This window comes from Streptomyces sp. YIM 121038 (genome assembly GCF_006088715.1).
Taxonomy (GTDB): domain Bacteria; phylum Actinomycetota; class Actinomycetes; order Streptomycetales; family Streptomycetaceae; genus Streptomyces.
In genome coordinates, this window is record NZ_CP030771.1 from 915,476 (window position 1) to 969,109 (window position 53,634).

At 72.7% G+C, this 53,634-nt stretch carries 56 protein-coding genes and 3 pseudogenes (2 of these 59 only partly in view); 24 read left to right on the top strand and 35 right to left on the bottom strand.

The window, feature by feature from the left end; genetic code table 11:
• A protein-coding gene (locus tag C9F11_RS03775) for a helix-turn-helix transcriptional regulator (RefSeq protein ID WP_138957905.1) crosses the window boundary here: on the bottom strand, positions 1-534 show its 5' portion. 375 nt of this gene lie to the left of the window's left edge; 534 of the gene's 909 nt are visible here — the first part of the coding sequence; it begins with the start codon at positions 532-534; its stop codon lies beyond the left edge, outside the window.
• Between the two features lie 98 nt (positions 535-632).
• Here C9F11_RS03775 and C9F11_RS03780 point away from each other — a divergent pair, with 98 nt between their 5' ends.
• A complete protein-coding gene (locus C9F11_RS03780) occupies positions 633-1,433 on the top strand; it encodes an NAD(P)H-dependent oxidoreductase (protein WP_138957906.1) in 801 nt (266 codons plus the stop codon).
• 170 nt (positions 1,434-1,603) lie between these two features.
• Positions 1,604-2,776, top strand: coding sequence for a serine hydrolase domain-containing protein (locus tag C9F11_RS03785; protein WP_138957907.1), 1,173 nt, complete (start codon positions 1,604-1,606; stop codon positions 2,774-2,776).
• A gap of 148 nt (positions 2,777-2,924) precedes the next feature.
• Here the strand turns inward: C9F11_RS03785 and C9F11_RS03790 are convergent, their stop codons facing one another.
• The 4 genes from C9F11_RS03790 to C9F11_RS03805 all read right to left on the bottom strand — a co-directional run bounded on the left by C9F11_RS03790 (position 2,925) and on the right by C9F11_RS03805 (position 7,691).
• Positions 2,925-3,848: an endo-beta-N-acetylglucosaminidase H gene (locus C9F11_RS03790; RefSeq protein ID WP_138957908.1), complete on the bottom strand. Its 924-nt coding sequence runs from the start codon at positions 3,846-3,848 to the stop codon at positions 2,925-2,927.
• Positions 3,849-4,068: 220 nt separating this feature from the next.
• The gene (locus C9F11_RS03795) at positions 4,069-5,229 is read right to left on the bottom strand and encodes a S1 family peptidase (RefSeq protein WP_249401583.1); all 1,161 of its coding nucleotides are present in this window, start codon (positions 5,227-5,229) and stop codon (positions 4,069-4,071) included.
• A 407-nt stretch (positions 5,230-5,636) separates the two neighbouring features.
• Positions 5,637-6,815: an acyl-CoA dehydrogenase family protein gene (locus tag C9F11_RS03800; RefSeq protein WP_138957910.1), complete on the bottom strand. Its 1,179-nt coding sequence runs from the start codon at positions 6,813-6,815 to the stop codon at positions 5,637-5,639.
• Between the two features lie 114 nt (positions 6,816-6,929).
• Positions 6,930-7,691 carry a MerR family transcriptional regulator gene (locus C9F11_RS03805; protein ID WP_138957911.1) on the bottom strand — a complete coding sequence of 254 codons (762 nt, stop codon included), beginning with the start codon at positions 7,689-7,691 and terminating at the stop codon, positions 6,930-6,932.
• Positions 7,692-7,909: 218 nt separating this feature from the next.
• Here C9F11_RS03805 and C9F11_RS03810 point away from each other — a divergent pair, with 218 nt between their 5' ends.
• Together C9F11_RS03810 and C9F11_RS03815 are read left to right on the top strand one after the other, a co-directional pair.
• Positions 7,910-8,713 (top strand): SDR family oxidoreductase, encoded by an 804-nt coding sequence (locus C9F11_RS03810; RefSeq protein ID WP_138957912.1) that lies wholly within the window; start codon positions 7,910-7,912, stop codon positions 8,711-8,713.
• A 302-nt stretch (positions 8,714-9,015) separates the two neighbouring features.
• The gene (locus tag C9F11_RS03815) at positions 9,016-9,765 is read left to right on the top strand and encodes a dienelactone hydrolase family protein (RefSeq protein WP_138957913.1); all 750 of its coding nucleotides are present in this window, start codon (positions 9,016-9,018) and stop codon (positions 9,763-9,765) included.
• A gap of 17 nt (positions 9,766-9,782) precedes the next feature.
• Here the strand turns inward: C9F11_RS03815 and C9F11_RS03820 are convergent, their stop codons facing one another.
• Together C9F11_RS03820 and C9F11_RS03825 are read right to left on the bottom strand one after the other, a co-directional pair.
• Positions 9,783-10,334 (bottom strand): type 1 glutamine amidotransferase domain-containing protein, encoded by a 552-nt coding sequence (locus C9F11_RS03820; protein WP_138957914.1) that lies wholly within the window; start codon positions 10,332-10,334, stop codon positions 9,783-9,785.
• Between the two features lie 31 nt (positions 10,335-10,365).
• Complete coding sequence (locus C9F11_RS03825) at positions 10,366-10,926, bottom strand: DNA starvation/stationary phase protection protein (RefSeq protein ID WP_138957915.1); 561 nt, start codon at positions 10,924-10,926, stop codon at positions 10,366-10,368.
• A gap of 219 nt (positions 10,927-11,145) precedes the next feature.
• Between C9F11_RS03825 and C9F11_RS49900 the strand changes: the two genes are divergently transcribed.
• Complete coding sequence (locus C9F11_RS49900) at positions 11,146-11,559, top strand: DUF5133 domain-containing protein (protein ID WP_346347222.1); 414 nt, start codon at positions 11,146-11,148, stop codon at positions 11,557-11,559.
• A gap of 151 nt (positions 11,560-11,710) precedes the next feature.
• Here C9F11_RS49900 and C9F11_RS03835 read toward each other — a convergent pair whose 3' ends face one another.
• Positions 11,711-11,884, bottom strand: a complete 174-nt coding sequence (locus C9F11_RS03835; RefSeq protein ID WP_138957916.1) for a CsbD family protein — start codon at positions 11,882-11,884, stop codon at positions 11,711-11,713.
• 160 nt (positions 11,885-12,044) lie between these two features.
• Between C9F11_RS03835 and C9F11_RS03840 the strand changes: the two genes are divergently transcribed.
• Both C9F11_RS03840 and C9F11_RS03845 read left to right on the top strand, forming a co-directional pair.
• Positions 12,045-12,215 carry a hydrophobic protein gene (locus C9F11_RS03840; RefSeq protein WP_138957917.1) on the top strand — a complete coding sequence of 57 codons (171 nt, stop codon included), beginning with the start codon at positions 12,045-12,047 and terminating at the stop codon, positions 12,213-12,215.
• Between the two features lie 272 nt (positions 12,216-12,487).
• A pseudogene (locus C9F11_RS03845) lies at positions 12,488-12,946 on the top strand (SRPBCC family protein); the annotation flags it as partial.
• A 250-nt stretch (positions 12,947-13,196) separates the two neighbouring features.
• Here C9F11_RS03845 and C9F11_RS03850 read toward each other — a convergent pair.
• A complete protein-coding gene (locus C9F11_RS03850) occupies positions 13,197-13,538 on the bottom strand; it encodes an ANTAR domain-containing protein (RefSeq protein WP_138957919.1) in 342 nt (113 codons plus the stop codon).
• A gap of 322 nt (positions 13,539-13,860) precedes the next feature.
• Here C9F11_RS03850 and C9F11_RS03855 point away from each other — a divergent pair, with 322 nt between their 5' ends.
• On the top strand, positions 13,861-14,916 hold the full coding sequence (locus tag C9F11_RS03855; RefSeq protein WP_249401584.1) for an AraC family transcriptional regulator: 1,056 nt from the start codon (positions 13,861-13,863) through the stop codon (positions 14,914-14,916).
• Here C9F11_RS03855 and C9F11_RS03860 read toward each other — a convergent pair.
• Together C9F11_RS03860 and C9F11_RS03865 are read right to left on the bottom strand one after the other, a co-directional pair.
• Positions 14,876-15,496, bottom strand: coding sequence for a hypothetical protein (locus C9F11_RS03860; RefSeq protein ID WP_138957920.1), 621 nt, complete (start codon positions 15,494-15,496; stop codon positions 14,876-14,878). The two genes, C9F11_RS03855 and C9F11_RS03860, sit on opposite strands and share 41 nt — an antisense overlap.
• A gap of 165 nt (positions 15,497-15,661) precedes the next feature.
• Complete coding sequence (locus C9F11_RS03865; protein ID WP_138957921.1) at positions 15,662-16,051, bottom strand: VOC family protein; 390 nt, start codon at positions 16,049-16,051, stop codon at positions 15,662-15,664.
• Positions 16,052-16,272: 221 nt separating this feature from the next.
• On the opposite strand from C9F11_RS03865, the gene C9F11_RS03870 reads away from it, so the two are divergent.
• On the top strand, positions 16,273-17,169 hold the full coding sequence (locus C9F11_RS03870; protein ID WP_138957922.1) for a LysR family transcriptional regulator: 897 nt from the start codon (positions 16,273-16,275) through the stop codon (positions 17,167-17,169).
• 16 nt (positions 17,170-17,185) lie between these two features.
• Here the strand turns inward: C9F11_RS03870 and C9F11_RS03875 are convergent, their stop codons facing one another.
• Positions 17,186-17,791: a TetR/AcrR family transcriptional regulator gene (locus C9F11_RS03875; RefSeq protein WP_138957923.1), complete on the bottom strand. Its 606-nt coding sequence runs from the start codon at positions 17,789-17,791 to the stop codon at positions 17,186-17,188.
• Between the two features lie 127 nt (positions 17,792-17,918).
• Here C9F11_RS03875 and C9F11_RS03880 point away from each other — a divergent pair, with 127 nt between their 5' ends.
• The gene (locus tag C9F11_RS03880; protein ID WP_138957924.1) at positions 17,919-19,370 is read left to right on the top strand and encodes an amidase; all 1,452 of its coding nucleotides are present in this window, start codon (positions 17,919-17,921) and stop codon (positions 19,368-19,370) included.
• Positions 19,371-19,416: 46 nt separating this feature from the next.
• Here the strand turns inward: C9F11_RS03880 and C9F11_RS03885 are convergent, their stop codons facing one another.
• Together C9F11_RS03885 and C9F11_RS03890 are read right to left on the bottom strand one after the other, a co-directional pair.
• The gene (locus C9F11_RS03885) at positions 19,417-20,286 is read right to left on the bottom strand and encodes an MBL fold metallo-hydrolase (protein WP_138957925.1); all 870 of its coding nucleotides are present in this window, start codon (positions 20,284-20,286) and stop codon (positions 19,417-19,419) included.
• Positions 20,287-20,463: 177 nt separating this feature from the next.
• A complete protein-coding gene (locus tag C9F11_RS03890; protein WP_138957926.1) occupies positions 20,464-21,525 on the bottom strand; it encodes an alkene reductase in 1,062 nt (353 codons plus the stop codon).
• A 117-nt stretch (positions 21,526-21,642) separates the two neighbouring features.
• On the opposite strand from C9F11_RS03890, the gene C9F11_RS03895 reads away from it, so the two are divergent.
• A complete protein-coding gene (locus C9F11_RS03895; protein WP_138957927.1) occupies positions 21,643-22,014 on the top strand; it encodes a MerR family transcriptional regulator in 372 nt (123 codons plus the stop codon).
• A 74-nt stretch (positions 22,015-22,088) separates the two neighbouring features.
• On the opposite strand, the gene C9F11_RS03900 is transcribed toward C9F11_RS03895, so the two are convergent.
• Complete coding sequence (locus C9F11_RS03900; protein ID WP_138957928.1) at positions 22,089-22,964, bottom strand: cupin domain-containing protein; 876 nt, start codon at positions 22,962-22,964, stop codon at positions 22,089-22,091.
• 70 nt (positions 22,965-23,034) lie between these two features.
• On the opposite strand from C9F11_RS03900, the gene C9F11_RS03905 reads away from it, so the two are divergent.
• On the top strand, positions 23,035-23,634 hold the full coding sequence (locus C9F11_RS03905; protein ID WP_138957929.1) for a TetR/AcrR family transcriptional regulator: 600 nt from the start codon (positions 23,035-23,037) through the stop codon (positions 23,632-23,634).
• 338 nt (positions 23,635-23,972) lie between these two features.
• Here C9F11_RS03905 and C9F11_RS03910 read toward each other — a convergent pair whose 3' ends face one another.
• Positions 23,973-24,344 (bottom strand): helix-turn-helix domain-containing protein, encoded by a 372-nt coding sequence (locus C9F11_RS03910; protein WP_138957930.1) that lies wholly within the window; start codon positions 24,342-24,344, stop codon positions 23,973-23,975.
• A 92-nt stretch (positions 24,345-24,436) separates the two neighbouring features.
• Between C9F11_RS03910 and C9F11_RS03915 the strand changes: the two genes are divergently transcribed.
• A complete protein-coding gene (locus C9F11_RS03915) occupies positions 24,437-25,276 on the top strand; it encodes an NAD(P)H-binding protein (RefSeq protein ID WP_138957931.1) in 840 nt (279 codons plus the stop codon).
• A gap of 42 nt (positions 25,277-25,318) precedes the next feature.
• On the opposite strand, the gene C9F11_RS03920 is transcribed toward C9F11_RS03915, so the two are convergent.
• Entirely contained in the window at positions 25,319-25,696 is a 378-nt protein-coding gene (locus tag C9F11_RS03920) for a nuclear transport factor 2 family protein (protein WP_138957932.1), read from the bottom strand.
• A 454-nt stretch (positions 25,697-26,150) separates the two neighbouring features.
• Between C9F11_RS03920 and C9F11_RS03925 the strand changes: the two genes are divergently transcribed.
• Together C9F11_RS03925 and C9F11_RS03930 are read left to right on the top strand one after the other, a co-directional pair.
• Positions 26,151-26,891 (top strand): HAD-IA family hydrolase, encoded by a 741-nt coding sequence (locus tag C9F11_RS03925; protein WP_171076050.1) that lies wholly within the window; start codon positions 26,151-26,153, stop codon positions 26,889-26,891.
• On the top strand, positions 26,888-29,233 hold the full coding sequence (locus C9F11_RS03930) for a glycosyl hydrolase family 65 protein (protein ID WP_138957934.1): 2,346 nt from the start codon (positions 26,888-26,890) through the stop codon (positions 29,231-29,233). The genes C9F11_RS03925 and C9F11_RS03930 overlap by 4 nt, the downstream gene beginning before the upstream one ends.
• A 13-nt stretch (positions 29,234-29,246) precedes the next feature.
• On the opposite strand, the gene C9F11_RS03935 is transcribed toward C9F11_RS03930, so the two are convergent.
• Complete coding sequence (locus tag C9F11_RS03935; RefSeq protein WP_138957935.1) at positions 29,247-30,050, bottom strand: aminotransferase class IV family protein; 804 nt, start codon at positions 30,048-30,050, stop codon at positions 29,247-29,249.
• A gap of 107 nt (positions 30,051-30,157) precedes the next feature.
• On the opposite strand from C9F11_RS03935, the gene C9F11_RS03940 reads away from it, so the two are divergent.
• Entirely contained in the window at positions 30,158-30,502 is a 345-nt protein-coding gene (locus C9F11_RS03940; protein WP_138957936.1) for a MerR family transcriptional regulator, read from the top strand.
• Between the two features lie 38 nt (positions 30,503-30,540).
• Here the strand turns inward: C9F11_RS03940 and C9F11_RS03945 are convergent, their stop codons facing one another.
• The 3 genes from C9F11_RS03945 to C9F11_RS03955 all read right to left on the bottom strand — a co-directional run bounded on the left by C9F11_RS03945 (position 30,541) and on the right by C9F11_RS03955 (position 33,173).
• A complete protein-coding gene (locus C9F11_RS03945) occupies positions 30,541-31,410 on the bottom strand; it encodes a class I SAM-dependent methyltransferase (RefSeq protein ID WP_138966022.1) in 870 nt (289 codons plus the stop codon).
• Positions 31,411-31,437: 27 nt separating this feature from the next.
• Positions 31,438-31,671: a hypothetical protein gene (locus C9F11_RS03950; protein WP_138966024.1), complete on the bottom strand. Its 234-nt coding sequence runs from the start codon at positions 31,669-31,671 to the stop codon at positions 31,438-31,440.
• A 128-nt stretch (positions 31,672-31,799) separates the two neighbouring features.
• Positions 31,800-33,173, bottom strand: coding sequence for a serine hydrolase domain-containing protein (locus tag C9F11_RS03955; protein WP_138957937.1), 1,374 nt, complete (start codon positions 33,171-33,173; stop codon positions 31,800-31,802).
• A gap of 104 nt (positions 33,174-33,277) precedes the next feature.
• Here C9F11_RS03955 and C9F11_RS03960 point away from each other — a divergent pair, with 104 nt between their 5' ends.
• The gene (locus C9F11_RS03960; protein ID WP_138957938.1) at positions 33,278-33,982 is read left to right on the top strand and encodes a TetR/AcrR family transcriptional regulator C-terminal domain-containing protein; all 705 of its coding nucleotides are present in this window, start codon (positions 33,278-33,280) and stop codon (positions 33,980-33,982) included.
• A 108-nt stretch (positions 33,983-34,090) separates the two neighbouring features.
• On the opposite strand, the gene C9F11_RS03965 is transcribed toward C9F11_RS03960, so the two are convergent.
• Together C9F11_RS03965 and C9F11_RS03970 are read right to left on the bottom strand one after the other, a co-directional pair.
• On the bottom strand, positions 34,091-34,681 hold the full coding sequence (locus tag C9F11_RS03965) for a lytic polysaccharide monooxygenase auxiliary activity family 9 protein (protein WP_138957939.1): 591 nt from the start codon (positions 34,679-34,681) through the stop codon (positions 34,091-34,093).
• 264 nt (positions 34,682-34,945) lie between these two features.
• The gene (locus C9F11_RS03970; RefSeq protein WP_138957940.1) at positions 34,946-35,404 is read right to left on the bottom strand and encodes a carboxymuconolactone decarboxylase family protein; all 459 of its coding nucleotides are present in this window, start codon (positions 35,402-35,404) and stop codon (positions 34,946-34,948) included.
• Between the two features lie 86 nt (positions 35,405-35,490).
• On the opposite strand from C9F11_RS03970, the gene C9F11_RS03975 reads away from it, so the two are divergent.
• Together C9F11_RS03975 and C9F11_RS03980 are read left to right on the top strand one after the other, a co-directional pair.
• The gene (locus C9F11_RS03975) at positions 35,491-36,366 is read left to right on the top strand and encodes a sigma-70 family RNA polymerase sigma factor (protein WP_138957941.1); all 876 of its coding nucleotides are present in this window, start codon (positions 35,491-35,493) and stop codon (positions 36,364-36,366) included.
• Positions 36,367-36,546: 180 nt separating this feature from the next.
• Positions 36,547-37,263 carry a VC0807 family protein gene (locus C9F11_RS03980; protein WP_138957942.1) on the top strand — a complete coding sequence of 239 codons (717 nt, stop codon included), beginning with the start codon at positions 36,547-36,549 and terminating at the stop codon, positions 37,261-37,263.
• A gap of 32 nt (positions 37,264-37,295) precedes the next feature.
• Here the strand turns inward: C9F11_RS03980 and C9F11_RS03985 are convergent.
• Positions 37,296-37,616, bottom strand: a pseudogene (locus C9F11_RS03985) (DUF4232 domain-containing protein); the annotation flags it as partial.
• Between the two features lie 307 nt (positions 37,617-37,923).
• Here C9F11_RS03985 and C9F11_RS03990 point away from each other — a divergent pair.
• Positions 37,924-39,366: an MFS transporter gene (locus C9F11_RS03990; RefSeq protein ID WP_138957943.1), complete on the top strand. Its 1,443-nt coding sequence runs from the start codon at positions 37,924-37,926 to the stop codon at positions 39,364-39,366.
• On the top strand, positions 39,366-39,818 hold the full coding sequence (locus C9F11_RS03995) for a MarR family transcriptional regulator (RefSeq protein WP_138957944.1): 453 nt from the start codon (positions 39,366-39,368) through the stop codon (positions 39,816-39,818). The genes C9F11_RS03990 and C9F11_RS03995 overlap by 1 nt, the downstream gene beginning before the upstream one ends.
• Before the next feature lie 22 nt (positions 39,819-39,840).
• Here the strand turns inward: C9F11_RS03995 and C9F11_RS04000 are convergent, their stop codons facing one another.
• The 4 genes from C9F11_RS04000 to C9F11_RS04015 form a co-directional block, all read right to left on the bottom strand.
• Complete coding sequence (locus tag C9F11_RS04000; RefSeq protein ID WP_138957945.1) at positions 39,841-40,941, bottom strand: beta-propeller fold lactonase family protein; 1,101 nt, start codon at positions 40,939-40,941, stop codon at positions 39,841-39,843.
• Between the two features lie 111 nt (positions 40,942-41,052).
• Entirely contained in the window at positions 41,053-43,017 is a 1,965-nt protein-coding gene (locus C9F11_RS04005; protein WP_138957946.1) for a hypothetical protein, read from the bottom strand.
• 174 nt (positions 43,018-43,191) lie between these two features.
• Positions 43,192-43,386 carry a hypothetical protein gene (locus C9F11_RS04010; RefSeq protein ID WP_138957947.1) on the bottom strand — a complete coding sequence of 65 codons (195 nt, stop codon included), beginning with the start codon at positions 43,384-43,386 and terminating at the stop codon, positions 43,192-43,194.
• Positions 43,387-43,512: 126 nt separating this feature from the next.
• Positions 43,513-44,427, bottom strand: a complete 915-nt coding sequence (locus C9F11_RS04015) for a LysR family transcriptional regulator (RefSeq protein WP_138957948.1) — start codon at positions 44,425-44,427, stop codon at positions 43,513-43,515.
• A 71-nt stretch (positions 44,428-44,498) separates the two neighbouring features.
• Here C9F11_RS04015 and C9F11_RS04020 point away from each other — a divergent pair, with 71 nt between their 5' ends.
• The gene (locus tag C9F11_RS04020; protein WP_138957949.1) at positions 44,499-45,416 is read left to right on the top strand and encodes a dihydrodipicolinate synthase family protein; all 918 of its coding nucleotides are present in this window, start codon (positions 44,499-44,501) and stop codon (positions 45,414-45,416) included.
• Between the two features lie 24 nt (positions 45,417-45,440).
• On the opposite strand, the pseudogene C9F11_RS04025 reads toward C9F11_RS04020, so the two are convergent.
• The 5 genes and pseudogenes from C9F11_RS04025 to C9F11_RS04045 all read right to left on the bottom strand — a co-directional run.
• Positions 45,441-46,160: pseudogene (locus C9F11_RS04025) on the bottom strand (helix-turn-helix domain-containing protein); the annotation flags it as partial.
• A gap of 320 nt (positions 46,161-46,480) precedes the next feature.
• Positions 46,481-47,227: an alpha/beta fold hydrolase gene (locus tag C9F11_RS04030; RefSeq protein WP_138957950.1), complete on the bottom strand. Its 747-nt coding sequence runs from the start codon at positions 47,225-47,227 to the stop codon at positions 46,481-46,483.
• 101 nt (positions 47,228-47,328) lie between these two features.
• Positions 47,329-47,874 carry a dihydrofolate reductase family protein gene (locus C9F11_RS04035; protein ID WP_138957951.1) on the bottom strand — a complete coding sequence of 182 codons (546 nt, stop codon included), beginning with the start codon at positions 47,872-47,874 and terminating at the stop codon, positions 47,329-47,331.
• A 116-nt stretch (positions 47,875-47,990) separates the two neighbouring features.
• A complete protein-coding gene (locus C9F11_RS04040; protein ID WP_138957952.1) occupies positions 47,991-48,863 on the bottom strand; it encodes a haloalkane dehalogenase in 873 nt (290 codons plus the stop codon).
• 424 nt (positions 48,864-49,287) lie between these two features.
• Entirely contained in the window at positions 49,288-49,878 is a 591-nt protein-coding gene (locus tag C9F11_RS04045) for a TetR/AcrR family transcriptional regulator (protein WP_249401585.1), read from the bottom strand.
• A 231-nt stretch (positions 49,879-50,109) separates the two neighbouring features.
• Here C9F11_RS04045 and C9F11_RS04050 point away from each other — a divergent pair, with 231 nt between their 5' ends.
• Both C9F11_RS04050 and C9F11_RS04055 read left to right on the top strand, forming a co-directional pair.
• A complete protein-coding gene (locus C9F11_RS04050; protein WP_138957954.1) occupies positions 50,110-51,051 on the top strand; it encodes a chlorophyllase in 942 nt (313 codons plus the stop codon).
• Between the two features lie 140 nt (positions 51,052-51,191).
• Positions 51,192-51,854, top strand: a complete 663-nt coding sequence (locus tag C9F11_RS04055; protein ID WP_138957955.1) for a class I SAM-dependent methyltransferase — start codon at positions 51,192-51,194, stop codon at positions 51,852-51,854.
• A 168-nt stretch (positions 51,855-52,022) separates the two neighbouring features.
• Here the strand turns inward: C9F11_RS04055 and C9F11_RS04060 are convergent, their stop codons facing one another.
• Both C9F11_RS04060 and C9F11_RS04065 read right to left on the bottom strand, forming a co-directional pair.
• The gene (locus C9F11_RS04060; protein ID WP_138966026.1) at positions 52,023-53,075 is read right to left on the bottom strand and encodes an HAD-IIIC family phosphatase; all 1,053 of its coding nucleotides are present in this window, start codon (positions 53,073-53,075) and stop codon (positions 52,023-52,025) included.
• 89 nt (positions 53,076-53,164) lie between these two features.
• Positions 53,165-53,634, bottom strand: partial view of an acyl-CoA dehydrogenase family protein gene (locus tag C9F11_RS04065; protein WP_138966028.1) — the 3' portion only. 670 nt of this gene lie beyond the right edge of the window; the window shows 470 of its 1,140 coding nt (coding positions 671-1,140); its start codon lies beyond the right edge, outside the window; its stop codon occupies positions 53,165-53,167.

The window sequence follows — 53,634 nt, forward strand, 5'->3', positions numbered from 1 at the left end:
GAAGAGGAACCGGGCGTTGTTGGGATCGCGGCGGCCGGGCTCGGCGAGGCCGCCGAGGAGTTCGGCGCCCAGCGCGTTCCACGCGACCACGTCCAGGCGGGGGTCCGTCGCGAAGGCCGGGAAGCGCGCCAGGGAGTCGAGCATCCCGCGCAGCAGCGGGCTGGCCCGGACGCTGGGCACGGGGCCGCGCCGGGCGTCGGCCAGGGTGACGAGGTGGGTGCGCTCGGCCGCGTCGAGCCCGAGGGCGCGGGCGAGCGCGTCGAGGACCTCGGGGGACGGCTGGGTGGCCCGGCCCTGTTCGAGGCGGACGTAGTAGTCCACACTGATGCCCGCGAGCTGGGCCAGTTCCTCGCGGCGCAGGCCCTGCACGCGGCGGCGCCGACCGCCGGTGAGCCCGACGTGCTCCGGCGCGACGCGCCCCCGCCGGGCGCGCAGGAAGCCGCCGAGGGCCCGCCCGGGGTCGCCGATGCGCTCCGCCGGGCCGCCCCCGGTGCCGGTGCCGTTCACGCGCTCGATGTGGTTCACGCCGTTCATGCGCTCCAGTATGCGTGGCCCTGCCAGTACCAGGATCGGCGATCCACTGGTTGAACAGGGTGCTGGCTGCCCGCGGCGGTCCGTACGAACGTAGAGGCATGAACACGATCACCCCGCAGCGGTCCAAGAAGATCCTCGTCGTCAGCGCCCACCCGGACGCCCGGTCCCTCAACGCCTCGCTCTCGTCCTTCGCGGTCGAGCACCTGCGGGCCGCGGGCCACGAGGTGCGGGTGTCCGACCTGTACGCGATGAAGTGGAAGGCGACCGTCGACGCCGACGACTTCCCGGAGCACGGCCCGGACGAGCGCCTCCACGTCATGGACGCCTCCGAGCGGGCCACGCTCGCGGGCCACCTGTCCGCGGACGTCGCGGCCGAGCAGGAGAAGCTGCTGTGGTCGGACGCGGTGATCCTCCAGTTCCCGGTGTGGTGGTTCTCGGCGCCCGCGATCCTGAAGGGCTGGATCGACCGGGTGTTCACCGCCGGGTTCGCCTACGGCCCCGAGGTGGCGCCGCCCTACAGCGAGGGCCCGCTCGCGGGTCGGCGCGCCCTGCTGTCGGTGACGGCCGGGGCCAGGGAGACCTCGTTCTCCGACCGGGGCATCCACGGCCGCCTCGACGACGTCCTGCACCCGCTGCAGCACGGCCTGTTCTGGTTCACCGGGGTCCAGCCGCTCGACCCGTTCGCGGTGTACGGCTCGAACGCCATGACCGAGGAGCAGTTCGCCGCGGCGCGCGAGGCGTACGGGCGGCGCCTCGACGGGCTGTTCACGGACGAGCCGGTCCCGTTCCGCACCCTTGTGGGCGGCGACTACGACCACGACATGCGGCTCCTGGACGGTGTGGAGGCGCCGGGGACGAGCGGGCTCGACCTGCACGTCCGCCCGCGCGTCGGCCGGTAGCCCGAAGGCCCGCACACCGGACTGTTCACCGGATTCCTCTCAACCCCTCGGGCCCTGTCCACGGTCTCGGTACACGAGCGGCCCTCGCGCACCCCGGGGAGCGACACTCCCGAGGCGCCTCCCGGGCCGCAGGAGTACGGACGTGCGCAGCCGACCGTGAGGAGTACGTGATGGCGTTACGGAAGAGCACGAAGGCCGGTGGGGTGGGAGTCGTGGCGGCCGCGCTGGCGGCCACCGCCTTCGTGGCACCCGCCCAGGCGAGACCGGACGCACCGGGTCCGGGGGCCGGGCACAAGGCCACGCAGCGCGCGATGGACGCGGCCGTGCGCGCGGGCATCCCCGGCGTCACGGCCCAGGCGCGTGACGGCCGTGGCATCTGGAAGGCGGCGTCGGGCGTCGGCGATCTGACGTCGGGCAAGCCGCGCGGCAAGCACGACAAGTTCCGCGCCGGCAGCATCACCAAGGCGTTCGTGGCGACCGTCCTGCTCCAGCTGGAGTCCGAGGGGAAGCTCAGCCTCGACGACACCGTCGAGCGCCACCTGCCGGGCCTCGTGCGCGGCAACGGCAACGACGGCCGCAGGATCAGCGTCCGGCAGCTGCTCAACCACACCAGCGGCCTGTTCGACTATCTGGCCGACCCCGAGTACAGCAGGACGTACATGGAGGGCGACGGCTACCTCACCCATCGCTACGACACCCTGCCGCCCAAGAAGCACGTGCGCGTCGCGCTCTCCCACAAGCCTCTGTTCGAACCCGGCGCCAAGCACGCGTACTCCAACACCAACTACGTCCTGGCCGGGCTGATCATCGAGAAGACCACCGGCAGGACGTACGAGGACGAGGTCCGCGACCGCATCATCGAGCCGCTGGGCCTCAAGGACACCTCCAACCCCGGCAACAGCATCCGCCTTCCCCGGCCCAGCAGTCGCGGCTACTCCAAGCTGTTCCGGGCGGCGCCCGACCGGATCGACGACATCACCGAGATGAACGGCTCGCAGGGCTGGGCCGACGGCGACATCATCTCCACCGCGGGCGACCTGAACCGGTTCTACCGCGCCCTGCTGCGCGGCAAGCTCCTGCCGCCGAAGCAGCTGAAGGAGATGAAGACCACCGTCGCCACCCCCGGATCGTCGTACACGAGGTACGGGCTCGGCATCTCCCGCCTCAGGACGAGCTGCGGCACCACGCTCTGGGGCCACGGCGGCGGCATGATCGGCTGGCTCTCCATGGTCGTCTCCACGGAGGACGGCGGCCATCAGCTCGCCTACAACTTCAACGGGGACTGGGACACGTCACAGATGCCGAAGATCGTCGACGCGGAGTTCTGCGGCACGTCACGCTGAGGCACCCGGGGCCGGACCGCGGTGGAGCGTCCGGCCTCGGGCGCGCCGCGCCTCTGACATCGTTGTCGAAGGCGCGGCGCGCACGATCGCGGCCTACGGGTAGCGGCGTGCCCCGAGGAGGCACCACAGGCCGGGGCGCGTGGTCGCCCTACGGCGTGTAGACGGCGTCACTGCCGTACAGCTCCCTGGTGAACGCGGAGACCTCGGCGCTGCGGTCGGTGCCGTTGAGGTTGTACGTCAGATAGACGCCGTAGCCCTCGCTGACCGTGCGGCGGGCGAGCGCGGCGGACGTGCTCTGCGAGGTCCGGCCGATCTCGACGGCCGCGGGCGAGAGCTTCGCCTTGGGCAGGGCGATGCCGGGGACCTGCCAGGAGCCGTAGTACGGGTTCCAGGCGTAGTCGAACTTGGACGAGACGTTGACGCCGCCGTAGGACAGGCGCGAGGCGGACGGGCCGATGTTGTAGAGGCTGATGATCTTGTTCGGCATGTTCGCGCGCAGCGCCGTCACCAGGTGCACGAACGAACTGGCGTTGGGCTGGCCGGTGCCGTTGTTGCCGTACTCGGCGTACTCGTCGTCGAAGTCGATGCCGTCGAGCCCGTACTTGGTGACGGTGTCCGACAGCTGCTTGGCGAACGCCGAAGCCGCCTGCTGGTTCGGGAAGTTGGCGAAGCCCGCGCCCTGGTGGTTGCCGAGCACCGAGAGGACGACCTTGATGCCCTTCTGCTGCAACGGCCGTATCTGCGTGGCGGCGTTGTCGAGGACGCGCTGCACGTTCTCGTTGAAGTGCAGATACGCCGCCTTCTTGCCGGTGTCGTAGTTGATGTTCGCCGCGAAGATCACGGCGACGTCGAAGACGTTGGCGCCGCCCTTGGCGAGGGTGTACTTGCCGACGTTCAGCATGCTGTTGTCGTTCACCTCGACGTACGCCACCGAGGTCGGCCCCTGTTTCGCCGGAGCCGGAGCGGGGGCCGCCGCCGCGCCGGTCGAGGTGGTCGCACCGAAGGCGAGGGCCGCGACTGCCGAGAGCGCGAGCGCGGCCACCCGCACTCTGCTCCGTACCAGAGTGAACATCGTTGATCTGTCTCCCATCGCATGGGTCGGCGCCCGACCTGTTCGAAAGCGCCGAGTGAGCGCTCCGAGTTTTCCGCGCTGGTGACCGAATCCCAAGATTCGCACGCAATCTCTTCACGACTCCCACGCATCTCACGCCACAGATCAACACACGCGGACCAGGGGGCCGCAGGACGGGAGCCTGCTGGCCATGCCGTCGGCCCCGCCGTGGTGGACGGGCCTACTCGGTCACCAGCTCCAGGCCGTGCTTTTCGAGGTAGATGTCGAGGGGGGCGTACCAGCCGACGGAGGCGCAGTTGCGGTCCGTGTCGCCTTGGCAGCTGGCGGGGAAGGCGGCCTTGTCGGAGGACGAGACGATGCCGTTGGCGTAGACGTCGGAGCCGTTGGGCTGGGAGATGGGGCCGCCGCTGTCACCCGGACCCCAGATCGGCTGACCGGCGGGCTTGCTGACCTTGATGGTGCGGTAGATCGTTCCGGAGTTGGTGACGACGGTCTGTTCGGTGGCGTCGATCGTGATGTCGCAGATGTTCCCCGAAGCCGCTCCGGAGGAGCACACCTTCTGACCCACGTGGTTCTGGTGCAGGCCCTTGACCGGCCACGTCTGCTGATCGCCACCGCCGTACGCCCAGGGGCCCCACCACATGCGGGACTGGAAGAAGCCCGGGTTGGACGACTGTTCCGGGTAGAGGAGGTTGACGTCCCGTTCCGTGTCCCGCTGCCCTATCCAGCCGAACGGCCTGCTGTCGGGGAACTCCGGGCTGTACGCCTTGACGTTCTGACCGCCGCAGTGCGCGGCGCTCGTCATCAGCCGTGCCGTGTTCGCCGGGTACCGGACGGCGAACCCCGTGGAGCAGTTGTACCGACCGTCCGGCCCCGGGTAGACCCACCGGGCACCGCCGAACGCCTGCTCCCCGACCCGCCCCGCGGCACGCACGGCCCCCTTCGGGGACTTCCCGGTCGCGGCCTGCGGATTCTCGGTCCGTACGCGGGTGAGGGCGATGCCGCCGGTGATGTCCGCGACGCTGCGGGTGAGCGAGGCGGTCTCCCGGCCGGACAGGGCGGTCCCGCGGTCCGCCTGGGCGACACCGATGAGCAGCCCCTTGCCGTCCGCGCTGGGGCCGACGGAGGTGAGCTTCTCGGGGAGGCGCTCGCGCTGGGCGAAGACGCGGTCCCGGGCGGTGCGGAGCTGGCGCTGGGTGTAGGGCGCTCGCTCCACGCTCACCTTCACACGTCCGTCGCTGCCCGCGGCCCGGCGCACCGCCGCCGGGACCCGGCCCTTCCAGTACACGGTGATACGGGACTTCTCCGGGGCGGTGACCAGACCGCCGTAGCCGCCCTGCTTCGGCAGCGTCCGCGAGGTGGCGACAATCGCGTCGGCCACGTCGCCGACCGCCTTCTGCCGGGCCCAGAAGGCGGGGCCGGGGTTGTCGACCCCGGCGACGCTCGGGCGGGTACTGGCTCTCTCCGCGGGCCGGTCGCTCCCGGCGGGCCCGGCCGAGGCCGGGGAAGCGAGCGCAGTACCCGCCGTTAACGTGAGCAGGACGACAGAGGCGGCAGTGATTCGACGCACGAGATCCCTCGTTTCGCTTCGACACGACTGATGGCGAGGCGACGCTAGGGACCACTGGTCAACGATCGGTCAACAGCGCTTGCACGGGCGGTCAACGCGCGCGGCCCCACCCGGTGTTCGTGCGGCGTCACCCCGGCCCGGCGAGACCCGGGGCGTCCTGCCGGGACCGGCCCCAGGTGGCCGGAGGCCGCTCGTCGGCCCCGGCCGGTCAGGTGAGGTCACGTCAGGTCGAGGAAGCTCCACCGGGCGTCCGGCCGGGCTCCGCTCAGCCACTTGCCGCAGTTCTGGAGCACGACCGGGCTCGACGTGATGTGCTGCGTGCCCGTCCCGAGGTCGCGCAGGAAGCGGTCGACCGGGCCGCGGCGGATCGCCGCGGAGCCGGCCCAGCGGTGCACGGTGCGGCCCACCTCGTACGCGGTCGAGGTCGTGTGGTTCAGGACGAGACGGATCAGGGTGTCCTGCTCCGTGCTCGCCACCCCGCCCCGGTCCAGGGTCTCTTCGACGTCCCGCCAGACGTCGTGCACCCAGGCCCGGGCCGCCCGGAGGCTTGCCTCCGCCGTCGCGTACTCGGCGTGGAACTGGGAGGTGTCGACCGCGGCGCCCCGCGAACCGGTCCGCGCCGCGGCGACCCGCTTCAGCTCGTCCAGGAGCCGCCGGCCGACGCCGAGGGCCCAGCCCGTGTGCCCGATGGCCGACATGTTGACCAGGCCGAGGCGGTAGAGGGCGCCGCCGTTGACGGGGGTGTCCGTGGTGGCGACGTAGGTGTACTCGTGCGGTACGAACACGTCGTCGCAGTGGTAGTCGACGCTGTGGGTCGCGCGAAGGCCGAGCACGTCCCAGTTGCCGTCCAGGGTCACCTGCGACTTCGGCATCGTGAGGACCCGCAGCTCGCCGGTGCCCTCGACCAGGATCGCGCTGTGGACGTGCGTGGCGTGCGCCATCCCGGAGGCGAACTGCCACTGGCCGCTGACCCGGTAGCCGCCCGCCACGGGGACGGCCCGGCCGGGGCGGGTGCCGTGCCCGGAGAGCAGCGCGTACTTCCCGTTCGGCACGTCGGGGAACAGGTCGGCCGCCGCGTCCCCGGCGAGGTACGCCGCGGTGGTGCCGGTCATCATCTGCAGCGCGAACATGGTCCACCCGGCCGCGGCGTCGTGGTAGCTCGCCCGCTCCGCCACCTCGATCAGCTGCCGCGGCGCGAACTCGTATCCGCCCAGGCTCAGCGGGAGTTCGGCCCGTACGATCCCGGTGGCGAGGAGCGCCCGCGCCGTGTCCTCCGGCAGCCTCCCCAACTCGTCGGCGGTGTCGGCCCGTTCGTCGAGCGTCCCGCCGAGCGCGTCGATCCGCTCCAGCACCCCCGCCAGTTCCGCACTGACATGCAGCTGCCCCTCGCCCGCCATGACACCCCTCTCCTCGTGGCCCGAATCCAGATCGTCCCACGCGCGTCTCCCGCACCGCGCGGGGGTTCCCCGGCAGGGCCGCCGCACCCCCGTCGCGGCGGCCCCCCTCCGGGCTCAGCGCAGCCGCGTGGCGGCGTACGCCTCGATGGCGGCCCGCTGGTAGGCGGCCAGGCCCGGGGCGATCGCCTCGTACCACGCGTACCAGTGCTCGTTCTCCACGCAGGTGCGTCCGATCGCTCGGTACTCCTCAGCGGTGGCCGCCCTGATCCGGGCCAGCGTCCGGTACTGGGTGTCGATCTCGGCCTGCACCGCTTCGGCGTCGGCCGGGAGGCCCGCGGCCAGCAGCTCGGCCAGGCGGAGCATCTGCGCCGTGCGCTCGCGCTCGTCGGCCTTGAGCTCGGCCTCGCTCAACGCCGAGTTGTGCCGTTCGACGGCCCCGGCCAGCTCCGCAGAGCCGTCCAGGGCCTTCATGCACTGGGTGGACCGGATGCCCTCGAACAGGTTCTCCGGACGGATGATGCTGATCATGTCTGTGCCGTCCTTCCTGGACTGCTCCAGTTCGGTGATCGTGTGGGCGACGGTGCCGGCCAGGGCGTTCAGGCGGTCGCGTTCGGCGAGCAGCCGACGGTGGTGGCCCCGCAGGGCCTCCACCTCGTCGACCTGCGCGGCCAGGATCCGGCCGATCTCCGGCAGGCCGAGGCCCAGCGCCCGCAGCACGAGGACCTGTTGCAGCCGCAGCAGTTGGCGCTCCTCGTAGTAGCGGTGGCCGTTGGACCCGATCCAGGCCGGTGGCAGCAGTCCGATCTCGTCGTAGTGCCGCAGGGTCCGGGCCGTCACGCCCGACATCCGGGCGACCTCCGCGATCGGCCAGGCCATCGCCGCCTCCCTCACTCGTGCTTCACCGGGCCGGAATCTCCGGCCCTGCTCAGGACGGTAGAGGCTGCCGCTGCGGCAGCTTCAAGTCCGGCTCTCGGGCTGCCGGTTCGTGCGCCGATCCGGCGACCGCCGGGACGGTGATCACGATGAGGCCCGGCACCACCGTGTCGTGGGAAACCGATTGACGCCGGGTTTTCATTCGTGAACCATTCCGGACCGTGACGACGCATATCGATCAGGACCTGACGCCCCACGGAGAAGGCTCGTCGGCCGACCGGCCGCTCGCCCTGATCACCGGGGTGGGCCGCACCGTCGGGATCGGCGCGGGCATCGCCCGTCGGCTTGCCGCGTCGGGCTGGGACATCGCCTTCACCTACTGGACCCCTTACGACGACCGCATGAGCTGGGGCAGGGAGTCCGGCGCGACCGAGGCGATCAGCCGGTCGCTGGCCGAACACGGCGCGTCCACCACCGCGGTCGAGGCCGATCTCGCCGACCCGGATGCCCCGGCGCGCGTCTTCGACGAAGTCGAGCGGCAGTTGGGCGGCGTCACCGCGCTGGTCATGAGCCACTGCGAATCCGTCGACTCCGGACTGCTCGACACCACCGTCGAGAGTTTCGACCGGCACTTCGCCGTCAACGCGCGTGCCACCTGGCTGCTCATCCGCGAGTTCGGACGCCGCTTCGCCGCGGAACGGGGAACCGGCCGGATCGTCAGCCTCACCAGTGATCACACCGTCGGCAACCTGCCCTACGGGGCCAGCAAGGGAGCCATGGACCGGATCACCCTGGCCGCCGCCCACGAACTCGCCCACCTCGGTGTGACCGCCAACGCGATCAACCCCGGGCCGGTCGACACCGGGTGGATGCCCGAGGAGGTCCGGGACGAGTGCGTCCGCAGCACCCCGCTCGGCCGGTTGGGCACCCCGCGGGACACCGCGCACCTCGTGGACTTCCTGTGCTCCAGGGAGGGTCAGTGGATCAACGGTCAACTGCTGATGAGCAACGGCGGCATCGCATAGGGGCTGGCGCGGGCCCCTGCCGCACCCGGGCGTCGCGCCCGTGCCGCGAGGGGCCGCGGCACCGGCTGCGGCTTCTGCCCGGCTCGCCCCTGGCATCGGCCCTGTTCAGTGGGTTACGTTAGGCCGTGATGACTACCGGGACGGCTCCGCGCCACACACGGATTGGTGACCCGGCGCTCCTCTGAGCGCCGTACGGGCCGGTGTTGGCCCGCTGCGGGAACGAGGGCCCGGCGCCGCCGCACGGGCTCCGCCTCCTGTCGTGTTGATCTCAGCTCGACACGTCAACCACGACAGGAGAACTCATGCCCACCAAGACGCTGCACACCGAGACGCTGCACATCCCCACCGCCGACGGCCGGGCCGACGCCTTCGCCGCCTTCCCCGACGGTGGTGGGCGGCACCCGGGGGTGCTGATGTACCCGGACGGCTTCGGCATCCGGCCCGTACTGCGGGAGATGGCCCGCGAACTGGCCCGACACGGGTACTACGTACTCGTCCCCAACTTCCTCTACCGGCACGGCCCGGCACCGGTGATCGAACTGCCCGCGTACATCGGAGAAGAGGCCCGGCCCGCGGTCTTCGCCCAGCTGATGCCCCTGATCGAGGCGCACACCGCCGAACGTACTGTGCGTGACGCCGACGCGTACCTCCGCTTCCTCACCACCCGGCCCGAGGTCGCCGCCGGACCGGTCGCGGTGACCGGCTACTGCATCGGAGGCCTGCTGGCGCTGCGCACCGCCGTCGCCCATCCCGGCCGGGTGGCCGCCGTCGCCGGATTCCACTGCCCCGCGGGCGCCGACGGGCCCGACGGCTTCGCCGCGCTGACCGCCCGCGTGCACCTCGGCCACGCCGAAGGCGACATGACGCCCGAGGCCCTCGGCGAACTCAACCGGGCCTTGGACGCCGCGGGGGTCGACCACACCTCCGAGATCTACCCCGGCACCGTCCACGGCTTCACCATGTCCGACACCGACGCCTTCGACCCTGCCGCGCTACGCCGTCACTGGGACCGTCTGCTGCCCCTCCTCGACCGCACCCTGACCAACGGCTGAGGCTCCGCGGACGGTGCTCACCCCGCCGTGCCGTCGGTCTTGCCCAGGGCATCGGTCAGGGCACGGCAGAAGGCCGGGAGGTCGTCCGGCTTACGGCTGGTGACCAGGACGTTGTCACCCGCGGTGCACACCTGCACCTCCTGGTCCACCCACTCGCCGCCCGCGTTGCGGATGTCGGTGCGCAGGCTGGGCCAGGAGGTGAGGGTGCGGCCGCGCACCACATCGGCCTCGATGAGCGTCCACGGGGCGTGACAGATAGCCGCGACCGGCTTCCCCGCGGTGAAGAAGTCCTTGACGAACGCCACCGCCTTGTCGTCCAGGCGCAGGGCGTCGGGGTTGGCGACGCCGCCGGGCAGGACCAGGGCCTCGAAGTCGGCGGCGGACGCCTCGGCCACGACCTGGTCGACCGGGAAGGAGTCGGCCTTGTCCAGGTGGTCGAACCCCTGGACGCGGCCCGGCTCGGTCGACAGCAGGACGGGCTCGGCCCCGACGGCCTCGACGGCCCCCCACGGCTCGGTCAGTTCGATCTGCTCCACGCCTTCGGGCGCGGTGAGAAAGGCGACACGCATGGCGGCTCCTCTCGTGGTGGTGCTGATGCGGTCAGCTGTTCCGGGCCGCTTCGGCGGCCTCGCGTTCGGTGGACTTCCCGCCGGTGGCGAGGGTGCCCTGGGCGCTCTCCAGGTGGGCCCGGACGAACCACTGGAACTGGTCCAGGTCCCGCACCTGCTCGATCAGGATGTCCTCGGTGGCCGGATCGAGCTTGCCGACCTCGTCGATGGCGGCGCGATAGGCCTCGATCACGCCGGTGTACACGAGGTCGAGCGCACCCAGATGGGCGATCGCGTCCGCCCGGCCGATGCTGTAGTCGTCCCAGGTGCGCTCGGCCACCAGGGCGCCGGGAGTGCCGTGCGGCACGCCCCCGAGGGCGGAGATCCGCTCGGCGACGTCGTCGGCCATGGCACGGACGCGGTCGACCTGCGGGTCCAGCATCTCGTGCACCGCGATGAAGTGCGGGCCGACGACGTTCCAGTGCACGTGCTTGAGCGTGAGGTGCAGATCGTTCAGGGCGTGCAGACGCATGGAGAGCGCCGCGATGAGCTTGCCGCCGTCCTCGACGCTGATGCCGGGGACGGTGTAGCGCGGAGTGGTCGTACGAGCCATGGTGCGCTCCTCACAGGGGTCGGGCACCGACGCCTCCGGCGCGGGCCGTGGCATCGATACCGGAATACGGGTACTGGGGACGACCGGGTCGTCGTCCTCCTCTGGCACGCCTTCCCCCGACCAGTGACACATAACGTGTGAAATGACTCAAAGGCCATATAAGCGATGCCCGCGAGGCAGGCGCAGAACGTAGGGGAAGAAGGGGTGGACACCGTGTTGATGCCGGATCCCAAGACACTGAGAGTCATGCTCGCCCGTTATGCCGACCTGCGCATCGCGGCGCCACCGACCGAGGCGGCCCGGCGTGCCCTGGAGGACGTGAGCTACACGCTGTGCGTGCTGACCGGGGTGACCCGGGTCGACGACGCGCTCCGCGTCGCTGACGCGCTGCTCGCGGAGGCCGGAGCGAGGTCGGGGCGGCCGGGTGCCGGATCGCCTCGGGCCGGGGTAAAGCAGGCCCGTCCGGCATCCCCCCGGGCCGGGGCGCCGGGGGTGCCCGGTGCGCGGCCGGGCTCCCGGGCGGACGAGTTCCCGCTCCCCCGGCCCTCCGCCGCCCCCGAGTCGCTTCCGTCCGCCGAGCCCGCTTCCGGCCCGGCGGACGACAGCCCGGGCGATGTGTCGCTGGCCGTCTGAGCCGTCCGGGCGGGGGGGCGTAGGCGCGGCGGGAGGCGTGCGGGCGGCGGGGGCGTGCGGGCGACGGGAGGCGTGTTCGCGGCGCCCCGCCGGAGCCGCGCGCCCTCGGTCCGCACCGCGGAGTCGGGGCCTCACCGGCGGTGTCAGAGCCTCACCGGCGGAAGGCGTCCTTCGCCTTCTCCTTCGCCTGCCGCAGGTCACCCTTGCCCTGCTCGGCGCGCCCCTCCGCCGTCAGACGCTCGTTGCCCACGGCCCGGCCCGCCGCTTCCTTCAGCTTGCCCTTGGCCTGCTCGACCTTTCCCTTGGCCTTCTCGTCGCCAGCCACAGTGCTCACTCCTGAATATCGACAACAGGTACGTCCAGGCGCCTAACCGGGCTTGCTCTCCCTAAACGCGTGCGTCATGGCGGACGCGTCGAGAATGGCCCGAGCAGACCTGTGTCATGCCGGGGATCGCGGGAACTCGCAGCACTGGAGGTGACGGACCATGGTGCCTTTGTTGCTTGTTCTTCTTATCGCCGTCGTGTTGTTCGGTGCGGGATTCGCCGTGAAATTCCTCTGGCTGCTCGCCGCCCTCGTACTGCTGGCGTGGGTGCTCGGTTTCATCGTCCGCCCCGCGGGCACGGGTGGACGCAGGAGCCGCTGGTACCGCTGGTGACGGCGGTCGGAGCACGGGCCCGGCCGCCTCGCGACGGGGTGTCCGGGCCGCCGCGACGGCCTCCGCATGCCGTCCGTCGGGGATAGGCCATGGGCCTACATCCGTTTCCGCGCCCGTATAGGGCACCGCATATGACATACGACCTATGACCCAAGGCCGTTGAATTGGTCAGCGCTCGGCGAAGACCGGCCGGGCCGAAGTCGCCGACAACGTCCGTGGATTCACTGGCAGCGTCCGTGGATTCACCGAGGAGACGTACAGAGGAGGACAGTGTGAGCACGATCAAGGAAACAGTGGACGTACAGGTCCCGCTCAGCACCGCGTACGGCCACTGGACGCAGTTCGAGGAGTTCCCGAAGTTCATGGAAGGCGTCGACGAGGTCCGGCAGATCGACGACGTACACAACCACTGGACCACGAGCATCGGCGGCGTACGGCGCGAGTTCGACACGGAGATCGTCGACCAGATGCCGGACGACCGGATCACCTGGCGGACCATCGGCGGTGACACCCAGCAGCAGGGATCCGTGCGCTTCCGTCAGCTCGACGCGACGCGGACCCGCGTGGAACTGGTCATGGACGTCGAGCCGACCGGTGTCGCGGAGAAGGGCGCGGACGCGCTGGGCATGATCGAACGACGGGTGAAGGGCGATCTGCACCGGTTCAAGGACCACGTCGAGCGCTCTGGGGAGAGCGGCGCCTGGCGCGGCCGCATCCGGCCGGGCGACCCCGGCCCCATTGCCGGACCCGGCCCCGTCCCCGGTCCTGGCCCCGCCCCTGGCACCGGACCTGGCCCCGTCCCCGGGCCTGGCCCCGGCCCCGGCGCTGGCCCCGGCCCCGGCCCCGGCATGCCTCTCTGATCCGATCTGATACGACGGCCCGAGCCGTTGTGTCCGACGGACCCCCGCGAGAACGGGCAGGCACCGCCGCGCGTGGCGGTGCCTGCCCGGGCCCACCCCGTCACTGCTCGGCGCAAGGCCTTCAGCGCAGGGCGCACGTGTTCCTCTCCCGCGGCCGGACGCGCCCGCCCGTCGGCACCCGGCGTCCGACCGCCGCCCCCATCGCCACGCGCACCTGCTCCGGGAGCCGCCCGCCGCGCGGCCAGCGCACGACGTGTTCCGCGATCTCCCGCAGCTTGGTGTTGGTGTTCTGGGAGACGTCCCGCAGTATGTCCCACGCGGTTTCCGGTCGCACTCCGCTCCAGGCCATCACGACGCCGATGGCCTGGTCGACGACCGCGTGCGAGTCGACCGCACGCTGGAGCTGCGCGATCTCCTCCTGGAGAGCGGCGACCCTGCCCGCGCGTTCTTCGTCTTCTGGCATCGTGAGCGGAACTCCCTGGTGAGACGGCCATGACGGTCACTGTCACGCCTGCCCGCGATCGGCGCCGGTGAAGGCGCGCACAGCGAACACTTGCCGCTCTGCCTGTCCAGAAAGCGCAATGCCGGTCGGGGTGCCGCCCCAGGCACCCCCGCGCGGCACGTACCGTCCTTCGAGCAGCCCCGTTCTCCACGGCGTGCCCTTCCCGCCCGAGCGTGGCCGGCGGACGACAGGCGACGGGCGGCGGACGACAGGCGACGGGCGGCAACCGACAGGGAGCACGGCGGCCCGGCCGCGCCCGCTCCCCCACCCCGGAGGTGACGCCGTGAGTTCGCAGACGTTCGAGAGCGACGACCTGGAGGTGACGGAGGACTTCCTCTGCCGCGCCTACGCCAGGATGCGCATCGGCAGCGGAACGCCCGAGGCGAGCCACGCGCGCATCCACCGCGACAGCACCGCGTCGGTCAGCGTGGACGAGCTGGACCTGAACTTCGACATGTCCTACTCCGTGACCCCGCTGGGCAGGATCTGTCTGTGCGTCGTCCACGAAGGCACCGTCCGCGACCACGCCTTCCACGGCGTCCGGGACGACTTCGGCCCCGGAGACGTCGTGCTGTTCGCGCCCCCGGACCTGCCGTACGCAGGGCGCATCTGCGGTGCCCGCTACAACATCACGATGCTCGACCCCGGCCTGCTCGACCAGGTCGCGGCCACCGCGGGAAGGCCGCTGGGCGAGCCCGTGCGGCTGACCGGGCACAGACCCTCGTCCGCCGCCGCGGCCGCCTACCTCAAGAAGACCATCGTTCATCTGCGCGACGACGTCCTGGCCGACCCGGCCGTCGCGGCGCAGCCCCTGGTCGTCGCGGCCGGCCAGCAACTCCTGGCCGCGAGCGTCCTGGCGGCCTTCCCCAACACCGCGAGCACCGACCCCACCGCCCAGGACCGCACGGACGCGCACTCCACCACGCTGAGGCGTGCCGTCGCCTACATCGACGACCACGCGGACCAGCCCCTCACGGTCGCCGACGTCGCCGCCGCCGCCCATGTGACGATCCGCACCCTCCAGTACGCCTTCCGCCGTCACCTGGACACCACCCCGCTCACGTATCTCCGCCGGGCCCGCCTCGCGCACGCGCACCGCGACCTGCTGAACGCCTCGCCGCAGAGCGGCGCCACCGTCGGAGGCATCGCCGCCCGCTGGGGTTCCCGCACCCGGGCCGCTTCGCCGCGCTGTACCGGTCGGTGTACGGCACCAGTCCCTCCCGCACCCTGCACACCTGAGGGCACCACGCACGGCGGCCCCCCTCGGCGATCGCCGAGGGGGGCCGCGGAGGCAGGGGTCAGTAGAGCTTGTTCACGGCCTTCTTGGCGGTGGTCTTGAAGCCGCTGACCGGCGCGTGCGACAGGTCACCGAGCTGACCCCAGCGGACGAGCGTCACCGTGCGCCCGTCACGGCCCACCGCGAAGAGGTTGGCGTCCGAGGCCCCCGAGTTCCAGGCGGTGTGCAGGCCGTAGACGTGGACGCCCTCCTCGACGTCCAGCTTGCCGTAGTACTTCTGCTTCGCCTTGACGTCCGGGTGCTCCCGCTCCAGGCGCGCGGCGCAGTCGTCGAGCTTCTTGCGCAGGAGCCCGGCGAAGTCCTTGGCCCGCTGGGTGCTCCGCTCCACCACGGTCACCTGGACGGCGTTGGTGTCGAGGTCGGTCCAGAAGGTGCGGTGCACCGACGTCGACGGCAGCGCCTCGCCCGCGCACACCGGCAGGGCCTCGGGCTGGCCCGCGGTCACCCGCCCGGCGTGCCACGGCGACGAGGGGTGCGGCGGCAGTTCACCGGCGCTGAGGAAGCGCGGCTCCCCACCGCCGGACGGGGCCGCCGCGGCGGGTGCCGCCACGGCGGCGGCCGTGGCGGCCACGCACAGGCCGACCGTCATCGCGGCCAGGGCACCTCGGGTACGCATGCTCATCTGTCTCCCCCAACTCCGGCTGTTTCCGTGCCGATCGGCACTTTCACCCCGTTCGACCCGCCAGGACCGCGGGACGTTGCACGGCTGATCGTCACAGCCTCGTCGCGTATGTCACCGGACGGAAACAGGAGTTCGGGCGTGCCGGAGGGCAGGTCCGCAGGGTGCTCAGGCGTCCTGCTCGTAGTAGCGCAGCTCCACGGTGTTGCCGTCGGGGTCCTTCACGTACAGGGAGAGGCCGGTGCCCCGGGCGCCGAAGCGCTTGCCGGGGCCGTCCACCACGGTGAAGACGCCGGAGTCGATGACCTCCTGCCAGTCGAGCGGCTCGACCGCCAGGCAGATGTGGTCGACGTTGGCCCCGCGCGACTCCCCTTCGGGTCCCTTGAAGAGGTCGATGATGGTCGTGGGGCTCACCCGCACGGAGGGGAAGGAGACCTTGCCGGCGCGCCACTCCTCCACGCGCACCGGTTCGAGCCCCAGCGGGCCCGTGTAGAAGGCCAACGACCGCTCGATGTCGGTGACGTTCAGGACGATGTGGTCGAGGGCGATCACGCGCATGGTGGTCTCCGCTGGTTCGGGGCGCCGGGCGCCGGTGGTGGTCGTACGACGGGACCGGTGCGCCCGGTCCCCGCAGGATCTCGCCGGGAACCGGGCGGTGGCCGGCCGGTGATCCGTCACCGACCGCCGTGCCCCGCCGCTGACTTCATGATCACCCGGTGGATATCCATTAGTCCAACACATGCTTGTCATTGATATCCATCGTGATTCACGCTGGGTCCATGGACCTCCAGCAGATGCGCTACGTCCTCGCGGTGGCGGAGACCGCCAGCTTCACGCGCGCCGCCGAGCGGTGCCACGTCGTCCAGTCCGCGCTCAGCCACCAGGTGGCCCGGCTGGAGAAGGAACTGGGCGCCAGGCTCTTCGAGCGGACCAGCCGCAGGGTGCGGCTCACCGCCGCCGGAGAGGCGTTCCTGCCCGCCGCGCGCCAGGCCCTGGAGGCGGCCGAGCGGGCCCGCGCGGAGGTGGCGGCGGCCGGCGGCGAGGTGCGGGGCAAGCTGACCGTCGGGGCGATCCCCACGGTGACGGCGGTGGACCTCCCGGCGACGCTGCGGGACTACCGTCGGCGCTATCCCCAGGTGCGCATCAGCCTGCGCGCCGGCTCCAGCGAGCAGCTCGTCGAGCGGGTGCGCGACGACCAGTTGGACGCGGCGTTCCTCGGCGTGCGGCCCGACTTCCGGCCGCGGGGCGTCCACGACCGGGAGCTCGCCCACGGGCGGCACGTCGCCGTGGTCGCCCCCGACCATCCGCTCGCCGCGCACCGCGAGGTGGATCTGCGCCGACTCGCCGACGAGGCCTTCGTCGACTTCGCCGAGGGCAGCGCCGCCCGTGCCCAGTCGGACCGGGCCTTCGCGGCGGCGGGGCTGCGGCGCGAGGTGGCCTTCGAGGTGTCCGGCGTCGAGCTGATGGCCCCCATGGTCCGCCAGGGCCTCGGCGTCGCCCTGCTGCCCGGGGCGTTCGCGGCCGAACTCCACGGCCTGCGGAGCGTGCGGGTCATCGACGGCCCGGTGCGGGTGGAGCGCCTCATCTGGAGCCGCTCCACCCCGACGCCCGCCGCGTCCGCGTTCCTCGCCCTGCTGGGCATCGGTGACGGGGAGGCCGTGCCGCCGCCCCGCTGAAACGGCCCCGCCCGGGCTAACCGCGCGGCACGCCCAGGCTGTCGACGATTGCTTCGACGATCCTCATCAGCCGGGCCCCCGCCTGGTCGACGCTGCCGTTCTGCGTGCTGACCTGTGCGCCTTCGAGTACGAAGGTGATCTCGGCCGCGGCCTGTTCGGGGTCGGAGAGACCGGCGCGCGCGCACATGGCGACGAGCCTGCGCAGCTGGTGGGCCTTGTGCTGCTCGATCACCTGCCGTGCGGGATGGGAGCGGTCGGGCAGCTCGGCGAGGGAGTTGACGAACGGGCAGCCCCGGTGCGAGACGGCGGGCAGGCCGTCGGCGATGAAGCGGGCCAGTCCCAGGATCTGTTCCCCCGGGCGGTCCGGGTGCTCGGCCTCGACGCGGTCGAAGGCCGCCTGGTAGTCGGCGGCGAGGATCCGCAGCCACTCCGCGACCAGCGCGTCCTTGGTGTCGAAGTGCCGGTAGATCGCCATCTTGGTGGTCCCGGCCCGTTCCGCGATCGCCTGGACGCCCACCCGCTGGATCCCCTCGCTCTGGAAGAGCTCCTCCGCCGCGTCGAGGATGCGCTCGCGCGGCGGCAGTTTCGCCACCCTGCCCGGCCTGCTGGCGGTCGATGCCATGACTTCTCCGTGACGTCCGAACGGTCGAGGGGTTCCCACCTCCTGCTACGGTACCTCTCAGTTCCAGGCGATACCGATCGGTATCGTTTGGGACTCAACGGTACCGTTCTTTCCGCTGGGAGTGACAGTGAGAGTCAGCGAGTACGTGCACTACGACGCCGTCGGGCTCGCGGAGCTGGTGGCCGCGGGCGAGGTGACCCCCGCCGACCTGGAGGCGGCCGCACGCGAGGCCGCGGGGGCGGTCGATCCGCGGATCAACGCCATCGTGGAGACGTGGCCGACCGACGACAGGCCCCTCCCCGGCAGCGCGCCGCTGGCCGGGGTGCCCTTCCTGATCAAGGACATCGGCGTCGCCATGGCCGGGAGGCGGATGGAGCTGGGCAGCCGCCTCGCCGCGGGCCACGTGTCCGGGGCCGACTCGACGCTGATGCGGCGCTTCCGCCGCGCCGGCCTCGTGACGTTCGGGCGCACCACGACGCCGGAGCTGGCCTACAGCATGGCGACGGAACCGGTGCTGTACGGCGCGACCCGCAATCCGTGGGATCCACAGCGGAGCGCGGGCGGGTCCAGCGGGGGCGCGGGCGCGGCCGTCGCCGCCGGGGTGGTGCCGATGGCGCACGCCACCGACGCCGCGGGGTCGCTGCGCGTACCGGCCGCGCACAACGGCCTGTTCGGCCTCAAGCCCACCCGCGGCCGGGTCTCGATGGGGCCGGACATCGACGAGATGTTCAACGGCCTGGTGGTGCACGGCAGCGTCAGCCGGACCGTGCGTGACAGCGCGGCCCTGCTCGACCTGATCCGCGGCCCGGAGCCGGGCGACCCCTACTTCGCGCAGGAGCCGCCCCGGCCGTACGCGGTGGAGGTCACCCGGCCCCCGGGCACCTTGCGGATCGGTGTCCGCACGCACGCGTGGGGCGGCCGCCGCACCACGGCGCCGGTGGCCGCCGCCCTCTCCCGCACCGTCCTGCTGCTGGAGTCGCTCGGGCACGAGGTGACGGAGGCCGATGTCGGTCTCGGAGTCGGCCAGGAGGAGTTCCTGCTGGCCAACGCCCGTCTGATCACGGCGAATCTCGCGGCTCTGGTGGACGGGCTCGCCACCGCCCTCGGCAGGCCCGTCGACTCCTCGACCCTCGAACCGGTGACCCTTGCCGGTTACCACTACGGGCAGCGGGTCAGCGGCCCCCAGTTCGCCACCGCCTTCGAGGTGCGGAACCGGGTCGCCCGCAGCCTGGCACGGTCCTTCGACGCGTACGACGTACTGCTCACGCCGACCCTGCCGGAGCTTCCGATGCCGCTGGGGACCTTCGCCGAGGGCGCGCAGGGGCTCGACGGGCTCGGCTGGATCGGCCGCCTCAACGAGCGCTCGCCGTTCACCATGCCGTTCAACGTGGCGGGCACGCCCGCCATGTCCGTACCGGTGACGGCCGACCCCGGGACGGGGCTGCCGATCGGCATGCAGTTCGCCGCCGGTTACGGGCGCGAGGGCCTCCTCTTCCGCCTCGCCGGACAGCTCGAACAGGCCAGTCCGTGGGCGGGCCGGACCCCGGCGGTGTGGGCGGGGAGCCCTACGGGCTGCTGAGGAGTGCCCGTAAGGGGGCTCCCGAGGAGTGCCCGGAGGGGCCCGCTCACCAGCGGACGGCCGTGAAGTCGATGGGCTGCGGGCGCAACTGGCGTACGCGTTCGGTCAGGAGGCCGAGCCGTCGGGACATCTCGTCGGCGGGGAGGCGGCGGCGGTCGCCGTGCCCCGGCAGCACCCACTCGAAGCGCAGGCGCCCGGCGGTCCGTGCCAGGGAGGCGGCCAGCTCCTCGATGGAGTACCAGGTCACGCTCTCCGCGACCTCCAGGTCACCGGTGCCGCGTGACCAGTAGAAGCTGTCGCCGCTGAAGCAGTACCGGTCGTCGGCGAGGTAGAGCACGCTGCCCTGGGTGTGACCGGGCAGCGGGTGGACGGTGACGCCCGCGCCGACCTCCACGGGTTCGAGGCCGCGGACGACCCGGTCCGCGTCCGGGGCCGCGTCGAGGTCGCCCTCGTGGATCCACAGCCGGGCCCCGAAGTGGTCGGCGTAGCGGCGGCCGTGCGCGGCGTGGTCGCGGTGGGTGAGCAGCACGTCGGTGACCGGGCCCCGGGCCGTGCAGCGTTCGGCCAGGGCGCGGCTCCAGCGGGGCGTGTCGATCATCATGGTGGTGCCGGACGGCCACCGGAGCAGATAGGAGTTGGCCCCGGCGGTCCGGGTCGCGTTGTGGCCGCAGATCAGGACGCCGTCGTCGAGCGCCATCGGGAAGGGGTCGAGCGCCCGGTCCGGCTGCCCGGACGCCGGGCGGATCGACCGGGTGGGGCAGGCGAAGACGGCGGCGTGCAAGCGCCGGTTCTCCGCCGCGTCGCGCGGCGGCCGCAGGATCCGCGACTTCCCGTCGGCCTCGCCGATCAGGTCGGGCGCGAACTGCCGCGCGACATCGCAGTTGGTGCAGCGGTCGTCCACGTACCATCCGTCCACGACGGGCTCCTTCGCGGGAAGAGGGCCCGGGCGGAGGATTCCGCCCGGGGGCTCTTCCAGGAATATCCCGCCCGTGAGCGGAACCGGTAGGCCGTGCCGACCTTGTGTTTCGGGCCGCAGGGCCTTCTGACGGCCCGCCAAATGCGGAGGAATCGTGACGCGGCGGTCGGACGGCCGTCAGTCGAGGTAGCCGGAGTCCCCTCCCTGGAACCACAGTTCCCGGTCGAGGGTGCGCAGCGGCGCGCCGGTGCGGAAGCGCTCGACGAGGTCGGGGTTGCCCAGATAGGCACGCCCGTAGCTGACCAGGTCCGCGCCCCGGGCCAGCCAGTCCTCACCCTGCGCCCGGGTGCTTTCGTCCGGGCCGATCTGGCCGCCGGGGTTGATGATGAAGGCGGTCGGCCAGCTCTTGCGCAGACCCATCAGGACGTCGTCGGGCGCGGTCGCGAGGACGTGGACGTAGGCGAGTCCCAGCGGGGCGAGGGCGTCGAACAGCGCGGCGTACAGGCCCGGCACGTCGTCCTCGACGATGTCCCAGACCTGGCCGCCGGGGGACAGGCGGATGCCGACGCGCTCGGCGCCGATGGCGTCGGCGGTCGCCTCGACGGCCTCCACGGCGAAGCGGATGCGGCCCGCGACGGATCCGCCGTACGCGTCGGTGCGGCGGTTGGCGTTGGACGACAGGAACTGCTGGATCAAGTAGCCGTTCGCGCCGTGCAGTTCGACGCCGTCGAAGCCCGCGGCCACGGCGCGCCGGGCCGCGTCCGCGTACGCCGCCGCCTCTCCCCCGACCTCCTTCAGCGTCAGGGCGCGCGGCACGGGCGCGGGCTTGCGGCCGCCCTCCCCGCCGAACCCGACGAACACCTCGCCGCGCATCGCCACCGCCGAAGGCCCCACGGGGTGCTGCCCGGCGACGTCCGGGTGCCCCACGCGTCCGCCGTGCATGATCTGGGCGAAGATGCGCCCGCCGTTGGTGTGCACGGCGGAGGTGACGGGCCGCCAGGCGGCCACCTGGGCCTCGTCGTACAGGCCGGGCGTGTTCGGGTTCGACTGGCCGAGCAGGCTGGGCTGGACGCCTTCGCTGACGAGGAGTCCCGCGGTGGCGCGCCGGGCGTAGTAGGCGGCGGTCGACGCCGTCGGCAGCCCGTCCGCGCCCGCCCTCGCCCGGGTCATGGGAGCCATCACCACGCGGTTGGGCAGGGCGAGTTCACCGAGGCGGAATCCCTCGAAAAGGCTGGTCATGATGGTGCCTCTCAGGCCGCAGGAGCGCGGGCCGGGGGCTTCCGGCCCGTTCGTCGGCTACGCTAAAACCTGACATCGACGTCAGGGGCAAGGTGAGAGAGGCCACAGGGGGGCCACATGCGCATCGGCGAACTCGCGACCCGCACCGGCGTGAGCGTGCGCTCACTGCGGTACTACGAGGAACAGGGCCTGCTCAGCGCCCGGCGCAGCCCGAGCGGCCAACGGCACTACGGCGCCCGTGCCGTGGACCGCGTCCAGCTGATCCAGCAGTTGTACGGCGCGGGGCTGCCGAGCAAGTCGATCCGCGAGGTCCTGCCGTGCGCGGCCACGGGCGAGGCGACACCGGAGCTGATCGCCTGGCTCGCGGGCGAGCGGGACCGGATCGACCAGCAGATCGGCGACCTCAAGGACACCCGGGACCGCCTCGACGGCATCATCTCGACGGCGACCACCGCGCTGCACACCGGGCAGCCCTGCACGGTGTCGTGACGGGCCGTCAGGGCCCGGTCCGGGCGGAGAAGGTCACCGCGCCCCGCCCGTGAGGGCCGGTCGTCGGCGAGGGGTCACTCCTCGTAGGTGATCCCGTGCGGGGCCGCGACGCGGTTGAGCGCGGCCGCGTCGAGCCTGCCGCCGCCGGCCTTCGCGCCGGCCTCGAACGTCGCCTCGACGAAGCGCTCCCAACCGCCGGGCGCCGAGATCTGGAGCACCCTGGGCGGCGGCGTCGAGCCCGGCCGCAAGGCGTGCGGGACGCCGTGCGGGAGCAGGACGAACTGCCCCTCGGCGGCGGTGTGCACGCGGCCGTCGTACTCGACGGTCAGCTCGCCTTCGAGTACGTGGATGGCCTCGTCGGCCTCGTGGTGGACGTGCCGGGGTATGTCCTGGGCGACGACGACCTCCAGGAGCGAGAAACGGCCCTCGGTGTCCTCCGTACGGGCCTTCACGCAGAACGCGGGCGGCACCGCGACGCGCCCGGGGCGCGCCTGCCCCCGGTCCAGGACGATGAACCGGTCCGGGTCGCCGGACCCCTCGGCCACACCGCCGAGGCGCGTCGGGGTCCGCCCCGGCACCGGCGCGCGCAGGGGCTCCTCCCGCGCCCCCGGCGCCACGAGATACAGGGCACGCACCGGTGTGGCGGACGGGTCGTGCACGCGGTGACTCACCCCGCGCGGCAGCAGGGCGCACATGCCGGGGGCGAGCCGGTGCGTGACCCCGTCGCGGTCGACGGCCAGCTCCCCTTCGAGGACGTAGACGAACACATCGCACTCCTCACGGTCGTACGACGGCACGGGGTGTCCGCCCCGGCCCTCCAGCAGGGTGAACCGGCCTTCGGTGTCGGCCGCGTCGGCCTTGACCAGGAGTGACAGCGGCGACGACGGCGGTGGGGTGCGGCTGGGGCGGGACGCGTCGGCATCGAGCAGAATGAAGCGATTCTTGGACATGCGATACCCTTCCAAACGGAATCGGATTCCGCTTCCGATTCGGTTCGACTATGTAGAGGACCCCGCCCTCATGTCAACCCCGCCCCGGCGCCCGCGCGCCGACGCAGGACGCAACCGAACCCGCGTACTGGAAACCGCTGTTGCGCTCTTCGCCGAGCGCGGCGCGGAGGTGCAGATGGCCGAGGTGGCCAAGGCCGCCGGTGTCGGCGTCGGCACCGTCTACCGGCACTTCCCCACGCGGCAGGCCCTCGTCGAGGCGGTCGCCGAGCAACGCTTCGTGGAAATCCTCGCGTTCGCGCGGACCGCCTGCCCGTCGGCTCCGACGGCGCGGGCGGCCCTGAAGAGCCTCATGCTCCACATCGGCCGGGTCCACGAGCAGGGCCGTACGCTCTCGCTCGTGATCGAGTCGGCCCTGGGCGCCACGTCGCCGCGCGGCCAGGTCGGCGCCGAACTCAAGGACGTCGCCACCGAGATCCTCGACCGGGGCAGGGACGACGGCACCCTCCGCGCCGACGCCACGTTCGGCGACCTCTACATGATCGTGGGCGCGCTCGCGGCAGTGGCCCGCGCGGACCTGGGCGACTGGAAGCGGTTCGTCGACATCACGCTGACCGGCCTCGAACCGCAGGTGACGCCGCCAGGACCGGGCACCGCTCGGCCGGCGTCGTGACGCCCGCCGAACACCCTTCCGCAGCAGGGCTGTTGAGCGGGCGTTGAGCCGGCGTCCATCGCCAACTGGACTACTGGGAGAGCCAGTTCCCCCTCAGCGGCCTTGGAGGCCCTTCATGCTCAGGCAGGCAGTTCGATCAGTGGTCGGCTTGGCGGCGGTCTTGGCGCTGAGCGCCATGGGCACGTCGGCCTACGCGGACCCGGCCCCTCGCGCCGCGGTGGAGGCCGCGAGCACGGTGACGCCCACGGGCTGCTCCGGTAGCCCGTCGGGCTGCACGTGACAGGTCCTGGCAGGAGCCCATCAGGCCGGACGCGGCCTCGTGGGCGACCGCTGCCGCGCTACTCCGCGGTGCGCGGCGGCAGGTGCTGGGTGATCCGGTCGAACAGGTCTGTCAGCGGCTCGCTGATGTTCTTGCCGAACTCAGTCAGACCGTAGGTGACTTGGGGTGGGGTCGTCGGCTCGACCTCCCGCCAGACCAGGCCGTCCTGGACCAGCGCACGCAGGGTCTGGGCGAGCATCTTCTCGCTGATGCCCCGGATGCTGTCACGCAGCTCGAAGAAGCGAAGGCTGTTGCTCCGCAAGGAGATCAGCACCCAGATGCCCCACCTGCTGGTCACGTGGTCGACCACGTCACGCGCGGGGCAGTCAGTGTGAAACACCTCATACCGAGGCCCCGCCTCGGCCTGTGCCACCTGCGCGCCTTCTCTCATGTCCGGAGCTTACCTCCGGGTATGTTCTTACGAAAGGTAAGCCCGGCTCCTAGCGTCAAGTGCCTTACCGCACAACGAACGAGGAGCTCGACATGATCGTGGTGACCGGCGCCACCGGCAATGTGGGACGGCCCCTGACGCAGGCCCTGGCCGAGGCGGGCGAGCAGGTGACAGCGGTGTCACGGCGCACGGCGGACGTACCCGCCGGGGTCCGGCACATCCGGGCCGACCTGTCCGAGGCGCAGGGCCTCGCCCCCGCGCTGGACGGGGCGAAGGCGCTGTTCCTGCTGCTGTCCGGCGATCTGCACGCCCCCGACGCCAGGCCGGCCGACCTGATCGACCAGGCCGCGGCCTGCGGGGTCCGCAAGGTCGTCCTGCTCTCCTCGCAGGGCGTGGCGACCCGTCCGCAGGGCCCCTCGCGGGTCGCGATGCGCGCGCTGGAGGACACCTTGCGCGGCTCCGGCATGGACTGGGCCGTCGTGCGACCGGGCGGCTTCGCCTCCAACGCCCTGGCCTGGGCGGAGTCCATCCGTACGCAAGGAACGGTCGCCGCGCCCTTCGGCGACGCCGGGGTCCCGGTCGTCGACCCCGCCGACATCGCCGCGGTCGCGGCGGCCTGCCTGCTGGACGACCGCCACACCGGCGGGATCTACGAGCTGACCGGCCCCGAGGTGATCACACCGCGTCAGCAGGCGGAGGCCATCGCCACCGTGCTCGGCTCGCCGGTGCGGTTCCACGAACTCACCCGCGCCGAGGCCAAGGCCGCGATGACCCGGGTCGTACCGGCGGAACTCGCCGACGACACCCTGGACATCATCGGCGCGCCCAACGCCGCCGAACTGCGCATCAGCCCGGACGTGGAACGCGTCCTCGGGCGCACGCCGAACTCCTTCGGCGACTGGGTCGACCGCAACATCGCCGCGTTCCGCTGAGGTCGACGCCTTTCGCAGAGGCAGGCTCACGACGAGGCAGGCTCACGACGAGGGCGGCTTGATCTCCCCCGCGAAGACGATGATCTGGTCGATGAGGCTGCGCCGCAGATGGACGACGTCCGTGCCCGCGAGGCGGGGGCCTCCGTCCGGTGTGGTGAACACCCACTGGTAGCGGGCCCACTCGTCCGGCATGTCCACCCCCGAGCAGCGCACCATGGTGCCGGTGCCCGCCGGGTGGCGCCGGATGTCGAGCACGAACCGCTCGACCGCCTCGATGCCCTCACTGCGGCCCAACGGCCCCCAGAACACCACGTCGGAGGTCAGGGCCTGGGCGAGCAGCGAGGTCACGTAACTGTCGTTCGAGGCGTTGAAGGCGGAGATGAACGTGTCGATCGCGGACCGCGCGGTCTCTTCCTGCATGCACCAGTCATACCAGGCGCCTCGCGGACCGCGCCCGCCGATCCCGGGAGCCGTCCCGGGATCGGCGGCGGGCCCGGGACGGGGGTGCCGCGCCGAGCGGCCCCGCGAGACGCGGGAGCCCCGGCTGGACGGGGGAGACCAGCCGGGGCCGTGGGTGGTGACAGCGGAGGGCGGTCGCCTCTCGGCGGGGGGCTCCACAGGGCTTCAGCCGAACGATCGTCCCTGTGGGCTATAGGTGAGGCCCGGGGACACTGTCCCCTCCGCGGTCACGTGGAGAAGAACGGTGAACGGCCGCCCGTTGTTCCAGCCCTCCGGGCGCTCGGCGGGTGAAGTGGAGCACACCCCGCCGGTCGGCGGTGCAGGGGGCACCCGGTCGGCCGACAGCACGTGCGTCCTCCTTGTTCAGAAGCTCCCGACCGGGAACACGCCCTTCATGACGAATCAAGGCCCTCATCTGACCGAGCTCGGCCTTCCGGACACCGTCCGGGCCTGCCTCTTCGACCTCGACGGCGTGATCACCAAGACGGCCGTCGTCCACGCCGCCGCCTGGAAGGAGGCCTTCGACGCCTTCCTGCGCGTGCGGGAGGGCGACGGCTTCCGGCCGTTCGACCCGGTCGCCGAGTACGACGAGTACGTGGACGGCAGGCCGCGCGCCGACGGGGTGCGCTCCTTCCTCGCCTCCCGGGGCATCGACCTGCCCGAGGGCAGTCCCGACGACCCACCGGACCGGCCCACGGTCCACGGCGTGGGCAACCACAAGAACGCCCTGCTCCTGGAGAAGATCCGCACGGGCGGCGTCGAGGCCTACGACGGCACCCTGCGCTACGTCGAGGCCGCGCGCGCCGCGGGGCTGCGCACGGCGGTGGTCTCCTCCAGCGCCAACTGCCGCGACGTCCTGCGCTCGGTCGGGGCGGAGGCGCTCTTCGAGGTGCGCATCGACGGGGTGGTCGCCGCCGAGCGGAAGCTCCCGGGCAAGCCGCGGCCCGACACCTTCCTCGCGGCGGCGGGTGACCTCGGCGTCGAGCCCGCGCGGGCCGCGGTCTTCGAGGACGCGCTCGCCGGCATGGACGCGGGCCGCTCCGGCCACTTCGGCTACGTCGTCGGCGTGGACCGCGTCGGCCAGGCGGACGCCCTGCGGGCCCACGGCGCCGACCGGGTCGTGGGCGACCTCGCGGAACTCGGGGGCGCGGCATGATCACTCACGCGTCCTACGGCGTCGAGCCCTGGTGCCTGCGCGAGAACGTCCTGAACCTCGACGTCCTGCCGCAGAGCGAGTCGGTGTTCGCCCTGTCCAACGGCCACGTGGGCTGGCGCGGCAACCTGGACGAGGGCGAGCCGCACGGCCTGCCCGGCTCCTACCTCAACGGCGTCCACGAGACCCACCCGCTCCCCTACGCGGAGGCGGGCTACGGCTATCCGGAGTCCGGACAGACGGTCATCAACGTGACCAACGGCAAGGTCATCCGTCTCCTGGTGGACGACGAGCCCTTCGACCTGCGCTACGGCCGTCTGGTCGCCCACGAACGGGTCCTCGACCTGCGCGCGGGGGTGCTGCGGCGCACCTGCGAGTGGACCTCCCCGGCCGGTCGCACCGTGCGGGTGCGCTCGACCCGTCTGGTGTCGTTCACGCAGCGTTCGGTGGCCGCCGTCGCCTACGAGGTCCAGGCCGTGGACAGCCAGGTCCGCGTGGTGGTCCAGTCGGAGCTGGTGGCCAACGAACAGCTGCCGAGGCCCGCGAAGGACCCCCGCGCGTCGGCCGTCCTGGAGTCGCCGCTCGCGCCGGAGGAGCACTTCGCGCGGGACGGGCGCCTGCGCCTCGTGCACCGCACCCGGCGCAGCGGGCTGCGGGTCGCCGCGGCCGCCGACCACACCGTCGACGGACCCGACAGGACCCGGACGGGCAGCGAGTCCGGCGACGACGTCGCCCGGCTCACCGTCACCTCCGTCCTCGAACCGGGCCAGCGGCTGCGCCTGGAGAAGGTCGTGGCCTACGGCTGGTCGAGCACGCGGTCCCTGCCCGCCGTGAGCGACCAGGTCGACGCGGCGCTCGCGGCGGCCACCGACACCGGCTGGACGGGCCTCGCGGACGAGCAGCGCGCCTATCTGGACGCCTTCTGGGCGCACGCGGACGTCGAGGTCGACGGCGCGGAGGAGATCCAGCAGGCCGTGCGCTTCGCGCTCTTCCACGTCCTCCAGGCGGGGGCGCGGGCCGAGCAGCGCGCGATCCCGGCGAAGGGCCTGACCGGTTCCGGCTACGACGGCCACGCCTTCTGGGACACCGAGACGTTCGTCCTGCCGCTGCTGACGTACACCGCTCCGGACGCGGTCGCCGAGGCGCTGCGCTGGCGGCACTCCACGCTGCCCGCCGCGCGCGAGCGGGCCGCGCAGCTGGGGCTGCGGGGAGCGGCGTACCCCTGGCGCACGATCGAGGGGTCGGAGGGGTCCGCGTACTGGCCGGCCGGGACCGCGGCCTTCCACGTCAACGCCGACATCGCGGACGCCGTGGTGCGCTATGTGCACGCCACCGGCGACGGGCAGTTCGTCCGCGACACCGCGGTCGAACTCCTGGTGGAGACGGCCCGGCTGTGGCGGTCGCTGGGCCACCACGACGCGCACGGGGCGTTCCACATCGACGGCGTGACGGGCCCGGACGAGTACAGCGCGATCGCCGACGACAACACGTACACGAACCTGATGGCGCGCACCAATCTCCTCGCGGCGGCCGACTTCGCCGAGGCCCATCCCGAACCGGCCGCCGCGCTCGGCGTCGACGACGAGGAGAGCGCGGCCTGGCGGGACGCGGCGGAGGCCATGCACATCCCGTACAACGCCGACCTCGGGGTGCACGAGCAGCACGCGGGGTTCACCCGCTACCAGCGCTGGGACTTCGCGGCCACCCGGCCCGACCAGTACCCGCTGATGCTGCACTTCCCCTACTTCGACCTCTACCGCAAGCAGGTCGTCAAGCAGGCCGACCTCGTGCTCGCCATGTACACCTGTGCCGCGTTCTTCGACGAGGAGCACCTGGACCGCAACTTCGCCTACTACGAGCCGCTCACCGTCCGCGACTCTTCTTTGTCCGCGTGCAGCCAGGCGGTCATCGCGGCCCGGACCGGCCATCTGTCCCTCGCCTACGACTATCTGGTGGAGGCGGCGCTGATGGACCTGGAGGACCTGGAGAACAACACGCGCGACGGGCTGCACATCGCCTCCCTGGCCGGGACGTGGACGGCGCTCGTCGCGGGCTTCGGCGGGATGCGGCGCCGCGGCGAGACGCTGGAGTTCACCCCCCGGCTGCCCGAGCGGCTGAGCCGGGTCGCCTTCAAGCTCCAGCTGCTCGGCCGGTGCCTGCGCGTGGAGGTGCGGGCGACGGCGGTCACCTACACGGTCCTCAGCGGCCCGGAGCTGACGATCCACCACTACGGCGAGCCGCTCACCCTCAGCCCCGAGGAGCCGCGCAGCCGGGAGCTCCCGGACCTCAAGCCCCGGCCCGCCCCCGACCAGCCGCCCCACCGCCGCCCGCACGCCCACCCCTGAGCGGGGGCGGCCGTCAGGGCGCCACGAGCGGCTCCGCCTCGTAGGCCTTGTGCAGCAGGTCCAGGAAGGCCGGGGCCTCGGGCAGCGGTGCGGAGCCGATGCGGTGGACGGGGACGCCCGGTGTCCAGGAGTTCATGACGACGGCCCCGGCCAGCGTCGGCAGGTCGGCGGGGGTGATCTCCCGCTCGCGCTGCGGGACACCGAGGCGCTCGAGGCGGCGGCGGACGATGCTCATCGTGGTGCCGGTGAGGACGTCGGCGACGGGCCAGAGCACGGTGGAGCCGTCCCAGAAGGCCAGGTTCCAGATGGTGGCCTCGCTGAGGCGGCCCCGGCGGTCGAGGAAGGCCGCGTCGTCGAAGCCCGCCGCGACGGCCTGCCGCAGGAGGTGCGTCTTGGCCACCTCGCCCACGTGCTTCACGCCGGGCAGGTCCCGCTCGTGGGCGACGGTGGCGAGGGACAGCGGGCCCTCGGGGCCGGTGGCGGCCGGGCCGGTGCGGACGAGCACGGCGGGCTCGGCGGCGGGCCCGGCGGCGGTGAACTCGCCCGCCCGTGAGTACACGGTCGCCGTCAGGGAGTGGTCCCCCGGCCCTTCCGCTGTCGCCGCCCGCAGCAGGGCGCGCATCCGCTCGTCGGGCAGCGCCCGGCCGAACAGCCCCTGCGAGGCGTGCCGCAGCCGTCGTAGGTGGAGGTCGAGTCCCCGTATCCGGCCGTCGCGCACCTGTGCGGCGGTGAAGTGGGCGAAGCCCGCGAAGGCGAGCGGCGCCAGCTCGTCGGCGGTGGCCGGGCGGCCGTCGATGTGGGTGACGAAAGAGGTCATGGCTGCGCTCCCGTGGTGTGCGGTGCCGGGCGTGGAATGCCGGGTCACGGGGCGACGTTAAGGCTTCACATCGGTGACAAGGTCAAGGGCGGACGAGGCGGGAGCAGATGCTGATCGGGGAGTTGTCCGGGCGTACCGGCGTCAGTGCACGGCTGTTGCGGTACTACGAGGCCCAGGGCCTGCTCGAGGTGGAGCGCGGCCCGAACGGCTACCGCGAGTACGGCGAGGACGCGGTGCTCACCGTCCGCAAGGTGCGGGCCCTGCTGACCGCGGGCCTGACCACCGAGGTGATCCGTGAGGTGCTGCCCTGCACCCGGGGCGAACAGCCCGGGTTCGACTGGTGCGCGGATCTGCGGGAGCTCCTCGACCGGGAGCTGGCGGCCATGGACGAGCGCATCGACGACCTCCGGCGCAGCCGGGGCGCGCTCGCGGGCTATCTGACGCAGCCCTGACCCGCCGGGCGGGCGCCGCGGGGCGCCCGCCCGGGGGATCAGACGGTGGCCAGCAGGAGGTCTTCCCCGGTCGACGGGCGCAGGCCGTCGGCGCGGTCGGCGAAGTAGCGGGCGGCCAGCGCGTCGGCCGAGACGTGCCGGGCGTCGGCGAAGCCCGCCTCACGGGCGAGTTCGAGCATGTCCCGCGGGGCGTAGAAGCTGATGAACGGCGTGCCGGACGCGCGGGCGCCCTCCGTGCTCGCCCGCAGGCCGGGGCGGTCGGCGGGGTCGACGAGCTCCGGCGGCAGCATGAAGGTCATGGCGAGCGTGGTGCCGGGGGCGAGTCCGGCGACCTCGCGCAGCGTCGCCGTGGTGGTCTCCTTGGTGAGGTACATGCTGACGCCGGTGGAGGCCACGACCGCCGGTCGGCCGGGGTCGAAGCCCGCGGCGGCCAGCCGCTCGGGCCAGGGCTCGCCGGACTCGAAGTCGACCGGCACCAGGTGGAGCCACTCGGGGACGTCGAGGCCGAGTTCGGCCAGGCGGCGGCGCTTCCAGGCCTGGGTGGCCGGCTCGTCGGCCTCGAAGACGCGCAGGCGCGCGGCGAGTTCGGGCCTGCGCTGGGCGAAGGTGTCCAGGCCCGCGCCCAGGATGACGTACTGGGTGACGCCGTGGGCGGCCCGCTCGGCGATGAGGTCCTCGACGAAGCGGGCGCGGGCGACGATGGCCGCGCGGAAGCCGCTGGTGGTCCGCGGGTCCATGTCCGGCCGCTCGCGCCAGCCGTCGGCGGGGGCGGCGAGCCGCAGGCCGACCTCGTCCTCCAGCACGTGCGGCGGTGCGTCGACCTCCAGGTGCAGGGCCCGCCACAGGGCGGTGCGCACCGCCGTGTTGTCCGGGGCCCCGGTCTGCTCGGCGGTCCGCTCGACTGACATGGTGCGCCCTCTCGTCGTGGTCAACGGTCAGCTCCTACCCGGGGCCTGGAGGCTCCACAGCCGTCCGTCGGGGTCACGGACGGTCATCTCCCTGGTCCCGTAGTGGGTGTCCTCGAAGGGCGTGACCACCTCGACGGCGGAGTCGACGGGGAGCGCGTCGTAGCCCAGCTCCTGGAAGGACTTCGCCACCTTGCCCCAGTTGTGCGTCTCCAGGAAGACGGCTTCGACTCCTTCGGTCGCCGTGTCAGGCCTCCCTCTCAGTCCGCCCCGCCCGATCGCTGCTCCCGCGCATGGGCGTCGTCGAGGTAGGCGGTCAGCGCCTCGGCGGTCAGCGCCGACAACGAGCAAGCCAGCTCGCCAGGATGCTCGACTGCGGGAGGCCGCGGGAGTCAGGGCGCCGCCACCCTGGCGAAGAGGCGGCCGCCGAGGTCGATGCCGGTGACCGTGCCGTCGGCGTCGCGGGAGAAGTAGCCGCGCTCCCCCTTGAGGCCGCCTTCCAGGACGAGGTACTCGTCGCGGCCGCCGGGGAGGAAGGCGATGGCCGCGGGCGGGTAGCCGGGAGGCATCTCCTCGTCCGAGGCCTCGCGGATCTCCGGCTTGATCTCGACGGCCAGGGTGAGGCGGGTGCCGTCGGCGGCGACGTCGACGTACATGGCGTCGATGTCGTAGCGCCCGGCGACCCGCCGGGCCGGTCCGTCGTCGTACGGGAGCGGCTCCGGCTCCTTCCCTACGACGCCGAGGTAGTGCTCCAGGGCCCACTTCACCACGGACTGGTTGCAGGTGTAGCCGTCCGGGCCCGCGTTCGACAGGGCGACCACCGCGAAGTTCCGCTCGGGCACGACGAGCAGTTCGGCGAACTGCCCGTTGCCCGAGCCGCCGTGCCCGATCCCCCGGACGCCGTCCAGGTCGTGCAGGAACCAGCAGAGGCCGAAGCCGTCGCCTAGCGAGCTGGAGCGCAGGTCGACCGTGCGCTCCCGCATGCGGTGCAGCGCCTCTGCGGGCAACACGCCCTCGCCGTCGCCGAGGTGGAAGCGCGCCCAGCGCAGCAGGTCGCTCGCCGAGGAGGCGATGCCGCCGCCGGGGTTGTCGCCGCGCGCGCCCTCCCTGAAGGCCCCCCACGGCCGGGCGGGCCGCAACGCGCCGTCGTCGCCCCGGTTGTAGCCCACCGCGAACTTGCGGACCATCACCTCGGCCAGGCCGTAGACGGTGTCCGGGAGGCCCACCGGCTCCAGGACGAGCGAGGCCACCGCCTGCTCGAAGGGGAGGTCCGTGACCTTCTCGACGATCCGCCCGAGCACGTTGTACCCGGCCTGGCTGTACGAGGCGCGGGTGCCGGGCGGCGCGATCAGCGGCAGCTCGCGCAGCTTCGCCACGAGCCCGGTCAGGGAGCGGTCGCCCCGGCCGTCGTCGATCAGGTTCCAGTCCAGGCCCGACGTGTGGTTGAGGAGGTTCAGGACGGTGATCCGCTCCACCGCGTCCTCGTCGGCGAGCCGCAGTTCGGGGACGTAGCGCCGCACCGGAGCGTCCAGGTCGACCTTCCCCTCGGCGACCAGGCGCATCAGGGCGGTCGCGGTGAACGTCTTGGACACCGACGCCAGGTGGAACAGCGTCTTCTCGTCGACCGGCGCCGGGGCGGCGAGGCTCGTCACGCCGTGCGACGCGAAGACCTCCCGGCCGTCCACCAGGATCCCCACGGACATACCGGGAACCCCGAACTCCTTGGCCCGCGCCTCGACCGCCTCGGCCAGTTCCTCCTGCGACATCGCTCCCCCTCCAGGAACTTGAACTAAGTACGAGTGGAGCGTAGACCGCATCTTGAACTAAGTGCAAGAGCGGGCATGAACTAAGTGCAAGTAGGGTGCCCCTCATGGTGCGAGACACGCTCACCGCAGACCGGATCGTCCGTGCGGCCATCGAGCTCCTGGACGACGAGGGCCTCGACGGTCTGAACATGCGCAGCCTTGCCGGACGGCTCGGCTCGGCCGCCACGGCCGTCTACTGGCACATCAAGACCAAGGACGAGCTGGTCCGGCTCGCCAGCGACGCGGCCTGGCAGGAGGTCGAGCTGCCGGACCCCGACACCACCGACTGGCGCACGGCCGCCACCGCCCAGGCCACCGCCATGCACGCGATGCTCACCCGGCACCCCTGGCTCGGCCAGGCGTTCGGCAGCCACCTCATGCACGGCCCGGGCCAGGCGCGCTTCGACGACCTCAGCCTCGCGGTCTACGAGAAGGCGGGCTTCGCCGCCGACGACGCGGACCGGGCCGCCGCCACGGTGTTCGTCTTCGTCCTCGGCAGTGCGCTCGGGCCCGCCGCGGAGGTCTCGCTGAAGCGCCGCCTCGGCAAGAACGGCGCGGACGCCGAGCAGTTGATGGCCGACGCCATGACCCGGGCCGCCGAGGCCGCCGAGCCCCACCCGCGGCTGCGCGCACGCCTCGGCACCGCCTCCGCGGAGCAGTACACCGCCGCGCCCGACGGCAGCTTCGCGTTCGGGCTCGGGGCCATCCTCGACGGCTTCGAGGCCCGGCTCCGCGCGGAGCGCGCGGCCGCCGCCGCGCGGCGCGGGTGAGCGCGGGCGGCAGCGCAGCGGGAGCCCCGGGCCGGTGACCGGCCCGGGGCGGGGTCCCGGCGTTCGCCCACGAGCCGGGGAGGCGGTGGCGAGGTCCGCGGGGATCCGTCAGAAGCGCACGTCGGAGCAGGCGTAGAAGGCGTTGCCCGTGTCGGCGATGGTCCAGACGCCGAGGATGAGGTGGCGGCCGGTCTTCTGGGGCAGGGTCCCGGCGTGGGTGACCGTGGAGCCGGGCAGACGGCCGCCGAAGGCCACCGTGAGGAACGGCTGCGGGTCAAGGTCGGCCCTGGTCAGCGGCTTGGTGGCGTCCCAGCCGTCCTTGGTGATGTAGTAGCGGAAGTCGGTGGTGGCGTGGCGGGCGGTGATCCGCCAGACGAAGGTGTGGCTCTGGCCCGCGGTCAGGCTGGTCGTCGGCCAGTTCCCGCCTCGCGGGTCGTCCAGTTCGTGGAAGCGCCCGATGCCGCCCGAGCAGATGTTCCCGTCGGCGGGCCCGCGCGCGGGGAACCCCTTGGGCCCCTCCACGCTCGGCGGCTCCCACTGGATCTGCCCGCAGTTGCGGACGGTGCCGTTGCCGCACAACTGCTGGCGGCTGACGGGCGAGTCGGTGTAGCCGTGGCCCTGGGCACTGCCGCTGGTGGCGAGCACGGCCGTGCCTGCGAGACCGAGGCCCAGGAGTAACGAGGTGAGCTTTCTGCGCATGCTGCGCTCCCGTGGTCCGAGGGTGCGGGTGGGGGCGGACGCGCACCCTCGGACGTACCGCCTGGTCGAACAGTGAGGGCAAGGCGGCGGCACGGAACAACCGGAGGGCACACGTCCGACGCGGTCTAGACCAAGTCCGAGACTAGCCCCAGGATTTGGGCATGTCCATACCAATGACAGCCCGTCAGGGCAAGCCGAGCGACCTGACCACCTCGCGCGTCGACCGCGCGCCGCCCCCGTCGTCGCCGCCGCGCGCGGCCCGGCTCAGCCCCAGGTCTGCCCCGCCGGTTCCTTGATGGTGCGGTTGATCCGGTTGAAGAAGTTGGTCAGCGCGATCTCCAGATTGAGCGCGCCGATCTGCTCCTCCGTGAAGTGGGCGTTGACCTCGTCCCAGGCCGCGTCGGTGACGCCCTCCGCACCGTCCTGCAGCCGGGTCGCGCCCTCGGCGAGGGCCAGTGCCGCGCGCTCGGCGTCGGTGTAGAACGGCGTCTCACGCCACGCCGCCACGCCGTGCAGCCGCTCGTCGGTCTCACCGGCCTTCTTCCCCGCGGTGACTCCGGCGTGGACGCACGCCGAGCAGCCGTTGATCTGGCTGGCACGCACATGGACCAGCGCGAGCAGCTTCGGGTCGACTCCCCCGGCCGCGATCGCCTTGTGGAGGTGCTGGATCGCGGTCCACACGTCCGCGTTGTTCGCCTTCTTGTTCTTGAGCCGGTTCTCCATGCGAGAGTGCACTCCTCCATCGGGTTACGTTGCCGGGCTCGTGCCCGTCACCCCTATGACGGAGCAGCTTCGAGAGAGGTAACACCATGTCCGGCACCCACCCCGCGGATCCGATCGCCGATGCCTTCGAGGCCCACCGCGACCGCCTCCGGGCCGTCGCCCACCGCGTGCTCGGCTCGCACGCCGACGCCGAGGACGTGGTCCAGGAGGCGTGGCTGCGGCTGCGGCGCCAGGACGCCGGCACCATCGACAACCTCGGCGGCTGGCTGACCACCGTGGTCGGCCGCATCAGCCTCGACGTGCTGCGCTCGGGCCGGACCCGCCCCGACGTCCCCCTCGACGACCGGCTGCCCGAGTACACCGTGACGCTCGACGACGCTCCCGCCCCCGAAGAACTCGTGGCGCTCGGGGACTCCGTCGGCCTCGCGCTCCTCACGGTCCTCGACTCGCTGCGCCCGGACGAGCGGCTCGCGTTCGTCCTGCACGACGTGTTCGCCGTGCCCCACGGGGAGATCGGCGCCATCCTCGGCAAGTCCGCGGACGCGACCAAGATGCTCACCAGCCGCGCCCGCAGGAAGGTCCGCACGGCCCGGCAGCCGGAAGCCACCGGCCGGCGGGAACGGGAGGTGGTCGGCGCCTTCCTGGCCGCGGCCCGTGCGGGGCAGTTCGAGCAGCTGTTGCAGGTCCTGCACCCCGAGGTGGAGTTCACCGTGCACGCCCCGGGCGGCCGGTTCGTCACGATCGGAGCCACCGAGGTCGCCGCCCGCGCCCGAGTGGCGGGCAGCGCGGCTCGGGGACGTGCGGCGACCGTCAACGGCCGCCCCGGCGTCATCTCCTGGAACCAGGACGGCACCCCGGCGTCCCTCCTCGCCTTCACCGTCGCCGACGGCCGCATCACCGCGATCACCGCCGTCGTCGACCCGCCCCGACTCGCGCTCATGGACCTGCCGGAGCCGGAGTGACCCCCTCCCGGGGACGACGGCTCGCCCTTGGGGGGCGGCCCCGCGGGAACGGGGCCGCCCCGCACACATGACACATGTCATGCCATACGCACGACAGCGGTCTCTGCCGCCCGGACGTGCGGCTCGGCCAGGCTGTTCCTGTCGCCGAGAGCACGCCGTCCGACCTCGAAGGAGCCCGTTGTGAACAGCCGCCGCAGCCCGTTGTGGGAGAGCCTGACTCCGCTGATCGTGGACGCGGGCGCCCCGATGGCCGCGTACTACGCGCTCAAGGGCGCGGGCGTCGGCACGTTCACGGCGCTGGCGGTCAGCGGTGTGTTCCCCGCGGCGCGAACGGTGTGGGGCCTGGTGCGGGACCGGCGTCTGAACGCCTTCGCCGCGCTCGTCCTCGCGGTGAACGCGGTGGGCCTCGCCCTGTCTGCGGTCAGCGGCGACCCGCGGCTGATGCTGGCGAAGGACAGCGCGGTCAGCAGCGTGATCGGCGTCGGCATCCTGGTGTCGGTCGCCTGCGGCCGCCCGCTGATGACGACGGCGCTCAAGCCGTGGGTCACCAAGAACGTGCCGGACAGGACCGCGGCGTGGGACCGGCTGCTGGCCGACGACCCCCGCTTCCGCCGCTACGAGAGGCGGTTCTCCCTGGTCTGGGGCGCGGCCCTGGTCACGGAGTGCGTGCTGCGCGTCATCGGCGCGTACACCGTGCCGGTGGACACGATGGTGGGCCTCGGCACCGTCGTCCTCGTCGTGACCCTGGCGGCCGCGGCCGTGGTCTCCGGCGGGTGGGCGGCCGGTCCCATGGAGGAGTTGGTCACCCGGCGCGCGCACCGGCCCGCCGCGGACCAGGACGTGGCGGTGCCCACGCCGGGCGGCCTCGCCACCGCGACGGTCTCCTCCGGCCGCTGAACCGGACGTACGAGGGCCGGGCGCGGGGCGGGTCAGCCGCCCTGGCCCGCGCTGCCGATCGGGCCGACCGTCACCGGCGAACCGGAGCCGTCGGTGACGGGCAGGGTGCCCTTGCCCGGCCACTCGATGCCGAACGACTTCGTCTCGCCGGGCGGGGTCACCACGAGCCCGGTGACGCGGACACCCGAGCCGCCCGAGTCGTTCACCGGGTCGTTGATGCCGAAGGACACCGACTTCCCGGCCTTGAGGACCATTCGGTCGGCGGGCTGACCTGTGCGCTCGGCGGACAGATTCCCCTCGCTGGTCTTCAGGTCGACACCCGCGAACCCCGCCATCGTGCAGTCCCGGCCGCCGTTCTCCATCGGATGGGGAGTGTGCCTGCCGCCCGGTGCGCATCGCCACGAGCGGGCAGGGCCTCGCCCGCACCACCGCCCCCGCACACACCCCGCACGACGGGCCGGGGCGACGGTTCCCCCTGCTTTCGCGCACCCGTTCGCGGCAACTGCCCGCTGGGACGGACCCGTTACCCGTCTGCCCTTGACCGGGTCCGGCTGGACGCCGCCTCGTACGCCGCTTCGGCACGGCCGCACGGCGCGGCACCCTCGATTTGCTTGTACGCTTACAATGATTTCACTAACACAAGTAAATCGGAGCTCCCTCATGCCCGACGCCCCCTCTCGGCGGCCCTGGCTCGTGCTCGCCATCTGCTGCATGAGCCTGCTGATCGTCAGCCTCGACAACACGATCCTGAACGTCGCCCTCCCTTCCATCCAACGCGATCTGCACACCTCGGTGTCCGGACTCCAGTGGACCGTCGACGCCTACACGCTGGTCCTGGCAAGCCTGTTGATGTTCTCCGGGTCGACCGGCGACCGGGTGGGCCGCCGCCGGGTCTTCCAGGTGGGCCTGGTCGTGTTCACCGCGGCCTCGCTCCTGTGCAGCCTCGCCCCCGGCCTCGGCTGGCTCGTCGTCGCGCGGATGCTCCAGGCGGTCGGCGGCTCGATGCTGAACCCGGTCGCCATGTCGATCATCACCAACACCTTCACCGACGCCCGGCAGCGCGCCCGCGCCATCGGCGTGTGGAGCGGTGTCGTGGGCATCAGCATGGCCGCGGGACCGATCGTCGGCGGAGCCCTGGTGGAGTCCGTCGGCTGGCGGTCCATCTTCTGGCTCAACGTGCCGATCGGCCTGGCCGCGCTGTTCCTGACGCGTCGGTACGTACCGGAGTCACGGGCCCCGCGGGCCCGGCGGATGGATCCGGTCGGCCAGGTCCTCATCGCCGTGCTCCTCACCTCGCTCACGTACGCGATCATCGAGTCGCCCGAGCGCGGCTGGACCTCGCCCGTCGTGCTCGGCTGTGCGGCGGCGGCGCTGTGCGCGCTGCTCGGTCTGCTGTGGTTCGAGCCCCGGCGCAGCGATCCCCTCATCGACCTGCGCTTCTTCCGTTCCGCGCCGTTCTCCGGAGCCACCGCGATCGCGGTCGTCACGTTCGCCGCGCTGGGCGGCTTCCTGTTCGTCAGCTCCCTGTACCTGCAGAACGTACGGGGGTACGACGCCCTGCACGCCGGGCTCTTCATGCTGCCGATGGCGGTCACGGCGCTGCTGGCCGCACCGGTGTCCGGCCGTCTCGTGGGCACGCGGGGGCCGCGCCGTCCACTGCAGCTCGCCGGGGCGGCGCTGTGCGCGAGCGCCGTGCTCCAGGCGCTCACCTACGCCGAGCGTCTTCCCACGTCCGTGCTCGTCGTCGCGTATCTGCTCTTCGGCACCGGCTTCGGCCTGGTCAACGCGCCCATCACGCATACGGCGGTGTCGGGGATGCCCCGCGCGCAGGCGGGGGTCGCGGCGGCCGTGGCCTCCACCAGCCGCCAGATCGGCCAGACCCTCGGCGTGGCCGTCGTCGGCGCCCTCATGGCGGGTACGGCCCGCACGGACGCGGGGGCCTTCGTCGCCGCGGGCCGGACGGCGTGGTGGATCGTCGCCGGGTGCGGCGCCGCCGTGCTGATCCTGGGTACCCTCACTACCGGCCGCTGGGGCCGGGCAACGGCGCAGCGCACCGCGCGGCAGTTCGCTGCCGAGGAGACCAAGGAGAAACTGAACGCCTGATGGAGCGCCTGCACGCCGACAAGGGCCCCGAGAAGGACGACGACACCGCCAGGGCGGCAGCCCGCGCCTGGCAGGGGCTGCACACGCTCCTGCTGGAGCGCCACGACCTCCGCAAGGCCGTGTCCGAAGCCCTCGGCATGAGCTTCAGCCGGGTGCGGGCGCTGCGTCGCCTCGTCGCGGGGCCGATCAGCCTGCGGGAGCTGGCCGAGCGGCTCGGCGCGGACCCGCCCTACACCACGGTCATCGTCGACGACCTCGTGCGCCGCGGCCTGGCGGAACGCATCACCAACCCCACCGACCGCCGCTCCAAGCTGGTCCACCTCACCGAGGACGGCCAGGAGAAGGCCGAGCTCGCCGTCGCCATGCTCACCACCCCGCCCGACGCGCTGCTCGCCCTGCCCCGGGAGGACATCGAGGCGCTCGACCGCGTCGTGGCGAAGCTCCTGGACTGAGCCCTCGTGGCGGCACCCGGCGTCAGAAGTTGACGATCTGGAGGGCGAATCCGGTGTCGTCGACGTAGTTGGCCCCGGAGATGTAGAGCGTTTCCTCGTCGGGCCCCACGGTCAGGCCGTACGCGCGCTCCACGTCGAAGTCGGTGACCGTCTCGTCGGTGACCTGGGTGTGGGTGTCCGTCGCGTAGGACAGCACCTTCGGCGCGGTGCGGTGGTCGTCCACGAGCACGTAGAAGCGGCTGCCGTCCTGGCTCACGGCCGGGCTGGAGACCGGGGAGAAATCCGACCGGAAGTCGATGGCGGTCAGGACGCTGTCCCGCGTGAGGTCGACCACGGCGGCGTGTCCGTCCGGCTTGGACAGCGCGTACAGGCGGCGGCCGTCGGGGGTGAGCGCCAGTTCGTCGACGAAGCCGGTGGCCGTGATGGTGCGCACCACCTTCGGGACGCCCGCCGAGGCGTCCAGGCGGGTCAGGCCGGCGTCGCCGCTGACGTAGACGTCCTTGCCGTTCGGCCGTACGACGATGTCGCGCGGGCTGTCGCCGGGCAGCGGTACGGTCGCGGTGAACGCGCGCCGGGCCGTGGAGAACACCAGGAGGCGGGACGGGCCGACGCCCGGCCCGCCGTCGTGCGGGCCGCTCTGGTCGAGGTAGATCGTCGCCCCGTCCGGGCTGATGGCCATGCGTGACAGCGATCCGGGCCGGGAGCCGGGGGGCCGTGGCTGGTCGGGGACGGGGATGCTGGCGCGCAGGGTGTGGGTGGTCGTGTCGACGACGTTGAGGGTGCCTTCGGTGACCAGGTAGATCAGTCGGCCGCGGGCGCCGAACACCATGGGCCCGGCCCACCCTCCGGTGCCTGTGGACACCTCCGCGGTGACCTCCCCGGCCTGGGTGTCGACGACGTACAGCTTGGTTCCGGTGGCCTCGGCCGCTCCGACGTACGCCTGGGTGCCGTCCGCGCTGACCAGCGGGGCACGCGCGTGCCGGGCCGCCGGGAAGGGGATGAGGTTCTCCACGCCCGGCACCGGCTCCGGTTCCGCGGCGGCGGCGCCCGCGCCGGTGACCATCAGCACCCCGGCGGCCACCAGCGACGTCAGCCAACGAGCTCTGGAACCAAGGGACTTCATGCCACCCTCCCCCACGGAGAACACCGCGCCCTCGCGTCGGCGGGGCCAGGCTACGCCGACGCGCCCGGCGCGGCGCGGCCGTGGGCCCGCCGCAGGCGCCAACCGGTCACCCTAGGGCGCCCGGGGCCCGCCCACCGCCGCCACGCTCGCGCCCTCCGCGGTGCGGCCGCGCACGGTGAGGGTCGCCTCCTTGGGGGCGCGGACGGCGAGGGTGTTGCCGTCCTCGGTGGCGCGGGCGTCCCCGGTGACGGTGAGCCGGCGGATGTCCCTGCTGCCCGCCGCGAGGACGTAGCGGCGTCCGGAGTCGGTCGTCCAGGCGGTGCTTGCCACGACGTGCTGGCCGAAGCGGCTGCAGGTGGCGGTGGACCGGTCGCGGGCGACGAGGCGGGCGGGGGCGGTGGCCGTGCGCGCGGGCGGGCGCAGGTGCACCTGGATGTCGCCGGTCCCGGCCCACGTGGAGACGCGGGTGCAGGACCAGACGGCGCGGCCGCCGCGCTCGGGCAGGTCCTGCTCCGCGAAGTCCCACAGGTTCACCGCGCGAACGCCGTCGTCGCGCAGGGCGCGCAGCTCGCACGCCGTGCGGGCCCAGGCCGTGAGCGCGGCGGGCCCGGTGGCCTCGCGCGGCTGCCGCGCGGGGGCACCGGAGTGCGGGGACGGGGTGTAGCTCAGGTGGGTGGGGGTGAGGCCGCCGAGGTCGGTGACGAGGAAGGCGTGCTTCTCCACGATCCGTACGGACGAGCGGAGTTGGAGGACCGGCAGGCCCGAGCAGGCGCCCGCGGTTCGGGGTGTGTCGACGGGGTCGGTGACGCCGTCCTTCGTGGTGTGCAGCGGGCGTCCGGGGGTGTCGGGGCGCAGCAGGTCCCGGGTCTGCGCCTCGGCGATCCAGGGTGCGGTGAGGTAGCGCACGGCGCCGTCGTGGCGCGCGACGACGAGGGCGGCCGCGGTGGTGACTCCGGCTTCGTCGGCGCGCGCGACGTCGAGTGACGGGCGGCCCGGGGAGTCGAGGGGTTCGCTGTACCGCACGACCCGGTCGTTGTCGTGGAGCAGGACCACGGCGCGGCCGTCGACGTCGCCCGCGTACAGGAGGCGGGCGCCGCGCGTGGGCGGCACCGGGGCGGTGGCCCTCGTCCCGGCCGCGGCGGTGCCGGGGGGCGGCGCGGCCCAGGTGTCCAGGGCCCGGGTGAGGAGCGCGTCGTCGTCGGTGCGCCCGCCTCGGGCGGGCCAGGCGGTGAAGTCGACGCGCGCCGTGTCGGCCCAGGCGGCGGAGGAGGTGTGCACGAGATGGTCGGGGGTGACCCGCGGCGCCCGGACCGGGCGCGTCCGCGCGTCCTCGGGAGGGCCCGCCGGGGAGGAGGAGACGGTGAGCACCGTGCCGCACGCCGTCACCGCCGCGACGAGGCAGCCGAGTCGGACGCGGTGCCTGCGGCGCAGCAGGTCGGTCGGGCGGGTGCGGACGGAGCAGGCGTCGAACTCCGCGGAGCCCAGCAGGGTCCGCGGGTCGGTGCCCGCGTGTGCGCGCAGGTCATCGGCGGCGGCCAGGGCGGCGGCCGGATCCTTCTCCCCGACGGCCAGGAGCAGTTCGCGCACGCGCTCGTCCGGCATGTCGTCGCCGCAGCGCAGGGCGAGGGCGGCGCGCGCGGCGGGCGGGGCCTCGGCGAGCATCCGGCTGAGCGCGATCTCCTCGGCACCGCCCGCGTGCGGTGTGAGGCGCAGCCCCCATACCACCGGGAGGCGGGGCCGGAGTGCGCGCGGCGGGGGTACGCGCGCGGGCCAGCCGCGCGGGCGCCGGTCGTACGCGAGCGCCGACCGCAGGACGCGGGCGTACAGCCAGTCCGCTTCGGCGGCCGCGCCGTCAGTGCGCTGCCGGGGCAGGAGCGCGGCGGCGGGCAGGCGCGGCAGCGCGCGCTGCACTAGTGCCTGCGCGACAAGGACCTTGCGGTGTCTGCCGAGTTCGGGAGGGAGCGTGAGGTAGGCCAGGCGCACCAGGTGTGCGTACCGGTCGACCAGGGTGGCCTCGGTCCGTTCCAGCCGGCCGGTGGAGGGCGGGGGTGCCGTGCGTCGCCGTGCTGAGGACATTGATCACAAAGCCTTCCAACGGCTGTAGGCGAGTTGCTGTCACCCCCCTCCCAACGAGTGAATCTTGGGATGGTCACCACGACGTCCATCCGCGCGTTCGCCTGTCGTGTTCGCCGTCGTGTTGTGTTCGCCCACCGCGTTCGCCCGCCGTACGGCGCCCGCGTCACGCCGTGGTCAGTAGACGACGGTGCACCAGCGGTTGAAGGCGCACGCCTCGCCGTCGTCCCCTGTCCCGCGCGTCGCCTGCGCGGCGGTCGAGGGCGCCGGATCGGCGCCGGTGCTCCGTGGCCGGGGAGGGGGCGCGGCGCCGAGGGGGCGGTGGGGTGCGGGGTCCGTGTGCGGTCCGTTGATCACATCTTTCGCAGGCATGCGTACTTCAACGACCGCGCGGAAAGCGAGGACACGCGCGACGGACCGTCGCCCGCCGTGCGCCCCCACCGTGCACTCCCGCTGTGCGCTCCCGCCGTGCGGGGAGGGCGACTTGGCCCGCGTACGTCAGGCGGCAGCGCTCCCCGCCGCCACAGCCGCCTTCGCCGCGGCCACGAAGGCGGCGATGGACGGATGGCCGGCGCCGCCCGCGCGGAAGGCGACCTTCGAGCGGCGGAACAGCGGCAGTGCGGTCAGGACCAGGCCCGCGGGCCCCTGCGCGGTGGCCGTTTCGGGGACGAGGCCGGCGCCTTGGCCGGTGGCGGCCAGGGCCAGGACCGTGCGGAAGTCGTTGACCTGGTGGCGGATGCGCGGCTGGAACCCGGCCGCCTGGCAGGCGCGCACGGCCATGGCGTGGCCGGTGGTGCCGTCCCGTGCGGTGATCCACGGGGCCTCGGCGTAGGGCCCGAGCAGGTCCGCCAGGGTGTCGCCGCGGCCGGTGGCCCGGGTCGCGGCGCTGGTGACGAGGTACATCGGCTCGTCCACCAGGGGGATCGCGTCGACCGTGGTGTCCGGTGCCGCGGGGACGAAGTCGTAGTCGTGGACGAGGGCCACGTCGAGTTCACCGGCCCGCAGGCCGTCGGAGACGCGCGCGGAGTCGATCTCCCGCACCATCGGCTCCAGCGCGGGATGCCGTCGGGCGAGCTCGGCCAGGGCCGCGGGCACGATGGTGTGTCCGCCGGAGGGGAAGGTCCCGATGCGCAGCGGCCCGCCGACGCCCTCCCGCGCGCTGGCCAGCTCGGAGACCGCCACCTCGAGGCGTTGCAGCACCGCGTCGGCGTGGGTGACGAGGGTCCGGCCCGCGGGGGTGAGCACCACGCGCCTGCCGCTGCGTTCCAGCAGGGGCACGCCCGCCTCGCGCTCCAGGACGCCCAGTTGCTGGGAGACGGCGGACGCGGTGAAGGTCAGCGCCTCGGCCACGGCGGCGATGGTGCCCCGCCGGTCCAGTTCGCGCAGCAGGGAGAGACGACGTACATCAAGCATAAGTTCAGCTTAGGCATGGGGATAGAAATCAGAAATGGATCTACCGGGTCCGGGTGCGCCAGGGTTGAGCCATGAAGCCCGAACCGAACTTCCACGGCCTGTACGTCCCCTTGGTGACTCCCTTCACCGACGACCTGCGCCTGGCCCCCGACGCGCTCGCCCGCCTCGCCGACGAGGCGCTCTCGGCCGGTGCCTCCGGGCTCGTCGCCCTCGGCACCACCGCCGAGGCGGCCACGCTGACCGAGGCGGAGCGGCAGACGGTGGTGCGCGTCTGCGGGGCCGCCTGCCGGGCGCACGGTGCCCCGCTGATCGTCGGGGTCGGCACGGGTGACACCGCGGCCGCCATCGGATCGCTGCGCACGCTCGCGGCCGGCGGCGACGCGGCCGCGGCGCTGGTCCCCGCGCCGCCCTACGTCCGGCCCGGCGAGGCGGGGACGGTGGCGCACTTCACCGCGCTGGCCGCGGAGGGCGGCGTACCGCTGATCGTGTACGACATCCCGTACCGCACCGGGCAGTCCTTGAGCGCGGGCACGATCGCCGCGCTCGGCAGGCTGCCGGGAATCGTCGGGACCAAGCACGCGACCGGCGCGATCGACGCGGCGACGGTGGAGCTGCTCGGCTCTCCCCCGCCCGGCTTCGCCGTGCTCGGCGGGGACGACGCCGTCATCTCACCGCTCGTCGCCGCGGGCGCGCACGGCGGGATCCTCGCGTCGGCCAACCTCCGCACCGCCGAGTACGCCGAGCTGATCGCGCTGTGGCGCCGCGGCGCCGCCGGGCCCGCCCGCGCGCTCGGAGCGGATCTCGCCCGGTTCTCCGCCGCCCTCTTCGCCGAGCCGAACCCGACCGTGATCAAGGGTGTGCTGCACGCCCAGGGGCGCATCCCCAGCGCGGCCGTCCGGCTGCCTCTGCTGCCCGCCTCCCCCGACGCGGTCCGTCGGGCCCGGGACCTCGCGCGCCACCTGCCCCGGCTCGATCCGGCCCTGGTGTGACGCACCGGACGAGGGCGCCTCGGACGAGGGCGCTTCGGGCTGCGGGCGGAGGAACTCCCGGGCCTGGACCGCGGCGCGGGCGATGCCCGCGCTGACGAAGTCGGCGAAGCGGGCGATGCTCTCCAGGCGCGCGGCGGCCGGGGTGCCGGTGCCGAGGACGCCGATGCCCTGGCGTGCCGTCGTCCCGAGCTGGGCGGCGCTGCGGGCTCCGGCCATCGTCGACTGGTACCAGACGTCGTCGTCGACGACGTAGCGCTCGCGGCGGCGTTCGTCGCGCTCCCGGCGGACGAGGCCCTGGTTGTCGAGGAACGCGATCGCCTTGGACACCGACGCCGGGCTGACCTGGAGGCGCCGGACGAGTTCGGACGCGGTGAGGCTGCCCGCGTCGGTGAGGGTGAGGCAGGCCATCACCCGGGCCGTCATGGTGGGCATGCCCGACACCATGAGGACGGTGGTGAACATCTCCTCGTACGCGTGCACCGCCTCGGCGTCGCGTCCGTAGGGCTGCGGGGACACGTCCGCCCCGCGGGACGCGGTCTGTCTGCGCCGCCGGGCGCGGCGCTCGGTGGCGCGGTGGGCCAGGTCGGCGCGGTAGGTGGTGGGGCCGCCGTTGCGCATGACCTCGCGCGTGACGGTCGAGGTCGGCCGGTCGAGGCGGCGGGCGATCTCCGCGTAGGCGAGGCCGTCGGCCAGTCCCAGCGCGATGTGCTGACGCTCCCGCTGGGTGAGTCTGCCTCCCGGCATCGCGGTCTCCTTCGTGCTCCGTGGTGCCTCCACCGTAGGGTCCAGCGTCGTTCCAGTGCAACGATCAGGGCGTGTTCGTTGCACCGGAAGTACGGGCATTGCAACGCGAGTTGGGCACTAGCTGGGCACATGGAAGTCTGATGCAACGAACGTGTCGGGGCGAGCCCTGAACACAACGTAGCGTTTCTGTATTTGGAAAACCGGATCGGGAAACATCGGGAAGCAACTGTCGCGGTCGCCTCCGCGGTCCGGCTCGCCGCCAGGCTCGCGGAGGACGGTGTGCCCACGCGGACGGCCCGCGCCCGTCCCGTACGGACTCGTCAGGCGACGTGTTCGGCGAAGGCCCGCGGGTTGTCGAGCATGATGTTGTGCCCCGCGTCCGGGACGGTGACGACGCGCACCCCCGCGGCTTCCAGTTCGGCTCGGCCGGTCAGCGGCTGGGAGCGCGCCCCGAGCAGGACCGTACGCGCGATCGTCAGCTCGGCCAGCAGGTCGCGGGCGGCGGGGGTGGTTCCCGCGCGCAGGCCGAAGGCGCTGCGGTGCAGGGCGACGGGGTCGGCCAGGCGCAGGGTCGCGGCCCACAGCGGGTCGACCCGCTCCAGGAACCGGGCCATCCCGTCGGCGGCGAACTCCCGCTCGGTGAAGGCGGTGATGCCGAAGGCGCCGGGTGCGGGCGGAGGCACCGGGTCGAGGACGGGCTCGGCCAGGACGAGGCGGGAGACCAGGTCCGGCCGTCGGGCGGCCAGCGCGATCGCGACGGCGCCGCCCATGCTGTGGGCGACGACCTCGGCGCCTTCGATGCCCGCGCCGTCCAGGGCCCGGGCCACGGCGTCGGCGTGGTCCTCAAGGCCGTGGCCGAAGTCCGCGGGCCGATCGCTGAGGCCGAAGCCGAGCAGGTCCATCATCAGGGTGCGCCGCCCGGTCAGCGGCGGCAGCGTCATCACGTGGGTGAAGTAGGCCGCCGCCTGCCCGCCCGCGCCGTGGAGGCAGAGCCGGGCCGGTTCGTCCCCGGCGATCTCCACCCAGCGGATCCGGGCGCCGCCCGGTCCGGCGTGTGCGTCTCGCATGATTCCTCGCCTTCGGACGGGCCGCTGTGGCCCGGTGTGGTGTGCCGCGGTGCGGGGTCCGCCCGCCGCCGTACGCGGTCGGCGGGCGGACCCCCTTGCCGTCAGACCGGCTGGTAGCTCAGGTCGAGGACGCCGGTGGAGAAGGTCGTCGAGCGGGTGAGCCGGAGCGGCACCCGCTCGGAGCCCTCGGGGAAGAGCCGCGTCCCGGTCCCCAGCACGATCGGGTGGACCAGCAGGCGCAGTTCGTCGACGAGCCCGGCCGCGACCAGGGTGCGGGTCAGGCCTATGCTGCCGGTCAGGGTGATGTTCCCGCCCGGCTGCCGCTTGAGCTCCTTGACCGCGGTGACGACGTCGCCCTCGATGACTGCCGAGTTGTTCCAGTCGGCGCCGGTCATCGTGGTGGAGGCGACCAGCTTGCGGATGTTGTTGATGGCGTCGGCCAACTCACCGCTCTGCTGCGGCCAGACGGCGGCGAACGACTCGTAGGTCTTGCGGCCCAGGAGCAGCGTGTCGGCTCCGGCGTACATCTCGCCGACGGCGGCGTCCATCTCGTCGTTCAGGTACGGGAAGTGCCAGGTCTCCGGCGCCTCCACGACGCCGTCGAGGGAGATGAACAGCCCGGTCACGATGGTGCGTGGTGCGGTCATGCGGTTCCTCCTGGTGGTGGGTCTTCCTTCGGGTCCCGCCGGGCCTCGTCGGGTGCGGGGTCCCGGCCGGGCGCGATGGCGTGCCCGGCCGGAGGCGCCCCGGTCCGGCGGGTGGCTCAGCGAAGCTGGTGGTGGTGTGCCCAGGCGGTGACGGCGGCGGCGATCGCCCGGGGCTGGTCCTCCGGGGTGTGGTGACCGGCGACGGCGTCGCTGTGCTCGATCTCCAGCGCGGCGATGTTCTGGGCACACCAGTCCACGAGCGCCGGGCCCATCATGGTGCCGGGCCCCGGCGCGAAGGTGATGAGGAGTTTGGGCACGTCCCGGCTGGTCGCCAGCCAGGTGTCGTAGGCCTCGATCCGGGCCACGACGTCGGCGGGTTCACCGCCGAGCGGCATCGAGCGCGGCCACTGGAGCAGCGGGCGGCGGCTCTCCCGCGTCGGGTAGGGGCGGCGGTAGACGTCCAGGTCCGCCGGGGCGAGCGGGGTGGCGACGGTGCCGGGCAGCGCCTGCTCGACGAAGGCGTTGTCGTCGAGGATCATGGCCTCGCCGACCTGGGGCGTCTTGATCGCCTCGAACAGCGGGCGGCCGCCTTCGGGGAACTCCTCCCACGTCATGGGTTTGACGATGGTCTCGGTGAACGCGATGCCCCGTACGCGTCCGGGGTGCCGGGCGGCCCAGTCGAAGGCGAGGGCGCCGCCCCAGTCGTGGCCGACCAGGACCACCTGGTCGAGGCCGAGCGCGTCGCACCAGGCGTCCAGGTATCGGGCCTGGTCGGCGAAGGTGTAGGCGATGTCGGGCTTGCCGGACTCCCCCATGCCGATCAGGTCCGGGGCCAGGAGCCGGCCCGGTCCGCCGACGGCGGGCAGGACGTCCCGCCACAGGTGGGAGGAGGTGGGGTTGCCGTGCAGGAAGACCATGGGCGCACCGGCGCCGGGTTCGCCGAGTTCCCGGTGGAACATGGTGGAGTCGAGTACGGGCTGGACAGGCACGCGAGAGCCCTCCCCCTGGTCGTTGGTGGGTGTGCGTCGATGGCCGGTTCACGGGCGTGGTGAGCGGGTGACCCGGGTGAGCGGGTGACCCGCAGGCCGTCACGGCAGCCGTGGGTCGCCAACTCGCCGCGTGACAGGTCTACTTGGGCTCGTGGCCGACCGGCTCGGACACGAGGCAGCGCGATGACGCGGGTGAAGGCCCCCGCCCCCGGGCCGGTTCCCGACCCGGGACGGAAAGCTATGTTGCGTTCACAGGCGAGTCAAACAATTGAACGCCCCTCTACGACATTTCCCCAGGTGAAGAGCCGCTAACCGTTGCAACGGATATGCCGGTGAACGCAACCGAACCGGCCGGGTTTTGCAATGACCTGACGATGAACGCACACCGACCCGCACTATGCCGCGAAAGACGGAACCCGTGCGATCAGTCCGCCTGGCGCAGGCCCGCGACGAGGAGTGCGACCAACGGGCGGGGGTCGTAGCGGGGGTCGCCCTCGGAGCCGATGCAGAGGTTCCCGATGCCGCGCATCAACGGGTAGGCGTCGAGACCGGGCCGGATCTCGCCCGCGGCGACGGCAGCGTCGAGGAGTTGGGCGCACACCGGCAGGAGGCGGTCGAGGAAGTAGGCGTGCAGCGCCTCGAAGCCGGTGTTGTCGCTCTGCATCGCGGCGGCCAGGCCGTGCTTGGTGACCAGGAAGTCGACGAAGAGGTCGGCCCACTTCCCGAGGGCGGCGTGCGGGGTGGGACCCGCCGCCAGCAGGGCCGGGCCCGCCTCGGCGCAGGCGTCGACCTGATGGCGGTAGACGGCGATGACCAGGTCCGCCCTGGTCGGGAAGTGCCGGTAGATCGTGCCCATCCCGACCCCGGCCTCGGCCGCGATGTCGCGCACCGGGGCCTCCACCCCCGAGGCGACGAACACGGCGGCCGCCGCGTCCAGGAGCGCCTGCTGATTGCGCCGGGCGTCCTTGCGCCTGGGCCCCGCCGCGCCACCCTCACCCGGGCCGCTCTCGTTCACCGCGGTACTCCTCTCGAACGGAACTCGAACCGAACCTTGCGAAGCGGAACAGTGCTCCGTATCGTTACTGGAGCAACGTTCCGCTTTGCTCATGATGCCAGAGCGGGGGCGCGGCCCCGAGGGCTGCCGTGCGCCCCCGCACCCTCCGGCTCCTGCTCCCGCGCCCGCCCCGGCACCCCCTGTGTGCCGGGCCCGCCGCACCACGTACACCGAACGGAAGCACCCACCGACATGCCCCACTCGCAGAGCACACCCGTACAGAAGACCGCGCGCACACCCGCCACGGTGGTGTCCGCGAAGCCCGTCGTCCTGCCCGCCCCGGGCCGCGGCGAGGACCTCCACGTCCGCGTGTCCGCCCCCGCGACGGGCGGCGACCTGCCCGTCGTCGTCTTCTCGCACGGCTTCGGCTGGTCGATGAACGGCTACGCGCCGCTCGCGGACCACTGGGCCGCGCACGGCTTCGTGGTCGTCCAGCCCACCCACCTCGACTCCAGGACGCTCGGCATCCCCGCCGACGACCCCCGTACGCCACGGATCTGGCGCTTCCGCGTCGAGGACCTCACGCGCGCCCTGGACGGACTCGACACGCTCGAAGCCGCCGTGCCGGGCCTGAGCGGACGCGTCGACCACGGCCGCGTCGCCGTGGCGGGCCACTCCTGGGGAGCGCAGACGGCGAGCACGCTGCTGGGCGCGCGCGTCCTCGACGCCGACGGCACGCCCGGCGAGGACCTGTCCGACCCCCGCGTCACGGCGGGCGTGCTGCTCGCGCTCACCGGGCTCGGCGACAGCCTGACCCCGTTCGCCGTCGAGCACCTTCCCTTCATGAGGCCGTCCTTCGCCGCCATGACCGCGCCCGCGCTCATCGTCGCCGGGGACAGCGACGACTCCGCCCTGTCCACGCGCGGACCGGACTGGTTCACCGACGCCTACACGTACAGCCCGGGTGACAAGAGCCTGCTCACCCTGTTCGGCGCGGAGCACTCCCTCGGCGGCATCCCCGGCCACGAGGCCGCCGAGACGACCGACGAGAGCCCCGCGCGGGTCGCCCTCCTCCAGCGGCTCACCACCGCCTTCCTGCGCGGCACCCTCCACCCCGAGGACACCGCGTGGCGGGATGCGGTCACCGCACTGGCGGAAGAACCCGATCCGCTGGGAAAGGTGCAGAGCAAGTGAGGCCCGATCGCGCCCCGGTCGCCCGGCGGCCGAAATGCCCACCGGCGCTTATGAATTGACCCACGAGAACCGGACCCCGGTGTTACGCTGAATCGGCAGAATCCCCATTTTGTGCGCCTCGCAGAGAAGGGCATCGCCCCATGGCTCACCAGGTCGATTCCACCGACACACTCCTCTCCTACGTCCGTGACGTATCTCTACGGGACGACGACGTCCTCAGAGAGCTGCGGGAGGAAACGGCACTGCTGCCCGGTGGTGCTGCCCTGCAAGTCATGGCGGAGGAAGGCCAGTTACTGGGGCTGCTCGTCGGACTCGTCGGCGCCCGCGCCGTGCTGGAGATCGGCACCTTCACCGGATACAGCACCCTGTGCGCGGCCCGGGCTCTCCCCGCCGACGGCACGGTCGTGACCTGCGACATCAGTGACCGGTGGCCGGACGTCGGCATTCCGTACTGGAAGCGGGCCGGCGTCGACGACCGGATCGACCTGCGGGTCGGGGACGCGGTGGACACCCTGGACGGGCTGCTCGCCGAGCGCGGTCCCGGCGCCTTCGACCTCGTCTTCATCGACGCCGACAAGGTCAACTACCGCACCTATTACGAGAAGTCACTCGCCCTCACCCGCAGCGGCGGCCTCATCGTCATCGACAATACGCTGTTCTTCGGGCGGGTCGCCGACCCGGAATTCGACGACGCCGACACGGTGGCCATCCGTGAATTGAACGCGGCGCTCGCCGACGACGCGCGTGTGGATATGTCGATGCTCGTGATGGCGGACGGCATCACCCTCGCGCGTAAACGCTGAGGCACAGCCGGCGGAATGGCCCGGTACGAGTGGCGCTCGTACCGGGCTTTCCCGTTTCCAAGCCGTATTCCAGACCCGCGTTTCAGACCCGCGTTTCAGACCCGCTTTCCAGACCGGAGTTCCAGGGCGGGTTTCCGGAGCGGCTTTCCGGGGCGCGGCTCCGTCCTTCTAGCTCAGATCCACCGCGTTCACCGTGATCGTCGTCGATGCCGGGCGCCGCTCGGGGCGCAGATGCAGGCGCTGGAGGTGCTCGTCCGCCGTCTGCGGGAGCGTCGCCACGCAGGAGCAGGGGTCGTCGTCCGCGAAGCCCGCGAAGCGGTAGGCGATCTCCATCATGCGGTTGCGGTCGGTGGGACGGAAGTCGGCCACCAGATGGGTGCCCGCCCGGGCCGCCTCGTCGACCAGCCAGTTGAGGAGGGTGGCGCCCGCGCCGAAGGACACCACCCGGCAGGACGTGGCGAGGAGCTTGAGGTGCCAGGCCTGCGGTCGGCGCTCCAGGAGCAGCACACCCACCGCCCCGTGCGGGCCGAACCGGTCGGTGAGCGTGACCACCAGGACCTCGTGATCGGGGTCGGTGAGCAGCCGCCGCAGATCGGCGTCGGAGTAGTGCACGCCGGTGGCGTTCATCTGGCTGGTGCGCAGGGTGAGTTCCTCGACCCGCGACAGCTCGTCGCCGGTCGCGCGGCTGATGCGCATGTCCAGGTCGAGGGAGCGCAGGAAGTCCTCGTCGGGCCCGGTGGCCTCGGCGCGGGCGGCCTCGCGGCGGAAGCCCGCCTGGTACATCTCGCGCCGCCGCCGGGAGTCCACCGTCCGCAGCGGCGGGGTGAACTCCGGCAGGCCCGGCAGGTCCAGGGCCGCGTCGGCCGGGTAGCAGCGGACCTCCGGCAGGTGGTAGGTGACCTCGGCCCGCTCGGTGGGCTGGTCGTCGATGAAGGCGATGGCGGTGAGGGCGAAGTTGAGGGTGTCGGCTATCCGGCGCACGGACTGCGACTTGGGGCCCCAGCCGATCTGCGGCAGCACGAAGTACTCGGCGAGGCCGAGCTTCTCCAGGCGGGCCCACGCCGTCTCGTGGTCGTTCTTGCTCGCCACCGACTGCAGGACGCCGCGGGCGTCCAGCTCCACTATGACGTCACGGACGGCGTCGGGCAGGGTCACCTCGCCGTCCTCCAGGAGGGTGCCCCGCCACAGGGTGTTGTCGAGGTCCCAGACCAGGCACTTCAGTACGGGAGCGGGGGGCGCGGCGGACGCGTCGCGCGTCCCCGTCGTCACCGCGGTCGTGTTCGCTCTGGTGGTCGTCACTCCGGTTCCCTTCACGCGCTGCTGAGGACGTGCCGCGCCAGCATGAGCTGGCACATCTCGTTGCTTCCTTCGATGATTTCCATCAACTTCGCGTCGCGGTGGGCGCGGGCCACGGGGTGGCCGTCCTGGGCCCCGGCCGAGGCCAGGACCTGGACGGCGGTGGCCGCGCCGCGGGCCGCGTTGCCCGCGCTGACGTGCTTGGCCAGGACGGTGGCGACGACCTGGTCGGGTGAGCCCTCGTCCCAGCACCGCGAGGCGTGTTCGCAGGCCCGCGTCGCCGTCCGCTCGGCGACGTACAGCTCGGCGAGGTGGCGGGCCACGAGCTGGTGCTCGCCCAGCGGGGCGCCGAACTGCTCCCGGGTGGCCGCGTGCCGGGCCGCCGCCGTGAGACAGCCGCGCAGGATGCCCACGCACCCCCACGCCACGGACATGCGCCCGTACGCGAGGGCGGTGGTCACCAGGAGCGGCAGGGGCAGCGCCG

What these genes read in the sequence shown, in the direction of transcription:
- C9F11_RS04050 (WP_138957954.1), top strand. Translation starts at nt 50,110, where the DNA reads ATGCCCCACTCGCAGAGCACACCCGTACAGAAGACCGCGCGCACACCC.
- C9F11_RS03790 (WP_138957908.1), bottom strand. Translation starts at nt 3,848, where the DNA reads ATGTTCACTCTGGTACGGAGCAGAGTGCGGGTGGCCGCGCTCGCGCTC.
- C9F11_RS03785 (WP_138957907.1), top strand. Translation starts at nt 1,604, where the DNA reads ATGGCGTTACGGAAGAGCACGAAGGCCGGTGGGGTGGGAGTCGTGGCG.
- C9F11_RS03870 (WP_138957922.1), top strand. Translation starts at nt 16,273, where the DNA reads ATGGACCTCCAGCAGATGCGCTACGTCCTCGCGGTGGCGGAGACCGCC.
- C9F11_RS04055 (WP_138957955.1), top strand. Translation starts at nt 51,192, where the DNA reads ATGGCTCACCAGGTCGATTCCACCGACACACTCCTCTCCTACGTCCGT.
- C9F11_RS04035 (WP_138957951.1), bottom strand. Translation starts at nt 47,874, where the DNA reads ATGACCGCACCACGCACCATCGTGACCGGGCTGTTCATCTCCCTCGAC.
- C9F11_RS04000 (WP_138957945.1), bottom strand. Translation starts at nt 40,941, where the DNA reads ATGAAGTCCCTTGGTTCCAGAGCTCGTTGGCTGACGTCGCTGGTGGCC.
- C9F11_RS03920 (WP_138957932.1), bottom strand. Translation starts at nt 25,696, where the DNA reads ATGCAGGAAGAGACCGCGCGGTCCGCGATCGACACGTTCATCTCCGCC.
- C9F11_RS03945 (WP_138966022.1), bottom strand. Translation starts at nt 31,410, where the DNA reads ATGTCAGTCGAGCGGACCGCCGAGCAGACCGGGGCCCCGGACAACACG.
- C9F11_RS03850 (WP_138957919.1), bottom strand. Translation starts at nt 13,538, where the DNA reads ATGCCAGAAGACGAAGAACGCGCGGGCAGGGTCGCCGCTCTCCAGGAG.
- C9F11_RS03905 (WP_138957929.1), top strand. Translation starts at nt 23,035, where the DNA reads ATGTCAACCCCGCCCCGGCGCCCGCGCGCCGACGCAGGACGCAACCGA.
- C9F11_RS03805 (WP_138957911.1), bottom strand. Translation starts at nt 7,691, where the DNA reads ATGGCCTGGCCGATCGCGGAGGTCGCCCGGATGTCGGGCGTGACGGCC.
- C9F11_RS04020 (WP_138957949.1), top strand. Translation starts at nt 44,499, where the DNA reads ATGAAGCCCGAACCGAACTTCCACGGCCTGTACGTCCCCTTGGTGACT.
- C9F11_RS04015 (WP_138957948.1), bottom strand. Translation starts at nt 44,427, where the DNA reads ATGCTTGATGTACGTCGTCTCTCCCTGCTGCGCGAACTGGACCGGCGG.
- C9F11_RS03815 (WP_138957913.1), top strand. Translation starts at nt 9,016, where the DNA reads ATGCCCACCAAGACGCTGCACACCGAGACGCTGCACATCCCCACCGCC.
- C9F11_RS04005 (WP_138957946.1), bottom strand. Translation starts at nt 43,017, where the DNA reads ATGTCCTCAGCACGGCGACGCACGGCACCCCCGCCCTCCACCGGCCGG.
- C9F11_RS03970 (WP_138957940.1), bottom strand. Translation starts at nt 35,404, where the DNA reads ATGGAGAACCGGCTCAAGAACAAGAAGGCGAACAACGCGGACGTGTGG.
- C9F11_RS03975 (WP_138957941.1), top strand. Translation starts at nt 35,491, where the DNA reads ATGTCCGGCACCCACCCCGCGGATCCGATCGCCGATGCCTTCGAGGCC.
- C9F11_RS03995 (WP_138957944.1), top strand. Translation starts at nt 39,366, where the DNA reads ATGGAGCGCCTGCACGCCGACAAGGGCCCCGAGAAGGACGACGACACC.
- C9F11_RS03940 (WP_138957936.1), top strand. Translation starts at nt 30,158, where the DNA reads ATGCTGATCGGGGAGTTGTCCGGGCGTACCGGCGTCAGTGCACGGCTG.
- C9F11_RS03895 (WP_138957927.1), top strand. Translation starts at nt 21,643, where the DNA reads ATGCGCATCGGCGAACTCGCGACCCGCACCGGCGTGAGCGTGCGCTCA.
- C9F11_RS03840 (WP_138957917.1), top strand. Translation starts at nt 12,045, where the DNA reads ATGGTGCCTTTGTTGCTTGTTCTTCTTATCGCCGTCGTGTTGTTCGGT.
- C9F11_RS04010 (WP_138957947.1), bottom strand. Translation starts at nt 43,386, where the DNA reads ATGCCTGCGAAAGATGTGATCAACGGACCGCACACGGACCCCGCACCC.
- C9F11_RS03875 (WP_138957923.1), bottom strand. Translation starts at nt 17,791, where the DNA reads ATGGCATCGACCGCCAGCAGGCCGGGCAGGGTGGCGAAACTGCCGCCG.
- C9F11_RS04030 (WP_138957950.1), bottom strand. Translation starts at nt 47,227, where the DNA reads ATGCGAGACGCACACGCCGGACCGGGCGGCGCCCGGATCCGCTGGGTG.
- C9F11_RS03800 (WP_138957910.1), bottom strand. Translation starts at nt 6,815, where the DNA reads ATGGCGGGCGAGGGGCAGCTGCATGTCAGTGCGGAACTGGCGGGGGTG.
- C9F11_RS03965 (WP_138957939.1), bottom strand. Translation starts at nt 34,681, where the DNA reads ATGCGCAGAAAGCTCACCTCGTTACTCCTGGGCCTCGGTCTCGCAGGC.
- C9F11_RS03910 (WP_138957930.1), bottom strand. Translation starts at nt 24,344, where the DNA reads ATGAGAGAAGGCGCGCAGGTGGCACAGGCCGAGGCGGGGCCTCGGTAT.
- C9F11_RS49900 (WP_346347222.1), top strand. Translation starts at nt 11,146, where the DNA reads ATGCCGGATCCCAAGACACTGAGAGTCATGCTCGCCCGTTATGCCGAC.
- C9F11_RS03865 (WP_138957921.1), bottom strand. Translation starts at nt 16,051, where the DNA reads ATGCGCGTGATCGCCCTCGACCACATCGTCCTGAACGTCACCGACATC.
- C9F11_RS03990 (WP_138957943.1), top strand. Translation starts at nt 37,924, where the DNA reads ATGCCCGACGCCCCCTCTCGGCGGCCCTGGCTCGTGCTCGCCATCTGC.
- C9F11_RS03955 (WP_138957937.1), bottom strand. Translation starts at nt 33,173, where the DNA reads ATGTCGCAGGAGGAACTGGCCGAGGCGGTCGAGGCGCGGGCCAAGGAG.
- C9F11_RS03915 (WP_138957931.1), top strand. Translation starts at nt 24,437, where the DNA reads ATGATCGTGGTGACCGGCGCCACCGGCAATGTGGGACGGCCCCTGACG.
- C9F11_RS03900 (WP_138957928.1), bottom strand. Translation starts at nt 22,964, where the DNA reads ATGTCCAAGAATCGCTTCATTCTGCTCGATGCCGACGCGTCCCGCCCC.
- C9F11_RS03860 (WP_138957920.1), bottom strand. Translation starts at nt 15,496, where the DNA reads ATGAGCATGCGTACCCGAGGTGCCCTGGCCGCGATGACGGTCGGCCTG.
- C9F11_RS03935 (WP_138957935.1), bottom strand. Translation starts at nt 30,050, where the DNA reads ATGACCTCTTTCGTCACCCACATCGACGGCCGCCCGGCCACCGCCGAC.
- C9F11_RS03930 (WP_138957934.1), top strand. Translation starts at nt 26,888, where the DNA reads ATGATCACTCACGCGTCCTACGGCGTCGAGCCCTGGTGCCTGCGCGAG.
- C9F11_RS03780 (WP_138957906.1), top strand. Translation starts at nt 633, where the DNA reads ATGAACACGATCACCCCGCAGCGGTCCAAGAAGATCCTCGTCGTCAGC.
- C9F11_RS03890 (WP_138957926.1), bottom strand. Translation starts at nt 21,525, where the DNA reads ATGACCAGCCTTTTCGAGGGATTCCGCCTCGGTGAACTCGCCCTGCCC.
- C9F11_RS03820 (WP_138957914.1), bottom strand. Translation starts at nt 10,334, where the DNA reads ATGCGTGTCGCCTTTCTCACCGCGCCCGAAGGCGTGGAGCAGATCGAA.
- C9F11_RS03825 (WP_138957915.1), bottom strand. Translation starts at nt 10,926, where the DNA reads ATGGCTCGTACGACCACTCCGCGCTACACCGTCCCCGGCATCAGCGTC.
- C9F11_RS03960 (WP_138957938.1), top strand. Translation starts at nt 33,278, where the DNA reads ATGGTGCGAGACACGCTCACCGCAGACCGGATCGTCCGTGCGGCCATC.